The organism is Kitasatospora sp. NPDC056273, from assembly GCF_042268845.1.
In the GTDB taxonomy this organism is placed as follows: domain Bacteria; phylum Actinomycetota; class Actinomycetes; order Streptomycetales; family Streptomycetaceae; genus Kitasatospora.
In genome coordinates, this window is record NZ_JBHJSJ010000006.1 from 95,652 (window position 1) to 150,845 (window position 55,194).

At 73.4% G+C, this 55,194-nt stretch carries 55 protein-coding genes (1 of these 55 cut by a window edge); 28 read left to right on the forward strand and 27 right to left on the reverse strand.

Annotated features, from left to right (window positions below; translation table 11 throughout):
* Positions 1-175: 175 nt before the first annotated feature.
* Positions 176-2,374: an MMPL family transporter gene (locus ACFCY1_RS07825; RefSeq protein ID WP_375873924.1), complete on the reverse strand. Its 2,199-nt coding sequence runs from the start codon at positions 2,372-2,374 to the stop codon at positions 176-178.
* Positions 2,375-2,940: 566 nt separating this feature from the next.
* On the opposite strand from ACFCY1_RS07825, the gene ACFCY1_RS07830 reads away from it, so the two are divergent.
* The 4 genes from ACFCY1_RS07830 (at position 2,941) to ACFCY1_RS07845 (ending at position 8,295) form a co-directional block, all read left to right on the forward strand.
* Positions 2,941-5,175 carry an MMPL family transporter gene (locus ACFCY1_RS07830; protein WP_375874007.1) on the forward strand — a complete coding sequence of 745 codons (2,235 nt, stop codon included), beginning with the start codon at positions 2,941-2,943 and terminating at the stop codon, positions 5,173-5,175.
* A gap of 157 nt (positions 5,176-5,332) precedes the next feature.
* Positions 5,333-6,241: a phosphotransferase enzyme family protein gene (locus ACFCY1_RS07835; RefSeq protein WP_375873925.1), complete on the forward strand. Its 909-nt coding sequence runs from the start codon at positions 5,333-5,335 to the stop codon at positions 6,239-6,241.
* A 173-nt stretch (positions 6,242-6,414) separates the two neighbouring features.
* Complete coding sequence (locus tag ACFCY1_RS07840) at positions 6,415-7,437, forward strand: polysaccharide deacetylase family protein (protein WP_375873926.1); 1,023 nt, start codon at positions 6,415-6,417, stop codon at positions 7,435-7,437.
* 99 nt (positions 7,438-7,536) lie between these two features.
* A complete protein-coding gene (locus ACFCY1_RS07845) occupies positions 7,537-8,295 on the forward strand; it encodes a DUF3592 domain-containing protein (protein ID WP_375873927.1) in 759 nt (252 codons plus the stop codon).
* 40 nt (positions 8,296-8,335) lie between these two features.
* On the opposite strand, the gene ACFCY1_RS07850 is transcribed toward ACFCY1_RS07845, so the two are convergent.
* Positions 8,336-9,037 (reverse strand): exonuclease domain-containing protein, encoded by a 702-nt coding sequence (locus ACFCY1_RS07850; protein ID WP_049659490.1) that lies wholly within the window; start codon positions 9,035-9,037, stop codon positions 8,336-8,338.
* A 137-nt stretch (positions 9,038-9,174) separates the two neighbouring features.
* Between ACFCY1_RS07850 and ACFCY1_RS07855 the strand changes: the two genes are divergently transcribed.
* Both ACFCY1_RS07855 and ACFCY1_RS07860 read left to right on the forward strand, forming a co-directional pair.
* Positions 9,175-9,450 (forward strand): hypothetical protein, encoded by a 276-nt coding sequence (locus ACFCY1_RS07855; protein WP_375873928.1) that lies wholly within the window; start codon positions 9,175-9,177, stop codon positions 9,448-9,450.
* The gene (locus ACFCY1_RS07860) at positions 9,447-9,869 is read left to right on the forward strand and encodes a type II toxin-antitoxin system VapC family toxin (RefSeq protein WP_375873929.1); all 423 of its coding nucleotides are present in this window, start codon (positions 9,447-9,449) and stop codon (positions 9,867-9,869) included. Before ACFCY1_RS07855 ends, ACFCY1_RS07860 begins: the two co-directional genes overlap by 4 nt.
* 45 nt (positions 9,870-9,914) lie before the next feature.
* Here the strand turns inward: ACFCY1_RS07860 and ACFCY1_RS07865 are convergent, their stop codons facing one another.
* From ACFCY1_RS07865 to ACFCY1_RS07880, 4 genes are all read right to left on the reverse strand, one after another.
* Positions 9,915-11,861: an FtsX-like permease family protein gene (locus ACFCY1_RS07865; protein WP_375873930.1), complete on the reverse strand. Its 1,947-nt coding sequence runs from the start codon at positions 11,859-11,861 to the stop codon at positions 9,915-9,917.
* Positions 11,858-12,601, reverse strand: coding sequence for an ABC transporter ATP-binding protein (locus ACFCY1_RS07870; RefSeq protein WP_375874008.1), 744 nt, complete (start codon positions 12,599-12,601; stop codon positions 11,858-11,860). Before ACFCY1_RS07870 ends, ACFCY1_RS07865 begins: the two co-directional genes overlap by 4 nt.
* A 62-nt stretch (positions 12,602-12,663) precedes the next feature.
* On the reverse strand, positions 12,664-13,170 hold the full coding sequence (locus ACFCY1_RS07875; RefSeq protein WP_375873931.1) for a GNAT family N-acetyltransferase: 507 nt from the start codon (positions 13,168-13,170) through the stop codon (positions 12,664-12,666).
* Between the two features lie 43 nt (positions 13,171-13,213).
* Positions 13,214-14,488, reverse strand: coding sequence for an SAV2148 family HEPN domain-containing protein (locus ACFCY1_RS07880; protein WP_063780326.1), 1,275 nt, complete (start codon positions 14,486-14,488; stop codon positions 13,214-13,216).
* A 408-nt stretch (positions 14,489-14,896) separates the two neighbouring features.
* Here ACFCY1_RS07880 and glgX point away from each other — a divergent pair, with 408 nt between their 5' ends.
* The 3 genes from glgX to treZ all read left to right on the forward strand — a co-directional run bounded on the left by glgX (position 14,897) and on the right by treZ (position 21,408).
* On the forward strand, positions 14,897-17,104 hold the full coding sequence (gene glgX, locus ACFCY1_RS07885; protein ID WP_375873932.1) for a glycogen debranching protein GlgX: 2,208 nt from the start codon (positions 14,897-14,899) through the stop codon (positions 17,102-17,104).
* A 126-nt stretch (positions 17,105-17,230) separates the two neighbouring features.
* Complete coding sequence (treY, locus tag ACFCY1_RS07890; RefSeq protein WP_375873933.1) at positions 17,231-19,675, forward strand: malto-oligosyltrehalose synthase; 2,445 nt, start codon at positions 17,231-17,233, stop codon at positions 19,673-19,675.
* Complete coding sequence (gene treZ, locus ACFCY1_RS07895; RefSeq protein WP_375873934.1) at positions 19,675-21,408, forward strand: malto-oligosyltrehalose trehalohydrolase; 1,734 nt, start codon at positions 19,675-19,677, stop codon at positions 21,406-21,408. The genes treY and treZ overlap by 1 nt, the downstream gene beginning before the upstream one ends.
* 34 nt (positions 21,409-21,442) lie before the next feature.
* Here treZ and ACFCY1_RS07900 read toward each other — a convergent pair whose 3' ends face one another.
* Together ACFCY1_RS07900 and ACFCY1_RS07905 are read right to left on the reverse strand one after the other, a co-directional pair.
* Positions 21,443-22,336 carry a transketolase family protein gene (locus ACFCY1_RS07900; RefSeq protein ID WP_049654926.1) on the reverse strand — a complete coding sequence of 298 codons (894 nt, stop codon included), beginning with the start codon at positions 22,334-22,336 and terminating at the stop codon, positions 21,443-21,445.
* Positions 22,337-22,407: 71 nt separating this feature from the next.
* A complete protein-coding gene (locus ACFCY1_RS07905; protein ID WP_049654931.1) occupies positions 22,408-23,121 on the reverse strand; it encodes a thiamine pyrophosphate-dependent enzyme in 714 nt (237 codons plus the stop codon).
* Between the two features lie 57 nt (positions 23,122-23,178).
* On the opposite strand from ACFCY1_RS07905, the gene soxR reads away from it, so the two are divergent.
* Together soxR and ACFCY1_RS07915 are read left to right on the forward strand one after the other, a co-directional pair.
* Complete coding sequence (gene soxR / locus ACFCY1_RS07910; RefSeq protein WP_375873935.1) at positions 23,179-23,727, forward strand: redox-sensitive transcriptional activator SoxR; 549 nt, start codon at positions 23,179-23,181, stop codon at positions 23,725-23,727.
* 43 nt (positions 23,728-23,770) lie between these two features.
* Positions 23,771-24,694: a phosphotransferase family protein gene (locus ACFCY1_RS07915; protein ID WP_375873936.1), complete on the forward strand. Its 924-nt coding sequence runs from the start codon at positions 23,771-23,773 to the stop codon at positions 24,692-24,694.
* A gap of 33 nt (positions 24,695-24,727) precedes the next feature.
* Here the strand turns inward: ACFCY1_RS07915 and ACFCY1_RS07920 are convergent, their stop codons facing one another.
* The 3 genes from ACFCY1_RS07920 to ACFCY1_RS07930 all read right to left on the reverse strand — a co-directional run bounded on the left by ACFCY1_RS07920 (position 24,728) and on the right by ACFCY1_RS07930 (position 26,594).
* Complete coding sequence (locus tag ACFCY1_RS07920) at positions 24,728-25,249, reverse strand: GNAT family N-acetyltransferase (RefSeq protein WP_074000991.1); 522 nt, start codon at positions 25,247-25,249, stop codon at positions 24,728-24,730.
* A gap of 124 nt (positions 25,250-25,373) precedes the next feature.
* The gene (locus tag ACFCY1_RS07925; protein WP_375873937.1) at positions 25,374-25,994 is read right to left on the reverse strand and encodes a formylglycine-generating enzyme family protein; all 621 of its coding nucleotides are present in this window, start codon (positions 25,992-25,994) and stop codon (positions 25,374-25,376) included.
* Positions 25,995-26,003: 9 nt separating this feature from the next.
* Entirely contained in the window at positions 26,004-26,594 is a 591-nt protein-coding gene (locus ACFCY1_RS07930) for a TetR/AcrR family transcriptional regulator (RefSeq protein ID WP_375873938.1), read from the reverse strand.
* Between the two features lie 65 nt (positions 26,595-26,659).
* On the opposite strand from ACFCY1_RS07930, the gene ACFCY1_RS07935 reads away from it, so the two are divergent.
* Positions 26,660-27,142: an SRPBCC family protein gene (locus ACFCY1_RS07935; protein ID WP_375873939.1), complete on the forward strand. Its 483-nt coding sequence runs from the start codon at positions 26,660-26,662 to the stop codon at positions 27,140-27,142.
* A gap of 70 nt (positions 27,143-27,212) precedes the next feature.
* On the opposite strand, the gene ACFCY1_RS07940 is transcribed toward ACFCY1_RS07935, so the two are convergent.
* The 3 genes from ACFCY1_RS07940 to ACFCY1_RS07950 are packed head-to-tail and all read right to left on the reverse strand — an operon-like array spanning position 27,213 to position 27,831.
* Complete coding sequence (locus ACFCY1_RS07940) at positions 27,213-27,392, reverse strand: hypothetical protein (RefSeq protein WP_375873940.1); 180 nt, start codon at positions 27,390-27,392, stop codon at positions 27,213-27,215.
* Positions 27,389-27,592 carry a hypothetical protein gene (locus tag ACFCY1_RS07945; RefSeq protein ID WP_117487372.1) on the reverse strand — a complete coding sequence of 68 codons (204 nt, stop codon included), beginning with the start codon at positions 27,590-27,592 and terminating at the stop codon, positions 27,389-27,391. Before ACFCY1_RS07945 ends, ACFCY1_RS07940 begins: the two co-directional genes overlap by 4 nt.
* Positions 27,589-27,831 carry an ATP-binding protein gene (locus ACFCY1_RS07950; RefSeq protein ID WP_375873941.1) on the reverse strand — a complete coding sequence of 81 codons (243 nt, stop codon included), beginning with the start codon at positions 27,829-27,831 and terminating at the stop codon, positions 27,589-27,591. Before ACFCY1_RS07950 ends, ACFCY1_RS07945 begins: the two co-directional genes overlap by 4 nt.
* A gap of 73 nt (positions 27,832-27,904) precedes the next feature.
* Between ACFCY1_RS07950 and ACFCY1_RS07955 the strand changes: the two genes are divergently transcribed.
* The 4 genes from ACFCY1_RS07955 (at position 27,905) to ACFCY1_RS07970 (ending at position 29,406) form a co-directional block, all read left to right on the forward strand.
* Complete coding sequence (locus tag ACFCY1_RS07955; RefSeq protein ID WP_375873942.1) at positions 27,905-28,750, forward strand: helix-turn-helix domain-containing protein; 846 nt, start codon at positions 27,905-27,907, stop codon at positions 28,748-28,750.
* A complete protein-coding gene (locus ACFCY1_RS07960) occupies positions 28,747-28,968 on the forward strand; it encodes a DUF397 domain-containing protein (protein WP_375873943.1) in 222 nt (73 codons plus the stop codon). Before ACFCY1_RS07955 ends, ACFCY1_RS07960 begins: the two co-directional genes overlap by 4 nt.
* Positions 28,969-29,050: 82 nt before the next feature.
* Entirely contained in the window at positions 29,051-29,188 is a 138-nt protein-coding gene (locus tag ACFCY1_RS07965; protein WP_375873944.1) for a Scr1 family TA system antitoxin-like transcriptional regulator, read from the forward strand.
* Positions 29,185-29,406, forward strand: coding sequence for a DUF397 domain-containing protein (locus ACFCY1_RS07970; protein ID WP_375873945.1), 222 nt, complete (start codon positions 29,185-29,187; stop codon positions 29,404-29,406). The genes ACFCY1_RS07965 and ACFCY1_RS07970 overlap by 4 nt, the downstream gene beginning before the upstream one ends.
* A 252-nt stretch (positions 29,407-29,658) precedes the next feature.
* Here the strand turns inward: ACFCY1_RS07970 and ACFCY1_RS07975 are convergent, their stop codons facing one another.
* The gene (locus ACFCY1_RS07975) at positions 29,659-30,432 is read right to left on the reverse strand and encodes a hypothetical protein (protein WP_375873946.1); all 774 of its coding nucleotides are present in this window, start codon (positions 30,430-30,432) and stop codon (positions 29,659-29,661) included.
* Between the two features lie 320 nt (positions 30,433-30,752).
* Between ACFCY1_RS07975 and ACFCY1_RS07980 the strand changes: the two genes are divergently transcribed.
* The 3 genes from ACFCY1_RS07980 to ACFCY1_RS07990 all read left to right on the forward strand — a co-directional run bounded on the left by ACFCY1_RS07980 (position 30,753) and on the right by ACFCY1_RS07990 (position 34,105).
* Positions 30,753-31,472, forward strand: a complete 720-nt coding sequence (locus ACFCY1_RS07980; RefSeq protein WP_375873947.1) for a class I SAM-dependent methyltransferase — start codon at positions 30,753-30,755, stop codon at positions 31,470-31,472.
* A gap of 36 nt (positions 31,473-31,508) precedes the next feature.
* Positions 31,509-32,768 (forward strand): alpha/beta hydrolase, encoded by a 1,260-nt coding sequence (locus ACFCY1_RS07985; protein ID WP_375873948.1) that lies wholly within the window; start codon positions 31,509-31,511, stop codon positions 32,766-32,768.
* 572 nt (positions 32,769-33,340) lie between these two features.
* A complete protein-coding gene (locus tag ACFCY1_RS07990) occupies positions 33,341-34,105 on the forward strand; it encodes a hypothetical protein (protein ID WP_375873949.1) in 765 nt (254 codons plus the stop codon).
* A gap of 90 nt (positions 34,106-34,195) precedes the next feature.
* Here the strand turns inward: ACFCY1_RS07990 and ACFCY1_RS07995 are convergent, their stop codons facing one another.
* From ACFCY1_RS07995 to ACFCY1_RS08005, 3 genes are all read right to left on the reverse strand, one after another.
* Complete coding sequence (locus tag ACFCY1_RS07995; RefSeq protein WP_049658561.1) at positions 34,196-34,753, reverse strand: hypothetical protein; 558 nt, start codon at positions 34,751-34,753, stop codon at positions 34,196-34,198.
* Positions 34,754-34,955: 202 nt separating this feature from the next.
* On the reverse strand, positions 34,956-35,516 hold the full coding sequence (locus ACFCY1_RS08000) for a GNAT family N-acetyltransferase (RefSeq protein ID WP_375873950.1): 561 nt from the start codon (positions 35,514-35,516) through the stop codon (positions 34,956-34,958).
* Positions 35,517-35,576: 60 nt separating this feature from the next.
* Positions 35,577-36,467, reverse strand: coding sequence for a LysR family transcriptional regulator (locus tag ACFCY1_RS08005; protein WP_375874009.1), 891 nt, complete (start codon positions 36,465-36,467; stop codon positions 35,577-35,579).
* A gap of 79 nt (positions 36,468-36,546) precedes the next feature.
* On the opposite strand from ACFCY1_RS08005, the gene ACFCY1_RS08010 reads away from it, so the two are divergent.
* A complete protein-coding gene (locus ACFCY1_RS08010) occupies positions 36,547-37,302 on the forward strand; it encodes a hypothetical protein (RefSeq protein WP_375873951.1) in 756 nt (251 codons plus the stop codon).
* 41 nt (positions 37,303-37,343) lie between these two features.
* On the opposite strand, the gene ACFCY1_RS08015 is transcribed toward ACFCY1_RS08010, so the two are convergent.
* The 3 genes from ACFCY1_RS08015 to ACFCY1_RS08025 form a co-directional block, all read right to left on the reverse strand.
* Complete coding sequence (locus tag ACFCY1_RS08015; protein WP_375873952.1) at positions 37,344-37,943, reverse strand: GNAT family N-acetyltransferase; 600 nt, start codon at positions 37,941-37,943, stop codon at positions 37,344-37,346.
* 136 nt (positions 37,944-38,079) lie between these two features.
* Positions 38,080-38,679, reverse strand: a complete 600-nt coding sequence (coaE, locus tag ACFCY1_RS08020; protein ID WP_049659638.1) for a dephospho-CoA kinase — start codon at positions 38,677-38,679, stop codon at positions 38,080-38,082.
* A 93-nt stretch (positions 38,680-38,772) separates the two neighbouring features.
* Positions 38,773-39,414 carry an MBL fold metallo-hydrolase gene (locus tag ACFCY1_RS08025; RefSeq protein ID WP_117487381.1) on the reverse strand — a complete coding sequence of 214 codons (642 nt, stop codon included), beginning with the start codon at positions 39,412-39,414 and terminating at the stop codon, positions 38,773-38,775.
* Positions 39,415-39,476: 62 nt separating this feature from the next.
* Here ACFCY1_RS08025 and ACFCY1_RS08030 point away from each other — a divergent pair, with 62 nt between their 5' ends.
* Entirely contained in the window at positions 39,477-39,908 is a 432-nt protein-coding gene (locus ACFCY1_RS08030) for a MarR family winged helix-turn-helix transcriptional regulator (protein ID WP_117487382.1), read from the forward strand.
* Here the strand turns inward: ACFCY1_RS08030 and ACFCY1_RS08035 are convergent.
* On the reverse strand, positions 39,891-42,257 hold the full coding sequence (locus ACFCY1_RS08035; RefSeq protein WP_375873953.1) for an MMPL family transporter: 2,367 nt from the start codon (positions 42,255-42,257) through the stop codon (positions 39,891-39,893). The two genes, ACFCY1_RS08030 and ACFCY1_RS08035, sit on opposite strands and share 18 nt — an antisense overlap.
* Positions 42,258-42,492: 235 nt before the next feature.
* On the reverse strand, positions 42,493-43,983 hold the full coding sequence (gene rpsA / locus ACFCY1_RS08040; RefSeq protein WP_049653883.1) for a 30S ribosomal protein S1: 1,491 nt from the start codon (positions 43,981-43,983) through the stop codon (positions 42,493-42,495).
* Positions 43,984-44,397: 414 nt separating this feature from the next.
* Between rpsA and ACFCY1_RS08045 the strand changes: the two genes are divergently transcribed.
* Entirely contained in the window at positions 44,398-45,273 is an 876-nt protein-coding gene (locus ACFCY1_RS08045) for a class I SAM-dependent methyltransferase (RefSeq protein ID WP_375873954.1), read from the forward strand.
* A 4-nt stretch (positions 45,274-45,277) separates the two neighbouring features.
* Complete coding sequence (gene hrpB, locus ACFCY1_RS08050) at positions 45,278-47,794, forward strand: ATP-dependent helicase HrpB (RefSeq protein ID WP_375873955.1); 2,517 nt, start codon at positions 45,278-45,280, stop codon at positions 47,792-47,794.
* A gap of 18 nt (positions 47,795-47,812) precedes the next feature.
* On the opposite strand, the gene ACFCY1_RS08055 is transcribed toward hrpB, so the two are convergent.
* The 4 genes from ACFCY1_RS08055 to ACFCY1_RS08070 all read right to left on the reverse strand — a co-directional run bounded on the left by ACFCY1_RS08055 (position 47,813) and on the right by ACFCY1_RS08070 (position 51,785).
* Complete coding sequence (locus ACFCY1_RS08055; RefSeq protein ID WP_375873956.1) at positions 47,813-49,012, reverse strand: XRE family transcriptional regulator; 1,200 nt, start codon at positions 49,010-49,012, stop codon at positions 47,813-47,815.
* Positions 49,013-49,203: 191 nt separating this feature from the next.
* Positions 49,204-50,559: a hypothetical protein gene (locus ACFCY1_RS08060; protein ID WP_049653887.1), complete on the reverse strand. Its 1,356-nt coding sequence runs from the start codon at positions 50,557-50,559 to the stop codon at positions 49,204-49,206.
* Positions 50,556-50,897 (reverse strand): hypothetical protein, encoded by a 342-nt coding sequence (locus ACFCY1_RS08065; protein WP_049653888.1) that lies wholly within the window; start codon positions 50,895-50,897, stop codon positions 50,556-50,558. Before ACFCY1_RS08065 ends, ACFCY1_RS08060 begins: the two co-directional genes overlap by 4 nt.
* A gap of 9 nt (positions 50,898-50,906) precedes the next feature.
* Positions 50,907-51,785 carry a glycosyltransferase family 2 protein gene (locus ACFCY1_RS08070; RefSeq protein WP_375873957.1) on the reverse strand — a complete coding sequence of 293 codons (879 nt, stop codon included), beginning with the start codon at positions 51,783-51,785 and terminating at the stop codon, positions 50,907-50,909.
* A gap of 308 nt (positions 51,786-52,093) precedes the next feature.
* Here ACFCY1_RS08070 and ACFCY1_RS08075 point away from each other — a divergent pair, with 308 nt between their 5' ends.
* The 5 genes from ACFCY1_RS08075 to tgmC form a co-directional block, all read left to right on the forward strand.
* Positions 52,094-52,528: an ATP-binding protein gene (locus tag ACFCY1_RS08075; protein WP_074000968.1), complete on the forward strand. Its 435-nt coding sequence runs from the start codon at positions 52,094-52,096 to the stop codon at positions 52,526-52,528.
* A gap of 14 nt (positions 52,529-52,542) precedes the next feature.
* Complete coding sequence (locus tag ACFCY1_RS08080; protein WP_375873958.1) at positions 52,543-53,163, forward strand: hypothetical protein; 621 nt, start codon at positions 52,543-52,545, stop codon at positions 53,161-53,163.
* Between the two features lie 117 nt (positions 53,164-53,280).
* Positions 53,281-53,553, forward strand: a complete 273-nt coding sequence (gene tgmA / locus ACFCY1_RS08085; RefSeq protein WP_074000966.1) for a putative ATP-grasp-modified RiPP — start codon at positions 53,281-53,283, stop codon at positions 53,551-53,553.
* A complete protein-coding gene (gene tgmB / locus ACFCY1_RS08090) occupies positions 53,553-54,518 on the forward strand; it encodes an ATP-grasp ribosomal peptide maturase (protein ID WP_375873959.1) in 966 nt (321 codons plus the stop codon). Before tgmA ends, tgmB begins: the two co-directional genes overlap by 1 nt.
* Positions 54,515-55,194, forward strand: partial view of an ATP-grasp peptide maturase system methyltransferase gene (gene tgmC / locus ACFCY1_RS08095; protein WP_375873960.1) — the 5' portion only. It continues 463 nt past the right edge of the window; only the first 680 of its 1,143 coding nucleotides appear in the window; its start codon is at positions 54,515-54,517; the stop codon falls past the right edge of the window. Before tgmB ends, tgmC begins: the two co-directional genes overlap by 4 nt.

Below are 55,194 nucleotides of genomic sequence, written 5' to 3' on the forward strand. Positions count from 1 at the left end.
GTCTCTTTTTTGTTTATAAGCCCCGGGGGTTGCCCGGGGTTTTCCCCCGCCCTGTAGAACCGGTTGGGGGCCCCCGCACCGGGGGCCGGGGCCCCCCGCCGTCGGGGGGCCCCGCCTGTTCGTACCGACCCGGTCAGGGCCGGGTCAGGGCACGGTTCACACCGACCCGGTCGGCTCAGCGCCGGCCGGCCGGCTCCGGCATCCCGTGGGCGCCGGCCACCGGGGCCTGGCCCTCGCCGTGACCGTGGCCGTGGCCGTGGCCCGGGGCGTCCGCGTGGCCGGGCCACCAGGCGCGGTGGCCGAGCAGCGCGGTGAGCGCCGGGGTGAAGAACATCGCCATCACGAAGGCCGCGATGAGGATGCCGATGGCGATCGAGAAGCCCATCTCGCTCATCATCGTGTTGCCGGCCAGCAGCATGGTGGCGAAGGTCGCGGCCAGGATGAACCCGGCGGCGGCCACCGTCGGGCCGGCGTGCCGGATCGCCTGGCTCGCCGCCTCGCGGGGGCTGCGGCCCTCCTGGGCCTCCTCGCGCAGTCGGGCGATCATCAGGATGTTGTAGTCGGTGCCGAGCGCGACCACGAACAGGTAGATCAGGATCGGCAGCATGAACATCAGGCCCTGCTCGCCCTTGATGTTCTGGAACAGCAGGGTGGTGGCGCCGAGGGTGGCGCCGAAGCCGAGGCCGACCGAGGCCATCAGGTACCAGGGGGCGACCACGCTGCGCAGCAGCAGTCCGAGGATCACCATGATCAGGACGGCGGCTATCGGGAAGACCAGGCTGTAGTCGTGGGCCATCGCCGTGTTGATGTCCTTGTACACGGAGGTGGTGCCGGCGACGTAGGCCTTGGTGCCGGCGGGCGCGTGGTCGTGGGCGACCTTGCGGACCTCGCCGATGGTGTCGATGGCCTTGTTGCTGGCCGCCTCGTCCTTGAGGACGACGGTGATGTCGGCGGTGAGCCCGTCCTTGCTGACCCCGTGCTCCGGGTCCGGCAGGGCCGCGCTGGAGACGCCGTCCACCTTGCCCAGGTCCGCCACGTAGCCCTTGAGGCCGGCGACGTCGATCTTGTTGCCGTTCTGGCTGGTCAGGTAGATGTGTGCGGGGTCGGCGGCACCGGCCGAGTAGGCCTTGATCATGGTGTCCTGGACGACCATCGACTCCTTGGTCTTCGGCATCGAGCTGCCGGCCATGTCGAAGGTGCCCTGGTAGCCGAGCGCGGCGACCGCGAGGCCGGCCATCACCAGGCCGGAGAGCAGGGCGGCGGCGCCCGGGCGGCGGCCGACGCTGCGGCCCATCGCGGCGAAGCGGGCGTTGGACGGCTCGCGCTGCCAGGCCTTGGAGGGCCAGAACAGGACCTTCTCGGGGATCAGGCAGAGGATCGCGGGCACCAGGGTGACCGAGGCGATCGCCGTGACGGCCACCGCGATGGCCAGCGACGGGCCGAGCGCCTTGAACATGCCGAGGCTGGACAGGACGAGCACGGCGAAGGCGACCACGACGGCACCGGCGGCGGAGGCGATCGCCTCGCCGACCCGGCCGACGGCGTTGGCGACGGCCTGCTTGCGGTCGTCACCGGCCCGCAGCCGCTCGCGGTAGCGGAACATCAGGAACAGGAAGTAGTCGGTACCGACGCCGTAGAGCACGACGGTGAGGATCTGTTCCATCGAGTTGTCGGCCTTGAGCCCGAACAGCTTGCTGGCGTCCGCGATCAGGCCGTTGGCGACCATCGAGTAGATGATCACCGAGAGGATCGGCAGCAGCGCGATGATCGGGCTGCGGAAGATGATCCCGAGCGTGAGCAGGATGATCACGACCGTGCCGAGGCCGATGAGCATGCCGGCCGTCTTGCCGGCGTCCTTCTGGTCCAGGTTCATCGCGGCCGGGCCGCCGACCTGGAACTTCAGGGTGCTGCCGGAGGCGAGCGCGGTGCCCTCGTCGCGGAGCTTCTTCGCGGCGTCGGTGAACTCGTCCGACTGCATCTTGGTCTTGTCGATGGAGACCATCGACATCGCGTACTTGTGGTCCTGGGAGTAGGACGCCGGAGAGACCGGGACGACCAGCTCGACCAGCGGGATCTTCTTGTCGGCCAGCCCCTGGGTGACCTTGGCCATGGTCGCCGCGTCGCCCTCGTCCAGCTTGCCGCCGTCGGTGCGCTCGAAGAGCAGCAGCGCGGAGGGCGAGATGTTGGACGGGAAGGCCTTCTGCTGGAGCTCGGCGGCCTGGATGGACTCGTAGTGCTTGGGCAGGAAGGCGGCCTCGTCGGTGTTCGCCTTCAGCGGCGGGGCGGTCGCGACGATCGCGACCGCGGCGATCAGCCATGCGCCGATCACCCACCAGGGGCGGCGTACGACGAATTGTCCTAGTCGGTGGAACATGCTCGTGTGCCTCCTGGGCATGGTTCACCGCAGCCCTTGGGGGACGGGACGCTGGGCGACGGCAGGACCGGCGCGGGGAGTGCCGAGGGCACTCCCTTGCCGGTCGGCAGGTAAGTAGGTTTGGGGCATCATCCTACGAGTACTTGCTTGCCGCCCGGCAAGGAGCCCCCGTGTGCTTCAACCCCCGTCGGGCCGCCCGAAGCGGCCCCGGCCCAGTCTCTCCCGGACGCACCCCTCCTGACCTCGTGCTCCGGGTGGAGTCATCTCCCCCTCAGGGTGGAGGAGCATCCCCTACCCCCCAGGAGGAGATCTCGGGGTCGGAGGGTAGGGAAAACCCCACCCGGGCCCCGAAGGAAGCACCAGGAAACGGCCACCCGCCAGCCGGATTACCCGTCAGGACCGGCTTCCCTACTGTCGATCGGGACGCCGGAGCGCAGCCGGCGCACCCCAGAGCGGCGGTCCCCCGACCCAGGGCCCCGCCGCTCCCGTCCGGCGACGACCGCCGCTCTCCCAGGGGGGAAACCACCGTGAAGCCCGTGAAGTCCAGACTCGGCCTGGCGGCCGCGATGGGCGCCTGGAGTGCCCGGCACCGCAAGACCGCCGTGTTCGGCTGGCTGCTCTTCGTCGTCCTGGCCGCCGCGCTCGGCTCCGCCCACGGCAGCGTCAGGATCACCGACGCCGAGTCGGTCCCCGGACAGGTCTCCCGGGCCGCGCGGATCCTCGACGAGGCCGGGCTGAAGAGCCCGGCCGGCGAGACCGTCCTGGTCCAGAGCGCCACCCGCACCGCCGACGACCCGGAGTTCCGCACCGCCGTCGGCCAGGTGGTCGCCGCCGTGAACGGCACCGGCCGGGCCGCCGAGGTCCGCTCGCCGTACGACACCAAGGCGGTCTCCGCCGACGGCCACTCCGCGCTCGTGACGCTGACCCTCAAGGGCGACCGCACCGAGGCCGCGGACCAGGTCCAGCCGGTGCTGGACGCGGTGGCCGGCGTGCAGAAGCAGCACCCGGACCTCACCGTCGTCCAGCTCGGCGACGCCAGCTCCGGCAAGTGGATGCGGGACCAGGTCGGGAACGACTTCGCCCGCGCCGAGTGGACGGCCGTGCCGCTCGCCCTCGGCATCCTGCTGGTCGCCTTCGGCGCGCTGGTCGCCGCCGTGCTGCCGGTGGTGCTCGCGCTCACCGCCTTCGTCGCGGCCGCCGGACTGGTCGCGCTCGGCAGCGGCTTCCTGCACACCAGCGGCGACGCCTCCTCGGTGATGCTGCTGGTCGGCCTCGCCGTCGGCGTCGACTACTGCCTCTTCTACCTGCGCCGCGAACGCGAGGAGCGGGCCGCCGGGCGCGACGCCGCCACCGCGCTGGCCGTGGCCGCCGCCACCAGCGGCCGGGCGGTACTGGTCTCCGGCGTCACCGTGGTGGTCGCCATGGCCGGGATGTTCCTCACCGGGATCGCCACCTTCAAGGCGATGGCCTTCGCCACCATCCTGGTCGTGATCACCGCCGTGCTCGGCTCGCTCACCGTGCTGCCCGCGCTGCTGTCGATGCTCGGCGACCGGGTCGAGAAGGGCCGGGTGCCGTTCCTCGCCAAGCTGCGCCGCCCGGACGCCGCGCGGACCGGCGGACGCTTCTGGAACGCGGTGCTGACCCCGGTGCTGCGCCGCCCGCTGGCCGCCACCCTGCTCGCCGGCGCCTTCCTGCTGGCCCTGGCCGCGCCGCTGCTCACCATGCACACCGCCAAGCTGACCTTCCAGCAGCAGCTGCCCGCGGGCAACGCCCTGGTCGCCGCCTCGCAGAAGATCGAGGCCGCCTTCCCCGGCAGCCCCGCCCCCGCCACCGTCGTGATCAAGGCCGCCGACATCGACTCCCCCGCGATGACCGCCGCGATCGCCGACCTCAAGGCGAAGGCCCTGGCGAGCGGGCGGATGCACGGACCGGTGGAGGTCACGGTGCACGCCGACAGGAACGTCGCCACCGTCGACATCCCGCTCAACGGCACCGGCAACGACGCCACCAGCAACGACGCCCTGAGGGCCCTGCGCGAGGAGCTGGTGCCCGCCACCGTCCTCACGGTGCCCGGCACCGAGGCCCCGGTCACCGGCGACACCGCCGGGTCGTACGACTTCAACCGGAAGATGGGCGACTCGATGCCGCTGGTCTTCGGCTTCGTGGTCGCCCTCGCCTTCCTGCTGATGCTCACCACCTTCCGCTCCCCGGTCGTCGCGGCCACCGCCGTGGTGCTCAACCTGCTCTCGGTCGGCGCCGCGTACGGGGTGCTGACGCTGGTCTTCCAGCACGGCGTGGGCGCCTCGCTGCTGGGCACCGCCGGGGTCGGCGCGGTGGAGTCCTGGGTGCCGCTGTTCCTCTTCGTGATCCTCTTCGGGCTCTCGATGGACTACCACGTGTTCGTGGTCTCCCGGATCAAGGAGGGCCACGACCGCGGCCTGCCGACCCGGGCCGCGATCGCCGACGGCATCCGCTCCACGGCCGGGGTGGTCACCAGCGCCGCGGTGATCATGGTGGCGGTGTTCTCGGTCTTCGGCTCGCTGTCCATGCAGGTGATGAAGCAGATGGGCGTCGGCCTCGCGGTCGCGGTGCTGATCGACGCCACGGTGATCCGCGGGGTGCTGCTGCCCTCGGTGATGACCCTGCTGGGGGACCGCAACTGGTACCTGCCGCGCTGGCTGAACTGGCTGCCGGACCTCTCCCACGGCGAGCCCGTCCCGCCGGCCGACGCCGACCGGGGCCTGCCCGCCCAACCCGTCGGGCCGACGGAGGGGGCCCGCCACCGCCGGGCCGGGGTCTGAGCCTCCCCGGCCTCCCCGACCCGTTCGACCTGTCCGACCCGTCCAGCTTGTCCCACCCGCCCGACGCGTCCGGTGCCGGGCCCCGCAGCGCGCGGGGCCCGGCGTCCGTGCGTCATGATGATCACCGTCCGGGGTCCCCCGGATGAACGTCGGCGGAATGGGAACCCCAGTCATGATCCCCTTCGACGAGGGCCGCGCCCGGCTGCTCCTCGCCCAGGCCTGCGAGTCGGCCGGGCTGGCCGCCCCCGACGGGGCCACACTGCTCGCGCTCGGCGAGAACGCCGTCTTCGACCTCGGCGACCCGGCCGTGGTCGCCAAGGTCGGCCGCGGTCCCGAGCTGTACGACCGGGCGCACCGGGAGCTGGCGCTCGCCCACTGGCTGGCCGGCCAGGACGTGCCGGTGGTCCACCCGTACGACGCGGTGGCGCCCGAGCCGCAGCTGGCCGACGGCCACCCCGTCACCTTCTGGCACCGGCTCGCGCCCGCCGTCCGGCCCGCCCGCCCGGTCGACCTCGCCCCGCTGCTGCGCGCCCTGCACCAGCTGCCGCCGCCGCCCTTCACGCTCGGCCGGCGCGACCTGCTGGCCCCGGTCGAGCGCTGGCTGGCCTCCGCCGAGGGCCACGTCGACCCGGCGGACGTCGCCTTCCTGCGCCACCGCCGCGACGCCTTCGAGGCCGCCCTGCCCGACCTCGTCCCGCGGCTGCACCCCGGGGTGATCCACGGCGACGCGCTGCCGCGCAACATCCACGTCGGCCCGGACGGGCCGGTGCTGCTCGACCTGGAGTTCATGGCGAACGACCTGCGCGAGCACGACCTGGTGGTCCTCGCGCTCAGCCAGGACCGGTACGGCGTGCCCGCCGAGGAGTACCGCGCGTTCACCGAGGCGTACGGCTGGGACGTGCGCGAGTGGCCGGGCTTCACGGTGCTGCGCGGCGCCCGGGAGACGGCCAGCGCCTCCTGGGTGGCGCAGCAGGCGGCCAGCAACCCGGCCGCGCTGAAGGAGTTCCGGCGCCGGGTCGACTCGCTGCGGGACGGGGCCACCGAGGTGCGCTGGTACCCGTTCTGACGGGCGCCTCCGGTACCCGCGGCGGCGCGGGGCCGCCACCGGGGCGAGTGTGAGAAGACTCTTACGGCGGTTCGGTCCGGTCGGCAACCGGTGCACGTACGATCGGCGTCCTATCGGACAGTCATCCTGACCCGAGAGATCGGCACCGTACTCGCACCTCAGGAGCCGCCGCCATGCACCGGACCGCCCGCCGCCCCTCCGCCCCGAACCGACTGTCCCGATCCCGGCGCCGGCTGCTCGCGGGCTGTGCCGCGGTGGCCGCCGCCCTGGGGCTGGCCGCGTGCGGGACCGCCAGCGGGGCGCTCCAGCCGCCGAGCGCGGCGGCGACCTCCGGGACGGCGTCCCCGGCCGACGCCCGGCCGAGCGGGACGGCGGCGACCGCCCTCACGCCGACCCCCGGCTCCGACGCCGTACCGCCGGGCGCGGGCTCCCCGGCGGCCTCCCCCGCCTCCCCTTCCTCCCCGTCGGCGCCGGCCAAGCCGCACCCGACCGCGGCCACCGGCACGCCCCTCTCCGCCACGCCCACCGCGCCGGCCACCCCGACCGCACCGGCCGCCGACCCGTCCTCGCCCGCCGCGCCGCCCCCGCACACCGGGGCGGGCACCGTGATCGGCTCCACCGCCTCCGGCGGCCGCACCGTCGCGCTCACCTTCGACGACGGCCCCGGCCCCGCCACCGGCCAGGTCCTCGACCTGCTGGCCCAGTACCACGCCAAGGCCACCTTCTGCCAGATCGGCCAGAACGCCGCCGCCAACCCCGCCATGGTCAAGCGGATCCTGGCCGCCGGGCACCGGCTCTGCGACCACAGCGTCCACCACCCGCAGCCCTTCGCCAAGCTCCCCCACGACAAGGCCGCGTACGAGATCACCGCCGCCCGGAACATGATCCTCCAGGCGGGCGGCCCCGGCACCGAGGTCGGCTGGTTCCGCGCCCCGGGCGGCGGCTTCAACGCCGACAACGAGCACATCACCGCGAGCCTCGGGATGTCCTCGCTCGGCTGGTCCGTCGACCCGCGCGACTGGGCCCGCCCGGGGACGCCGGCGATCGTCTCGGCCGTGCAGAAGCAGCTCAAGCCCGGTGGCGTGGTCCTGATGCACGACGGGGGCGGCGACCGCGGCCAGACCGTGGCCGCGCTCAAGCAGCTGCTGCCCTGGCTGGTCGCCCAGGGCTACACCTTCGACTTCCCTGCCGCGTAGGGCCGTCGGGGCCCGCCGCCGCGGAGTTTCCCCCTCGTTCACCGACCGGACGGCGGGCGCGCGTACCGCCCGCCCCGGCCGTCGCACTAGCCTCCGGGCATGACTGCCGGTCCCCCGTCGAGCAAGCAACTCCCGTACCTGGAACCGCGCCTGGGCTTCGGCCGGGCGGTCGCGGCACTGCTCCTGCTGGCGCTGTGCGCGGTGGCCGGCCGGCTGTTCGCGGCCGGGGTGGTCGCCTACCGGGAGCCGGAGACCTGCACCCAGCAGCTCTGCCTCGGCTCGGCCGCCACCCAGGCGTACTGGGCCGGCGCCCTGTTCTGCTGGCTGACCGGCATGCTGGCGGCGGGCCGGGTCGGCCGCTCCCCCGGAGCCGGGGCCCCGAACCGGCTTCCCCCTGGCGGCATGCTCTTCCTCGCCCTGCTGCTCGGGCCGCTCGGCGCGGCCTTCGGCCCCGGCGGACCGTACCGGCCCGCCCTGCCCGCCCTCGTGATCCTGGCGGCGCTCACCCTGCCGCTGGTCGTCCACTCCGAGTCCCGGCTCCGCGCGCAGCACCGCGCCTACCGCGCCGCCCGGACGGTCGCCGACCGGCTCGCCGCCCACGGGGTGAGCACCGCCGGCACCGTCACCGCCGTCCAGCCCGGCGAGCCCAGCGGCTACGCCCAGCCCCAGTTCCGGCTCACCGTCGGCTACACGACCCCCGACGGCGTCCAGCGCAGCCTGGTCTGCGCGATCCGCATCCAGGCCTACCTCGCGCCGAGGGTCGGACAGCTGATGACCGTCCGCTACGACCCGCTCGCGCCGGACACCGCCGAGGCCGCCATCGTGCCCCCGCCGGGGGGTGTCCGACCGCAGGCCTAGGTGTTCCGTCCCGTGAGGTCGGGGACGCGGCCGGCGGGCCTCACCGGGCGGGCCAGCGCGGGTCGACCACCGCCTGCGGGTCCTTGCCGCGGCGCAGCCAGGCCTGGAGGCCCTCGGCCCACTGCCGGTACCAGTCGATCTGCCGGCGGTGCAGCTCCGCGAGCGGCACCGCCCCCACCTCGGCCGGGTAGCGCCCGGCCAGCGCGACGGCGACCCGGACGGCGGCCAGCGCGTCGCTGCCCGCCTCGTGGGCGTCCGTCAGCTCCACCCCGTACAGCTCGCAGACCCGTTGCAGGGTGCGCGAGCCCTTGCGGTACTTGTCCACGGCCCGGTCGATCACCAGCGCGTCCAGCACCGGCCCGACCGGCCGCCCGAGGCGCTCGGCGAGCGTCGCCAGCCCGTGCCGGCGCAGCTCGGCGTCGAGCAGCGACAGGTCGAACGGCGCGTTGAACGCCACGACCGGCCGCCCGGCGGCGATCCGCTCGCACAGCGCGGCGGCTATCTCCTCCACCGCCTCCTTCGCCGGCCTGCCCTTGCTCCGCGCCACCTCGTCCCCGATCCCGTGGATCGCCTCCGCCTCGGCGGGTATCGGCACCCCCGGGTCGATCAGCCAGTGCGCGGCGTCCACCCGGGCGGCCCCGACGGTGTCCACGAGCGCGGCCGTGACGATGCGGTCCACGGCCGGGTCGGTGCCCGTGGTCTCCAGGTCGAAGCCGACCAGTGGCTGCTGCCACCAGCTCATCAGGTGTGTCCTTCCGTCCTGCCTCTCGAAACAGCCCCTATCATCACCCGCCCCACCGACAACCCGTCCCGCGGGGAGCCCGATCATGGACCCGATCGCCCTACGCTGTCCCTCGGACCCGCACGAAGGAGCCGACCATGAGTACCGCCCCGAACCTGCCCGTGCCCCCTCACCGGCACGACGAGCCCCATCCGCTGCGGACCATCAGAGAGATCCGCGGGTCACTGCCCGAGGACCAGGTCGAACACTTCGACGCCGAGCTCGCCGACACCGACATCGACGCGCTTCCCGCGATGCTGCACCGCTGGGCGACGCTGGGCACCGACGGCTTCCTGGACTTCCTCCTGACGACGCCCTTCGACGGGCTGGAGTTCGGGGCGCGCTCCTACGACGACGAGGGCGACCCCGAGTGACCTATCTGCTGGACACGAACGTGGTCGCCGAAATCACCACGCGGCCGAAGCCGGCCCCCGCCGTCATCGCATGGGCCCGGTCCGTCCCGGCCACCGAGCACTCCCTCAGCGTCATCACCGTCGCGGAGATCGAGGCAGGCGTCAGAGCCGTCTCCGACCCGGCGCGTCAGGCCGCTCTCGGACGGGTCCTCGACGGCCTCCGGGCGGAGTACGAGGGGCGGATCGCCGTCATCGGAGAGCGGGAGGCCGCCGCATACCTCTCCGTTCACCGTCGACTCAAGAGCCTCGGGGCCACCATCGATCCGCCCGACGCGCTGATCGCGGCCACGGCCATCGCGAACGGCTGGACGCTCGTCAGCCGCAACGTCAAGCACCTGGCGCGGACCGGTGCGACCGTGCTGAACCCGTGGACGTACTGACAGCCCGTCACGCCCGACCCGGCCGGGCGTGACGGGAGGCACGCGCTACCGGGCCGGGGGCCGGGTGGGGAGGGCGAGGCGGGTGGGGAGGACGCTGGAGGCGACGGCGAGCAGCAGGCACAGGAGGGTGCTCACGGCGAGCGGGGTCCAGGGCAGGCGGAGGGGGACGGCGGCCTGGCCGGCCAGGACGCGGTGGTCGAGCAGCGCGGTGGTGCCGTACTGGGTGAGCGCGGTGACGGCGAGGGCGAGCAGGGCGGCGGTGGCGACGACCAGGGCGGCCTCCAGTGCGACCATCCACGTCACCTGGCGGCGCACCGTCCCGGCCAGCCGCAGGACGGCGAAGTCGCGGCGGCGGTCGGCGGTGCTCATCACCATGGTGTTGACGATGGCGATCAGCGCGTAGAGCAGGGCGGGCCCGAGGATGGTGGTGGTGGCGATCCAGGCGTAGTGGGCGCCGGGGTCGGGTCCTGGGTCGCGGGCGTCGGTGAGGGTGCCGCCGAGCCGGTCGGCCGGTTCGGCGTCGAGGTGGACGGCGGCGGGGCGGGCGTCGGCGAGGTGGCCGGCGGTGGCCTCGCCGCTGAGCAGGACCTCGTCCAGGCCGAGCTGGGTGCGGTAGACCAGGGCGAGCCGCAGGCTGGTGACGGTGCCGTCGGCGAGGCGCAGGTTGACCTGGTCGCCGAGCTTCCAGCCGTGGCCGCGGGCCTGGTCGGTGGAGGCGGCGAGGGTGGCGCCGTGCAGGTCGGCGGCGCTGCCGTCGACGGCGGGCAGGGTCCAGGCGGTGGCGAGGTCGCCGTCGACGACGGTGGCGGCGGAGGGCACGCTCGCGGGCGAGTCCTCGCCGTGGTCGTCGAAGTCGGCGGTGGCGGCGCCGAGGCCGGTGACCACGGTGGCGGTGGTGGCGGTGGCGTGCAGGTCGGGCCGGGCGGCGGTGAGCCGCTGGGCGGCGTCGGCGGGCAGCGGGGCGGCGCCGGGGCGCAGCACGTACCGGGCGGCGGTGGTGGCCCGGTTCTGGGCGGTCATGGCGTCGGCGAAGGCGGCGGTGGAGCCGATCACGGTGCCGGTGAGCGCGATGGTGAGGAAGGCCGGGGTGGCGGTGGAGACGGTGCGGCGCACGGCGGTGAGGGCGTTCTGCCGGGCGAGCAGCGGGGCGGCGGCGACGGCCCGGGTGAGCGGGGCGCTGAGCAGCCGCAGCAGCGGCGGTACGACGGCCGGTGCGAACAGGGCGAGCGCGGTGATGGCGAGCAGGTCGGCGCCGAGGACCCACTGGGAGGCGAGTTGCGGGTCGGCGGGCTGGTCGCCGGGGGCGGCGGGCAGGGTGGGCGCGGCCAGGTAGTAGCCGACGGTGGCGGCCAGGGCGGTCAGGCCGAGCAGCGCGCCGGTCCAGCGCAGCGGGGTCATGACCCGGCGGTCGGCGGCGGCGTCGCCGAGCGCCTCGACCGCGCGCACCCGGCCGGCCCGCAGGGCGGCGGTGACGGCGCCGAGCAGGGCGACGAGCAGGCCGACGGCGGCGGCGAGCAGCATCGGCCCGGCGGCGGGGCGCGCGGTGAACCCGTCGGGGGCGGCGCCGCGGGCGGCCAGCCAGGCGGCGAGGGCGGGGGCGCCGGGCAGCGAGAGCAGGCAGCCGCTGACGGCGGCGGCGAGGGCGACGACGGCGGCCTCGCCGGTGATCAGCTGGACGATCTGCCGCGGTGTGGCGCCGACGGCGCGCAGCATCGCGATCTCCTGGCGGCGCTGGGCGACGGCGAAGGCGAAGGTTCCGGCGACGACGAAGACCGCGACGAAGGCGGCCATCGCGGCGGTGAACTGGAGCACCTTGTGCAGGGAGGGCGCGCCGAGCGGGGAGTCGTCGCCGGCGGTCTCGTTCAGCAGGCTGCCGGTGGTGGCGACGAGCAGGACGCCGAGGGTGAGGGCGACGTAGGAGCCGGCGAAGGCGGCCTTGCGGCGGCGCAGGCTCGCGGCGGCGACGGGCAGCAGGGTGAGCGGTGAGGTCATGCCGCCGTCTCCAGGGCGGTCATCCGCTCGGCGACCTGCTGGGCGGTGGGGCGGGGCAGGTCGTCGACGATCCGGCCGTCGGCGAGGAAGAGGACGCGGTCGGCGTAGCCGGCGGCGACGGGGTCGTGGGTGACCATGACGGTGCTCTGGCCCTCGCGGTCGACGAGGTCGCGCAGCAGGGCGAGGACGTCCCGGCTGCTGGCGGAGTCGAGGGCGCCGGTCGGCTCGTCGGCGAACAGCATCCGGGGCCGGGTGATCAGGGCGCGGGCGATGGCGACGCGCTGCTGCTGGCCGCCGGAGAGCTGGGAGGGCAGGTGTCCGGTGCGCTCGCCGAGGCCGACCTGGGCGAGGGCCTGGCGCACCTGCGCGGGGACGGGTCGGCGGCCGGCCAGCCGCAGCGGCAGGCCGACGTTCTGTTCGGCGGTGAGCGAGCCGACCAGGTTGAAGGCCTGGAAGACGAAGCCGATCCGTTCGCGGCGCAGCACCGTCAGTTCGGTCTCGCCCATCCCGGAGAGGTCGGTCCCGTCCAGGGTCACCCGGCCGCTGTCGGGCCGGTCGAGGCCGGCGCAGCACTGGAGCAGGGTGCTCTTGCCGGAGCCGGAGGGGCCCATGACGGCGGTGAAGCCGCCGCGGGCGAACTCGACGTCCACCCCTCTGAGTGCCCGTACGGCCTCCGGCCCGGTTCCGTAGGTGCGGTGTACGTCGTCGAGGCGCAGTACGGCCCCGCTCTCCCCCGTGATCTTCACGGGGGCTACACCTACCACGGGGGTCACGGCCCTGACCAGGGCGTTTGGGGGAATCGTTATGCCGTCAGCCGCCCTGCCCCGGCGCGGACTTCGGCTTCGCGGACTCCGGTCCCGCCGACGGGGCGGTGCAGGTGGACGTCGACCGGGTCCTCGTGGACGACGGTGAAGCCGTGGCGTTCGTACAGCCGCTGGGCGGCGCTGCCGCGGAGGACGATGAGGCGAAACGGTTCTCCGGCGGCGTCGGCCTCGGCGAGGAGGTGGCGCAGGACGGCGGTGCCCAGGCCCCGCCCCTGGAGGTGCGGGGCCAGGTAGAACAGCTCCAGGTGGCGTCCGCCCCGCTCGTCGGGGCGGACGGTGACGCAGCCGGCGAAGGCCCGGTCGACCAGGAGCACGGAGGTGTACCTGGTCGAGAAGGACGCCCGCACCCGCTCGCGGGAGCGGGCCGGGTCCCAGCGGCCGAGGCGTTCCAGGTCGGCGCGCATGACCCGGGCCTTGAGGTCCGTGACGGGTTCGAGGTCGTCGGGGGTGGCGGGGCGCAGGCTCCAGGCGGGGTCGCTGTTCACGGCCCGCAGTCTGGCAGCCGCGCCGCCGCCCCGACCAACCGGCCTAGGAGACGGACCGGGAGTCGGCCCAGATGCCCTCGAACTCCTCGCGGTAGACCTCCAGCAGTCCGGGCTCGGTGCCGCCGGGCTGCTGGCCGGCGCCGCCGCGCAGGACCAGGGCCGGGGACTCCATGCCGCGGGCACGGCGCAGGTAGGGCTGGATGACGCCGAGGTCGCGGCCCTGGCGGCGGCCGCCCGCCTGGCCGGGCGTGCGGGGGCCCTCGACCAGGTAGGCGGTGAAGCGCGGGGTCTCGTCGAAGACCCGGATCTCGAAGCCGCCCTGGTCCCGCAGCCGGGCCCGGACCCGCCGTACGTGCATGATGTTCATCTCGATGGAGCGGGACAACTCGCTGCGCCCGAGGCCGAGTTCGCGTTCGCGGCGGCGGACGGCACTGCTCGCCGGGTTGAGGAAGAGCAGCCGGACCCGGCAGCCTTCGCCGGCGAGGCGCACCAGGCGCTTGCCGGTGTAGTTCTGGCAGAGCATGCCGAGGCCGATGCCGAGCGCGTCCAGCCGCCGGGCGCCGTCCAGTAGATCCTCGACGGGCAGGTCGCGCTGGAGCCGGACCCGGTCGGCGTGGACGGCGACGACGTCCGCGTACCGGCCGGCCACCAGGGACTCGACGACGTCGGCGGGCACCCCGCCGGCGCCGCCGTCCAGGACGGCCAGCAGCCGGGCGGCGGCGCGTTCGGTCTGGGCCAGCACGGTCTGGGTGAGCACCCGGTTGCGGGAGACGACGTGCCGGGCCACCTCCAGTTCGTCCAGCGCCAGTTCGATCTCGCGCCGGTCGGCGAGGTACGGCTCGAAGCAGGGCCAGTGCTGCACCATCAGCTCGCGCAGCTGGGGCAGGGTGAGGAAGACCAGCGGGTCGTCGTCGGCGGGGTCGAGCAGGTAGCCCTTGCGGCGGCTGACCTCGCGCACGGCGCCGGCCCGGTGCGCCCACTCCTCGCCGGCCGGGCCGGCCGCGGCGGTGACCCAGTCCTCGCCGTGGGCGGGGGCGTAGATCGGGTGCAGCACCTCGTCGACGAGGGCGCGCAGCCGCTGCTCGACCAGGTTGAGCCAGACATAGGCGCGGCCGGAGAGCCGCACCCGCTGGTAGGCGTCCTCCCACTCGGCGGCCGACCAGGCCAGGGCGGGTATCTCGACGGGGCCGCTCTGGGCGGGCACCAGGGCCCGGCCGGTCAGGGTGGGGCGCATGACCACCGTGGGCGCCTCGCTGCGGGCCGCGCCCCGGCCGGGCCCGTCGGGCCCGGTGCCGCGGCCGCCGGCGGGGAACACCATGCGCCACCTCATCTGGTCGCCGCACCGACCCCCGCGGGCGCGGGGACCGTTGACGGGCTGTCGGGAGTCGGCCCAGGCGGCCGGACGATCAAGGGTACTGCCCGTCGCGAGCCGCCCGCAGCCGGATGCCCGGGGGCTCTCCCGCACCACCGGGAGCACTCTTCACACGAATGCCCGACGGGCGCTCGTTCGGCCCAACCCGGGCCGGATCTCCCGGACGCCGGGGGAGGGCTCGGGGAGTATGCGCTGTGCCGCGCGTCACGGCGACTGTGCCGTGCGTCACGGCGCACGCTTGCGCACATGCCCGGCCGTCCGGCCGGGAAGAGAGCGTCCGGGTCCGGGCGGACGGCTGGGCCATTCATCGGACTACACGTCAGTTTCCGTCGGCAGCAAGGAAGTTGAGGAGTCATGCAGGTCTGGCCCGGTACTCCCTACCCGCTCGGCGCCACCTACGACGGGGCCGGCGTCAACTTCGCGGTGTTCTCCGAGAGCGCCGACCGGATCGAGCTGTGCCTGATCGCCGAGGACGGCTCCGAGACGGCCGTCGAGCTGCGCGAGACGGACGCCTTCGTCCGGCACGCCTACCTCCCGGGCATCCAGCCCGGCCAGCGCTACGGCTTCCGCGTGCACGGCCCGTACAACCCGGGCCTGGGCCAGCGGCACAACAGCGCCAAGCTGCTCCTGGACCCGTACGCCAAGGCGATGAGCGGCCACATCGACTGGGACGAGTCGGTCTACGGCTACCACTTCGGCGCCCCCGAGCGCCGCAACGACCTCGACTCCGCCCCGCACACCATGCACTCGGTGGTCGTCAACCCGTACTTCGACTGGGGCACCGACCGCCCGCCGCGCACCGACTACCACCGCACCGTCATCTACGAGGCCCACGTCAAGGGCCTCACCCGGCTGCACCCGGGCATCCCCGAGGAGATCCGCGGGACGTACGCGGGCCTGGCCCACCCGGCGGTGATCGAGCACCTGGCCAAGCTCGGCGTCACCGCGATCGAGCTGATGCCGGTGCACCAGTTCGTCCGCGACCACCGGCTGCGGGACCTGGGCCTGGCCAACTACTGGGGCTACAACACCGTCGGCTTCTTCGCCCCGCACTCCTCCTACTCCTCCACCGGCGACCGCGGCCAGCAGGTGCAGGAGTTCAAGTCCATGGTCAAGGCGCTGCACGCGGCCGGGATCGAGGTGATCCTGGACGTCGTCTACAACCACACCGCCGAGGGCAACCACCTGGGGCCGACACTGTCGCTGCGCGGCCTGGACAACGTCTCCTACTACCGCCTCGCCCGGGACCAGCGCTTCTACGAGGACACCACCGGCACCGGCAACAGCCTGCTGATGCGCAGCCCGCACGTGCTCCAGCTGATCATGGACTCGCTGCGCTACTGGGTCACCGAGATGCACGTCGACGGCTTCCGCTTCGACCTCGCCGCCACCCTCGCCCGGCAGTTCCACGAGGTGGACCGGCTCTCCTCCTTCTTCGACCTGGTCCAGCAGGACCCGGTGGTCTCCCAGGCCAAGCTGATCGCCGAGCCCTGGGACCTCGGCGAGGGCGGCTACCAGGTGGGCAACTTCCCTCCGCTGTGGACGGAGTGGAACGGCATGTACCGGGACACCGTGCGGGACCTGTGGCGCGGCGAGACCGCCGCCCTCGCCGAGTTCGGCTCCCGGCTCACCGGCTCCTCCGACCTCTACCAGGACGACGGCCGCCGGCCGATCGCCTCGATCAACTTCGTGACCTGCCACGACGGTTTCACCCTGCGCGACCTGGTCTCGTACAACGAGAAGCACAACCAGGCCAACGGCGAGGAGAACCGGGACGGCGAGTCCTTCAACCGCTCCTGGAACTGCGGCGTCGAGGGTCCCTCCGCCGACCCGGCCGTCGAGGAGCTGCGGGCGCGCCAGCAGCGCAACCTCATCGCCACCCTGATGCTCTCCCAGGGCGTGCCGATGCTCTCGCACGGCGACGAGCTCGGCCGCACCCAGCTGGGCAACAACAACGCCTACTGCCAGGACAACGAGCTCACCTGGGTGCACTGGCCGCAGGACGACGGGCCGCAGGCACGGCTGCTGGAGTTCACCCAGGGGATGATCTGGCTGCGCCGCGACCACCCGGTGTTCCGGCGGCGGCGGTTCTTCCACGGCCGGCCGGTGTCCGGGCGGCCGGGGGCGGCCGGGCCCGCCTCCGCCGTACCGGGCCGGGGCGGGCACGGCGGAGGCGCGCAAAGCCCGGGCGGGCCGGCCGTCGGCGGGTTCGACGACCTCACCGACATCGCCTGGTTCACCCCGGCCGGGGAGGAGATGACCAAGCGCAACTGGGGCGCCAGCTACGCCAAGTCGCTGACCGTCTTCCTCAACGGCTACGCGATCTCCGAGCCGGACCGGCGCGGCGGGCGGATCGTCGACGACTCCTTCCTGCTGCTGTTCAACGCCCACTTCGAGCCGCTGGAGTTCACCGTGCCCGCCGACCACGGGCAGGAGTGGCAGGTCGTGGTCGACACCGCCCGGTCCCGGCTGCCCGCCCCGGGGACGGGCGCCCGGGTCAAGGCCGGGGACTCCCTCTGGCTCACCGACCGCTCGCTGATGGTGCTGCAACGGCCCGCGTAGCACGGTGACGGCGGCCCCGGACCGGCTCGTACGGGGGCGCGCGGCGCCGTCGGACGGCCGGGGCGGTCACCTGTTCGGGTCAGCAGCGGGTCTTGGCGGCGGCCTCCCCCGGGTACCTATGGAGCTATGACCCCCGCCGCCGAGCCCGCGCAGCCCCGCCCGGCCGCCGCCGTCCCCTCGTCGTCGTACCGCCTCCAGCTCCAGCCCGGCTTCACCCTCCGCGACGCCACCGCCGCCGTCCCCTACCTGGCCGCCCTCGGCGTCTCCCACCTGCACCTCTCCCCGCTGCTGGAGGCCGTCCCCGGCTCCACCCACGGCTACGACACCGTCGACCACACCCGGATCAGCGAGCAGCTCGGCGGCGAACCGGCGCTGCGCGCGCTGGCCGCCGAGGCGCACCGCCACGGCCTGCGGCTGATCGCCGACGTGGTGCCCAACCACATGGCCGTGCCCGCCCCCGAACGGCTCAACCGGCCGCTGTGGCAGGTGCTGCGCGACGGGCCCGACTCGCCGTACGCGCACTGGTTCGACATCGACTGGACCGCCCAGCCGGGCCCCGCCGACGCCCCCGGGCGCGGACGGGTGCTGCTGCCGCTGCTCGGCGACCGGCTCGGCGCCGTGCTGGACCGGCTCACCGTGGACGGCGACACCCTGCGCTACCACGAGCACGAGCTGCCGCTGCGCCCCGGCACCTCCGGGCTCCCATTGGAGGAGCTGCTCGCCCGCCAGTGGTACCGGCTCGCCTGGTGGCGCCTGGCCCGCACCGAGCTCAACTACCGGCGCTTCTTCACCGTCAACGAGCTGATCGCGCTGCGCGCCGAGGACCCGGAGGTGTTCGCCGCCACCCACGCCGTCCTGCTCGCCCTGCACGCCGACGGCGTCCTGGACGGCTTCCGGATCGACCACCCCGACGGGCTCGCCGACCCGCGCGGCTACCTGCGGCGCCTGGCCGACGCCACCGGCGGCGCGTACGTGGTGGTCGAGAAGATCCTCACCGGCGAGGAGCGGCTGCCCGAGGACTGGCCGGTGGCCGGCACCACCGGCTACGACGCGCTGCGCCGGATCGACGGCGTGCTCCTCGACCACGCGGGCGCCTGCCGGCTGGCCGGGGCGTACGAGTCCTTCCTGCACGGCGGCCCGGTCCGGGACCTCTGCGCGGACCCGCACCCCGCGGTCGCCGAGGCCCGGCGCGGGCGGGCCGACATGACCGGGCCGGACGGCGAACTCGCCGCCGAGGTCGAGCGGCTGGTCCGGATCGCGCTGCGGATCGGCGCCGCCGAGCCCGCGCACGCCGACCACGCGCCGGGGCAGCTGCGCGCGGCGCTCGGCCGGCTGCTCACCGGCTACCCGGCGTACCGGCCGTACGCCCGGCCCGGCGAGGCCGTCCCGGCCGCCTCGGCGCGGCAGCTGCGGGCCGCCCTGGACGGCTCCGCCGACCCGACCGACCGGCTGGTGGCCGCGCTCGCGCTCGGGGAGCTGGGCCGCGGCGCGGACAAGGACGAGTTCTGCGCGCGCTTCGCCCAGACCGCCGCCGCGGTGGCCGCCAAGGGCGTCGAGGACACCGCCTTCTACCGCTGGAACGCCCTGCCCGGCCTCAACGAGGTCGGCGGCGAGCCGGCCCGGCCCGGACTGCACCCGGCGGAGTTCCACGACTGGTGCCGCGCCCAGGAACGCACCTGGCCGCACGGCATGACGGTGCTCTCCACCCACGACACCAAGCGCAGCGCCGACGCCCGGGCCCGGCTCGCCGTGCTCGCCGAGCGGCCGGACGCCTGGGCCGCCGAGGTCGACGCCTGGTCCACCGCCGCGGGCCCCGCCGCGCCCGGCCTCGACCGGGACGCCGACTGGCTGCTCTGGCACACCCTGGTCGCCGCCTGGCCGATCGACCCGGACCGGCTGGCCGCCGCCCTGCTCAAGGCCGTCCGCGAGGCCAAGCTGCACACCTCCTGGACCGCCCCCGACCCCCGCTACGAGCGGGCCCTGGAGCAGCGCGCCCGCTCCGTCCACGGCAACCCCGGGCTGCTCCCCCGGGTCGAGGGCGCCGTGCACGCCCTCGCCCCGTACGCCCGCGCCAACACCCTGGCCGCCGCGCTGCTGCACCTCACCGTGCCGGGCGTGCCGGACCTCTACCAGGGCGGCGAGGAGCCGCTGTACACCCTGGTGGACCCGGACAACCGGGGCGTGGTGGACCTCGGCGCGCTGGCCGTGCGGCTCACCGACGCGGCCGCGCCGCGCCCCGGCGACCTCGCCCGGGAGAAGCTGCACCTCACCGCCACCGCGCTGCACCTGCGCCGCTCCCGGCCGCTCGGCTCCTACCGCCCGCTGCCCGCCGCCGGCCCGGCCGGCGACCACCTGCTGGCCTTCGCCCGGGGCGCGGACGTGGTCACCGCCGTCACCCGGCTGCCGTACGGGCTGGAGCGGGCCGGCGGCTGGCGCGACACCGTGCTGGAGCTGCCGGCGGGCGGGCCGTGGACGGACGAGCTGACGGGGCGGGGCTTCCCGGCGGGCGCGGTGCCGGTCGCGGAGCTGCTGACGGCGCTGCCGGTGGCGCTGCTGACGAGGAGGGGCTGATGCCGGTCTACCAGGTGTGGGCGCCCCGCGCCGCCACCCGGGTACGGGTCGAAGTCGACGGCACGGCCCACGAGTTGGCCCGCTGCCCGGACCGGGACGGCTGGTGGTCCGGCGGGGCCCCGGCGGGCGACTACGCCTTCCGGCTGGACGACGGCCCGCCGCTGCCCGACCCGCGCTCGGCCCGGCAGCCGTACGGCCCGGACGGGCCCAGCCGCGCCGTGGACCACGCCGGGTTCCGCTGGTCGCGGACCGGCTGGCACGGCCGGGCACTGCCCGGCGCGGTGCTGTACGAGCTGCACGTGGGCACCTTCACCCCCCGCGGCACCTTCGAGGCCGCCGCCGAACACCTGGACCACCTGGTCGAGTTGGGCGTGGACTTCGTCGAGCTGATGCCGGTCTGCCCGTTCCCCGGCAAGCACGGCTGGGGCTACGACGGGGTCTCGCTCTGGGCCGTCCACGAGCCCTACGGCGGGCCCGAGGGGCTCAAGCGCTTCGTGGACGCCGCCCACCGCAAGGGCCTCGGGGTGGTGCTGGACGTCGTCCACAACCACCTCGGCCCGTCGGGCAACTACCTTCCCGCGTACGGGCCGTACTTCACCGACCGGCACCACACCCCGTGGGGCGCGGCGGTCAACCTGGACGCGCCCGGCTCGGACGAGGTGCGCGCCTACCTGATCGGCAGCGCGCTGGCCTGGCTGCGCGACTACCGGATCGACGGGCTGCGGCTGGACGCCGTGCACGCCCTCGCGGACGACCGGGCCGTCCACTTCCTGGAGGAACTCTCCACCGAGGTAGGGAAGTTGGCGGCCGCCACCAACCGGCCGCTGTTCCTGGTCGCCGAGTCCGACCGCAACAACCCGGCCACCACCACCCCGCGCGAGGCGGGCGGGCAGGGCCTCACCGCCCAGTGGAGCGACGACTTCCACCACGCCCTGCACTGCGCGCTCACCGGCGAATCCCACGGCTACTACCGGGACTTCGCCCGCGAGCCGCTCGCCGCCCTCGCCCGGACGCTCACCCGGGGGTTCTTCCACGACGGCACCTGGTCCTCCTTCCGCGGCCGCACCCACGGGCGCCCGTTCACCCCGCTCGACGCGGGCCACCGGCTGCTCGGCTACCTCCAGACCCACGACCAGATCGGCAACCGGGCGCTCGGCGACCGCGTCTCGGCCGGCCTCTCCCCCGGCCGGCTCGCCTGCGGCGCGGCCCTGGTGCTCACCTCGCCGTTCACCCCGATGCTCTTCATGGGCGAGGAGTGGGGCGCCGCCACCCCCTGGCAGTACTTCACCGACCACACCGACCCGGACCTCGCCGAGGCCGTCCGACAGGGCCGGCGGCGGGAGTTCGCCGAGCATGGCTGGGCCGCCGAGGCCGTCCCCGATCCGCAGGAACCCGCCACCGTGCTGCGCTCGGTCCTCGACTGGACCGAGCTCCGGCGCGCCCCGCACAGCGAACTCCTCGCCTGGTACCGGCAGTTGATCCGGCTGCGGCGCGAGCGGCCGGAACTGTCCGACCCCGACCTCGGCGCGGTGCGGGCGACCCACGACGAGGCGGCGGGCCTGCTGGTGGTGCACCGGGGGCCGTACCGGATCGCCGTCAACCTCGGGCCGCGGGAGGCCGCGCTGCCGCTGGGGGCCGCCGGGCGCGAGGTGGTCGCGGCCTTCGGGGCGGCGGAACTGGAGGGGACGGCGGTGCGGGTGGCGGCGGACGCGGTGGCGATCGTGCTGACCTGAGCCGTCGGCCGACCCGACCGGCTCACCCGGCCGGCTACCAGAGGAAGGTGCCGATCCGCTCCCGCAGCGACGGGGCGTCCAGGCCGTAGGCGGCCAGGTGCTCCTCGATCGAGCCGTAGTGCCGGTGCTCCTCGCGCGGCACGCCCAGGCCCAGCACCCGGTGCGGACGGTCGGCGAGCGCCGCGTGCGCCTCGTTGGCGGAGGTGCCCGCCAGGTACGGCTCGACCAGCACCACATCCGCCCGGTCGCCGAGCGCCGCGCGCAGCCCGGCGGCGTCGAAGGGGCGCACCGTCGCCGCGTACAGCACGGTGACGTCCAGGCCGCCGGTGGCCGCGAGCACCGCGTCCAGCATCGGCCCGACGGCGAGCACCACGCCGCGCGAGCCCGTCCGGACGGTGGCGAAGCGGCCCGGCTCGACCGGCACCGCGGCCGCGTTCTGGTGCCCCGAGAGCCGCACGTAGACGTTGCGGTCGCCGTCCGCGTAGGCGTGGCGCAGCAGCCGCTCGGCCTCGTCCGGGTGGCCGGGGACGTGGACCGTCCAGTCCGGCAGGGTGTCCAGCAGGGCGACGTCGCCCGGGGACATGTGGGTACGGCCGCCGGCCGGCCAGTCGTACGAGCCCGCCGCGCTCACCAGCACGGCGCCGACGCCCTGGTGGACGAGGTCCAGCTTGACCTGCTCGAAGGGCCGCTCGATCAGGAAGCTGGCGAAGGTGTGGGCGATCGGGCGCATCCCGGTGAGGGCCAGGCCGCCGGCCGCGCCGACCAGCAGCTGCTCGCGGATGCCGACGTTGACGACCCGGTCGGGGTGGCGCTCCTGGGCCGGGGCGAAGGCGGCCGCGGTGATGTCGGCGAGCACCACGGCCAGCCGGGGGTCCTCGTCCAGCAGGCGGGTGGTGACGTCCACGAAGCGGTCGCGCATGGTGTCCATCGGTGAAGTGCCTTTCGTTACTGGGGTGGTCGGCGGTCGGTGGTCGGGTCCGGCGGGGGCGGGCCGCCCGCTCAGGAGTCCTTGGGCTCGACCCGGGCGACCACCACGTGCGGGCGGCCCGGGTGCTCGGCGGTGTAGGCGCGGTGCAGCGCCTCGTGGTCGCGGCCGTCCACCGTCGCGGTCGACCAGCCCTCGGCCGCGAACCGCTGGGCGAGGCCGCCCTGCCAGCCGTGCGTGGCCGAGGAGTTGTCGATCACCACCACGTGCAGCCGGTCCAGTCCGTACGCCCCGGCGAAGGCCACCGCCTCGGCGTTGGAGCCCTCGTCGAACTCCGCGTCGCCGACCAGCACCCACACCGCCGGGTCGGTCAGGCCCTGCGCCCGCAGCCCGAGCGCGGTGCCGACGGCCAGCGGCAGGCCGTGCCCGAGCGAGCCGGAGGCGATCTCCACGCCGGGGACCAGCGTGCGGTCCGGGTGGTGGCCGAGCGGCGAGTCGTAGCCGCCGAAGCTCGGCAGCACCTCCGGGGAGATGAAGCCCTTGGCCGCCAGCACCGCGTAGTAGGCCATCGGGCCGTGGCCCTTGGAGAGCAGGAAGCGGTCCCGGTCCTGGGCCTCGGCGGTGGCGGGGGTGACCCGCAGCACCCGGTCGTACAGCACCCAGAGCGCGTCCAGGGTGGAGGTGGCGGCGGGGCCGTGCTTCTCGTCGCCGGTCATCAGGCCCATCAGGGCCGAAAGGTCCTCGAACCGGGCCCCGGTGGCGGTGCCCGCAGTCGCGTTCGTCGTCATGACCACGATGGTGCAACTTAAAGCCAGCTTGAGGTCAAGCGGTTACAGTGGGCTCCCATGACCGCCCATTCCGACGGCCGTCGGACCCCCGGCCCGCACCACACCGACCTGCTCACCATCGGCCAACTCGCCGACCGCAGCGGACTCGCCCCCTCCGCGCTGCGCTACTACGAGAGCCTCGACCTGATCCAGGCCACCCGCACCACCGGCGGCCAGCGCCGCTACACCCGCGGCACGCTGCGCCGGATCGCCTTCATCCGCGCCGCCCAGCGGGTCGGCCTCTCCCTGGACGAGGCCCGGGTCGCCCTCGACCGCCTCCCCGAACGCCCGGCCCCCAGCGGCACCGAGTGGGACCGGGTCGCCGGGTCCTGGCAGAGCCGGATCGACGAGCAGATCGCCGAACTGGAGCGGCTGAAGGCCAAGCTCACCGGCTGCATCGGCTGCGGCTGCCTCTCGCTGACCCGCTGCGCCCTCTACAACGCCGCCGACCGCGCCGGCGAGGCCGGCCCCGGCGCCCGCTACCTGCTCACCCGCGACCCGGACACCGGGCCCGAGCCGGTCCCGCCGGCCGTCGAGACCTGCGGCACCCGCCGGAGCCGGCGCTGAAAAGCCTTTGCGCTGCGGGTGCCCGCCTGCTTACGGTGCCGCCGTGCTGCCCTTGGTGCTGACGGACGAGGAGTGGGACGCGGTCGTCCCTGACGAGACGGTGATGCGCCCCGGCGCGGAGGCGCTCTGCGCCCGGCTGGGCCTCGCCGGCCTGCCCCTGGAGCGCTTCCCGGAAGGCTCCGTCCCGGTGTACGCGGTCGGCGACGCGCTCGTGCTCAAGCTGTTCCCGGCGGCCGGCGCCCGGGACGGCATCGTCGAGGAGCGCGTGCTCACCCGGTTGGACGGCGCCCTGCCGATCCCCACCCCGGCCCTCCACCAGGCCGGCGAGGACGCCAACGGCTGGCGCTACCTCCTGATGTCCCGGCTGCCCGGGCAGGGCCTCGCCCCGGCCTGGCCGCGCATCCCGCGGCCCGACCGCGAACGGATCGCCCGCCGCTGCGGCGAGGCGCTCGCCGCCCTGCACGCCCTCGACCCCGAACCGCTCGCCGACACCCTCGGGCCCGGCGACTGGCCGGCCTTCCTCGCGCGCCAACGGGCGGGCGCGGTGGACCGCCAGCGCGAGCGCGGGCTGGCCGAGGAGTGGCTGGAGCAGGTCCCGGACTTCCTCGCCGCCGCCCCGCTCCCCACCGCCCCCGGGCGCGCGCTGCTGCACACCGAGTTCATGCGCGAGCACCTGCTCACCGACCCCGCCGACGACTGGCGCCTCACCGGCCTGCTCGACTTCGAGCCCGCGATGATCGGCGACCCGGCCTACGACCTGGTCGCCGTCGGCCTCTTCACCACCCGGGCCGACCCGCACCTGCTCGGCCACCTGCTGGACACCTACGGCCGCGCCGTGGACCCGCGCCTGCTGATGGCGTACACGCTGCTCCACGTCTACAGCAACCTGCCGTGGTACCTCCGGGAGTTGAAGCCCTCGGCGCGGACGTTGGACGCCCTCGCCGAGGAGTGGTTCGGGGTTTCCTAGGGACGTTTTGCGGACACTTTTTTGCGACGCGGGTCAGGGACGCGGGTCGGTGCGCAGCAGGCTGTACCGGACGACGTCGCGCCACTCGCCGCCGCGGAAGGTCACCGCGCGCTGCACGCCCTCCCGGGTGAAGCCGAGCTTCTCCAGGACGCGCTGCTCCGCCAGGTTGCCCGCCTCGGTGTCCGCCTCCAGCCGCATCACCGGCGAATGCGCGAACAGGTAGTCCACCAGCAGCCGTTGGGCCCGGGTGCCGATCCCCCGCCCGCGCGCCCCCGGCACCAGCTGCACACCCAGGCTCCAGTACGGGGCGGACGGCCGCACCCCGCTGCGGTTGGCGGCGACGAAGCCGCCGAACCCGCCGTCGACGACGACCGCGAGCATCACCTGCTCGTCCTCCAGCAGCCCGCTCGCCGCCCAGCGACGACGGTGCCGCTGCGGGTCCCGCCAGCCGTACCACTGGAATTCACCCAGCGCCTGCGGATCGTTCACCAGCTCCTCGAGGGCGCCGAGGTCGGCCTCGACCATCGGGCGCAGGGTGACGCTTTCTTCGCTCATGTCGGCGTCAACGCAGGATCCGGTGGCACCGGTTCCTCATTCCGTCGGAAATTCCGCGCGCCTGCCCCGCGCCTGTCCCATCGCCTCGCGATTCACCGCGCCGGGCACGACGTCGGCGCCGCCTTCACAGGACGATCGAGCGGGCGAGCCGGACTCCGACGTCGTCGATCCGCAGGGTCGGGTGGCTGCGGCGGCGGACGGAGGCGCGGCAGCTCCAGTGCTCGTCGAACCAGCCGCCGCCGCGCAGGACGCGGTAGTCGCCGTACACCTCGGGGTCGTAGCGCTCCCAGCACCACTCCCAGACGTTGCCGAGCAGGTCGTACAACCCGTAGGCATTGGGGAGCAGTTCGCCCACTGGGTGCGGCCGCTCGTCCGAATTGCCGCGGTGCCAGGCGATCTCGTCCAGCGGGCCGTAGCGCGGGCCGTCCGTGCCGGCGCGGCAGGCGTGCTCCCACTCGGCCTCGGTGGGCAGCCGGTAGCCGCCGGCGGCACGGTCCCAGGAGACCTCCTCGCCGTCCACCCGGTAGGCGGGGGCGAGGCCTTCGCGCCGGGAGAGCTCGTTGCAGTAGTGGACGGCGTCGAACCAGGAGACGCTGTGCGCGGGACGCCGGTCGCCGCTCGCGCCCTCGTACTGCTCACGGGTCACCGGACAGGCCGCCAGCTCGTACGCGGCCACGTCGACGGCCCAACTGCGCTGGGTACGACGGTCGGAGAGGGTGACGCGGCCGGCCGGAACGGTGATCATCCACCGATCCTAGGCGGCGCCCCGCAGCAGGGCGATCGCGGACTGCTCGGCCAGCTCCTCCGCGTGCGGCGGCAGCGGCGCACCCGCGTGCAGGGGGCCGCGGACGACGGCGAGCGGCAGGCCGGTGACGGCCAGGGTGACCCGGTCGAGGTCCAGCGGCGTGGCGGCGCCGAGCCGCCCGGCCAGCCCGGCCAGGGCCTCCCGCACCCGGAGGCCGCCCTGCCGGTCGCGCAGCCGCTGCTCCTCGGACCACTCCGCCCGACCGAAGGCCTCCGGGCCGTGCAGCAGGACGACGGCCCGCTCCCGGTGGGCCCGGCACCAGGCGACGACCTGCCGGGCGAGCGCGCCCGCCGCGAGGTGCGGCTCCTCGTGCACGTCGATGGCGGGCAGGCAGGCGTCCTGGAACTCCTCGACCGTCCGCAGCCACAACTCGGCCAGCAGCGCGGCGCGTTGGGGGAAGCGGTGGTAGACCGACCCGTTGGGCGCGCCGCTCTCCCGGGCGACGGCGGACATGGTGACGGCGGCCGGCCCACCGGCGGCCGCGAGCCGTACGGCGGCGTCGAGGAGGGCGGATTCGTCATGGCGGGGTGGCCTGGGCATGTAGTAGAGAGTACTCTCCAATTCAATTGGAGGGGATCATCCAAAACCAGGAGGGGAGCCCCGGCATGGCCGTGCTCAACATCCACGAACGCACCGTCCCGGCACCGGCGGAGACCGTCGGCGCCCTCATCGACAGCCTCGCGAGCCCGGACGACCGGCTCTGGCCGGGCCCGCGCTGGCCCCGGATGCGGTTCGACCGCCCGCTCACCCCCGGCGCCACCGGCGGCCACGGCCCGGTCCGCTACACCGTCTCCCACTACGCGCCGGGCCAGTGGGTGCGCTTCCGCTTCGACGGCCCGCGCGGCTTCGACGGCCACCACGAGTTCACCGTCCACCCGGCGGGCGAGGCCACCGTGCTCCGCCACACCATCGCCATGCGCCTGCACGGCCCGGCCCTGCTCGCCTGGCCCCTCGCCTTCCGCTGGCTGCACGACGCCCTCCTGGAGGACTGCCTCGACCGGGCGGTACGGTCGGTCGGCGGCACCGTCCCCAACCCCGCCCACTGGAGCCCGTACGTCCGCCTCCTGCACCGCCTGATCCCCCACTGACCGGCGAAGGCCGGGGGGATCAGCCGGGCCGTTCACAGCCCGAACGGCCACGAGCACGCAGGGACACGGGCTACCGAGGCGACCGCTCAGCCTCGATCGCCGCCAGGATCCGCCGCCGGACGGCAGCCGAGGCCTCGGGCAGCCAGTACGCCAACTCCGCTTCGAGACGCCGCCGTTCGGAGCGGAGGAGCCGGGCGAGGCGCGTGCGGGAGCAGCGCAGAAACCACCAGCCCAGGATGCGGTCGATCACAAGGGCTCCCCGGTGGGCGAGTTCGCCCAGCGGATCCGCACCTCGCGGTCGCCGACCGGGATGACGACCACCGGACTTTCGGCGAGGTCTCGGATGGCGTCCCGCTCGGCACAGGGGCCGGTGAGGCGGCGCTCCAGCCGCCAGTACTCGAAGCGGGGCATCGGGACACGGCGGATCGCGATGTCGTAATCGGCCCTCATGCGGCCACCTCGCACCAGATGATCTTGCCGATCGGCTCACGCGGGCTGCAACCCCACGACTTGGCGATGGACTTGACGAGGTGCAGACCGCGCCCGGCCTCGACATGGAGGCCGGGCGCGACGAGGACGGGCGGCCGGTCGCGCATGGCGTCGTGCACCTCAACCCGAAGGCGGGTGGAGTCGACGTCGAGCGCGAGGTAGATGCGGTGCCCGGGCGGCGTCCCGTACAGAAGGGGCATTGGTCACGATGATGGCTCACCGTCACCACTCGCATGCACACTGGTAGCTGAACGTCCTGGAGGGGTTACGTAGATGGCAGTCGCAGTGCCAGCCGTGCGGTATCGACGCATCGCCGCCGAGCTGAGGAGGCTCCGCGAGCTGAAGAACCTGTCGGCCGAAGAGGTGGCCAGCAAGGTCGACGGCGTCAACCTGGTGAAGCTCAGCAGGTACGAGAACGCCCGGGTCCAGCTGAAGCCCGACGTCGTCCGGGCGCTGCTCGACTTCTACGAGTGCGACCCGGAGCTCAAAGAGGTCCTGGTCGAGATTCTTCGGGACAAGCGCCGGCCCGGCTGGATGGCCGGCTACGAGCAGCTGAACCCGCTCTACACGGATCTGATCCGCCTCGAAGAGACGGCCGTCGGCAACAAGTCCTACCAGTCCGCTTACATCCCCGGACTCCTGCAGACCCGCCACTACGCCCACGCCATCATCGCCAGCGGCGTGATAAACAAGCCCAGCATCGAAGAGCGCGTCGAAGTCCGGATCAACAGGCAGTCCGTCCTCACCCGGTCCGAGAACCCGCTGAAGCTGTGGGCCGTGATCCATGAATCGGCCCTGACGATGAGCGCCGCCCCGGGCGTGATGGCCGACCAGTTGGACAAGCTGCTCCAGTTCAGCCAACTCCCCAACATCAAGGTCCAGATCATGCCGGCCATGGCTCCGCCGCACCCCGGAATGACCGGGCCGTTCGCGCTCCTGGAGTTTCGACAGCGCGATCTCGACCTGGTCCTGCTCAGCGGAATGCTCAGCAGCGACTGGGTGGAGGATCCAGGCCAAGTCGACATCTATCGAGCGGCGTTCGACGAAATCATGGCAACCGCCTTGGATCTGGACCAGTCGCGCAACCTCATCGCACAGAAGAGAGAAACGCTCAAGTGACCCACTTCCCTGTCGCCTCCGCGCTCCCCACCCGCTGGAGGAAGGCAACCGCCAGCAACCCCAACGACGACTGCGTCGAGGTCGCCGACAGCATCACCGGCACCGTCCCGGTCCGCGACAGCAAGGACCCCCACGGCCCCGCCCTCGGCTTCACCCCCGAGGCCTGGCAGTCCTTCCTCACCGGCATCCGCACCAACGACTTCCCCACCACCCCCTGACCCGGCTCCCCCGGGCGGCCCCGCGCACCCCGCGGGGCCGCCCGCCACGTTCCAACCGTTAGCCGGGCCGTGGGCAAGTGGAATGCTCAGCAGCGACTGGGTGGAGGATCCTGGCCAAGTCGACATCTATCGAGCGGCGTTCGACGAAATCATGGCAACCGCCCTGTCCCTCGACGAGTCGCGCAACCTCATCACACAGAAGAGAGAAACGCTCAAGTGACCCACTTCCCTGTCGCCTCCGCACTCCCCGTGCAGTGGAAGAAGGCAACCGCCAGCAACCCCAACGACAACTGCGTCGAGGTCGCCGACAGCATCACTGGCACCGTCCCGGTCCGCGACAGCAAGGACCCCCACGGCCCCGCCCTCGGCTTCACCCCCGAAGCCTGGCAGTCCTTCCTCGCCGGCATCCGCACCAACGACTTCCCCACCACCCCCTGACCCGGTTTCCCCCGGGCGGCCCCGCGCACCCTGCGGGGCCGCCCGCCACGTTCCAACCGTTAGCCGGGCCGAGGGCAACATGCCCGACCACGAGGCGGGTTGTGTCTTGGGCGGCGAATTTCCAACAGGTGCCCAACCGTCGTTTTTCGGGCGGCCTCGTGCCGAGCACGAGGCCGCCCTCCAACTTGATGTCTGTGGCGACGTCACTCCCCGGACGCGCTCCGCAGGCCACCCCCCGGCTAAGTCGGGTGGCTACTCCCAGCGCCAGCCGTTGTTGTCCCGGCAGGTGAGAACACGGCCGTTGGCGTCGCTGCCGGTGTCGCCGTGGGCGCTGTTGGGGCAGATGCGACCCCGGACTATGCAGTTGCCCTTGGAATCCGTGGTGCAGGCTGACGCCTGGTGCTCCGAGGGTGCGGCGGGCTGCGGCGCGGGCGGGGCGTGCGTCGGAACCGGGGCGGGCGGGGCGGCGGGAGCGGGAGCGGCGGGAGCCGGGGCGGCCGGGGCTGGGGGTGCTGCGGGAACGCTCGGCACCACGGGATCGGCCGGTGCGGTCGCGGTCGGGGAGGCCGGGGCCGGGGCCGGGGCGGGGTCCGCCGGGGCGGGCGCGGCGCCTCCCGGGCAGTCCTCCTCGTTCTTCACCACGGACAGCGTCACCGTCGTGTCCTTCGCCGAGGGTTCCCCGGCGGCCGGCTGCTGGGAGCAGACCTTCCAGTGGCTCGGCATGAGGACCGACCGCGTGTGGGACTCGCCCGCGTGGACGTCCTGGAACGTCACGTTCTTGGCGGCCCGGGCGTCCGGCTGCTGGAGGGCGTCCTTGGCCTTGTCCCCGTGCATTCCGACCACACTCGGGATCGGAATCGGCGTCGCCGCCGACGACGTCTCGTCGGCCGAGGCCTTGCACCCGGCCGCGAGGAGGGTGGCGGCCAGCGCGGCGGCGGCGAGGGCGGTCGCCCGCCTCCGGCGGGAGGGGCGCAGCGGTCGGGCTTCGTGGGTCTGGGCGGTCGTCGGCTGTATCACAGCAGGCACTTGGTCTTCCGGGTGAGCGGCGGGCATGGCGGGCGGAACTTCGAACGGGCAAAACTTTTCGAACGTACACCACCTCACTGGCGGAAGCCTGGGAATCCCTGCCGGGAATCCTTGATCGAAGCGTGATGTCGACCCCCTCCCCGGGGCCTCTCCCCGCCCGCCGGAAACGGCCCGTCCCGGCCTCCGGCGACAGCGTGGCCGCCCCCCTCCACGCCCCCGAGGACCCGTCCACACCAGAGCCAGAGTGCCCCCAACAGCCCACCACCCAGCGGCTTTTGCCGCGATCGCGCCCACCCCCCGAGCGTCCTACGCTCAGCCGTATGAACCGTACGATCCGTACCACCGAAGACGTCCTCACCCTCCTCGACGGCTTCTTCCGGCCGGCCGAACCGTTCTGGGACCGGTTCTACGAGGACCGGTCCGCCGAGCGCCCGTTCTTCGCGCCGAAGCCGGACGAGAACCTGGTCTCCTGGCTCGACTCCGGCCTGCTGCCGCCGGCCCCCGGCCGGGTGCTCGACCTGGGCTGCGGCACCGGCCGCAACGCGATCCATCTGGCCTCGCTCGGCTTCGAGGTGGACGCCGTCGACCTCTCCGCCACCGCCCTCGCCTGGGCCCAGGAGCGTGCCCGCGAGGCCGGCCCCGGAGCCCGCCCGCGCTTCCACCGGGCAAGCATCTTCGAGGTCCAACTCCCTTGCGAATCCTACGACCTGGTCTACGACTCCGGCTGCCTGCACCACCTGCCGCCGCACCGCCGGGTCGGCTACCTGGCCCTCCTGGACCGCGCCCTCGCCCCGGGCGGGCACTTCGCCGTCACCGCCTTCGCGGCCGGGGCGATGGGCTCCGAGCGGCCCGACGAGGAGCTCTACCGGCTCGGCTCGCTGGAGGGCGGGCTGGCCTACTCGCCGGCCGAACTGCGCTCGCTGTTCCGCGAGTTCGAGCCGCTGGAGATCCGCCCGATGGCGGCACACGGCCCGGATTCCGAGGCCTTCGGCGTCCCCTTCCTCCTCACAGCGCTCTTCCAGCGAACTGCCGGCCTCTAATCAGCCTCTCATCCTCCGCCCCTAGCCTCCGGCCCTATGAACGTCTCCCTGCTCGACGGCTGGTTCCCGTGGACGGTCCAGGCCGCGGCCCTCGCGCTGCTCCTGGCCACCGCCGCCCGACGGGAGCGGGCGTGGCTGCGGAGGCGGGGGCCGATCGCGCTCGGGACGGCGCTGGCGCTCACCGCGGCCGGCGCCGTCGCCGTGCTGACGCTGGGCGGGATCACCGACCCGGTCCCGTTCGGGGTCTGGCTGTGGAGCGGGGTGGCGGTCGCGGCGCTGTGCGTGCTCGGCTTCGGCTGGCGCGGCGCGCGGTGGTGGCGCCGGGCGCTGGTGGCGCCGACCGTGCTGCTGGCGCTGTTCTGCGCGGCGAACAGCGTGAACATCGCCACCGGCTACTACCCGACGCTGGACGACGCGATCGGCGAGCTCGGCGGGCAGCCGCTGCCGGAGCAGATCACCCTGGACGAGCTGAAGTCGATCCACGGCCGGACGGGCACGGGCCGCATCGTCCAGGTCGACATACCGGACACCGCCAGCGGCTTCGCCCACCGCCAGGAGCTGGTCTACCTGCCGCCCGCCTGGTTCCGCAGCCAGACCCGGCCCAAGTTGCCCGTCCTGGAGATGATCGGCGGCGAGTTCGCGGCGCCCGACAACTGGATCCGCTCGGGCAACGCCGTGAAGACCGCCGACGCCTTCGCCGCCCGGCACAACGGCTTCGCCCCGATCCTGGTGTTCGTGGACGCCACCGGCGGCTTCCGGGTGGACACCGAGTGCGTGGACGGCCCGCACGGCCAGGCCGAGAGCCATCTGCTCAAGGACGTCCCGCCGTTCGTCCAGAAGACCTTCAACGCCGCCACCGACCCGCACAGGTGGGGCGTGGCCGGCTGGTCGATGGGCGGCACCTGCGCCGTCGACCTCACCGTCGAGCACCCGAACGTCTTCACCCACTTCGGCGACTTCTCCGGTGACAAGGGCCCGTCCACCGGCGACAAGGACCACACCGTCCAGGAGCTGTACGGGGGCGACGCCGCGGCCTGGGCCGCCCACGACCCGCTGACCGTGCTCGCCCACCACCCCAAGTACCAGGGCGTCTCCGGCTACTTCGCCCAGGGCGACGAGGAGCACGGCCAGATCGACTCCGCCAAGGCCCTGGAGGCGGCGGCCCGGAAGGACGGCATCCGCACCGTGAACGTGGTCGGCTCCGGCAGGCACACCTGGCAGACCGGCGCCGCGTCCTTCGCCCAGGCCCTCCCCTGGCTCGCCCAGCAGCTCGGCGTCCCGGGCACCCACGCGTAACGGCACACCCGCACAACGGCACGTGCTCTCCTCCCCGTTCGACGGCCGCCGCCCGTCGCGCGGTTCAGCTCCGGGTGTTGACATCGCGCACCCCTCCGCCGCCGGTCGCCGGGCCCGGCACACCCGTCCCCACCAGCCCGGATGCGCCGCACCCGGCCCGCGCGCGGTGCCGGTCGCGCTCCCCGGGGATCCCCCGTACGCCGTCCGCCGTCCGACACCACCTGCCCCACAGGACTCACCAACCCCAAAGGGAATCCGGGCCTCCGGCCGGAACCCGGCTTTGCGAGCGGCCGTTCGGTGGCATAGGTTTCGACCGCCGCCGATGCGCCGCCACGACCCTGACCGCCCCTCATCTCCGAGGCGGGCGGCGGGCCGAGGAGCCGACGGCCCTAACGCACAGGGGGAGGCCCGCCATGCCGAGTGCCCGCGACCGCGCGTCGCGCGGGCGGCGAGGACGGACGGCCGGCGCCGCGCACCAGCGGCCCGCGGCCGACCCCGTCCTTCGCCCCCAACGGCAGGGCGGTGCGCGGCCGACCCCGTTCCACGCCACCGGACACCCGAGGAACAGTCAGTTGCGCACCACCAGAGTCGTCACCGCCACCGCCGCCGCCCTCGTCTGCCTGGGCGCGCTCAGCGCCTGCGGGCCCGACAACGGGGACGGCGGCCAGACCGCCCTCCCCGCCGCGGCCCCCACGCCCAGCACCAACCCCACCAAGCCCGCCGGCTCCGACAAGGGCATCCCGGACAAGGCCTGGATGGACACCAAGAACATCCCGATGGACGAGAGTTACCACTACACGCCGCTGGCGGCCAACGCCAAGCAGGTCTCCGGGCCGGTCCAGTTCAAGGGCCTGGAGCTGTGCCGCGCCGCGGTCGCCAAGGACGACGAGCCGCTGTTCACGGGCACCGCCGCCGCGAAGTCCGAGGTCGGCTTCGGCGGGGACCGCTGGGCGGCCCAGCAGACCCTGCTGTTCCACGGCGACCCGGTCCACAGCAGCGCCGCCAAGCAGTCCACCAACATGGCCGAGGCGCGCCTGGCGGAGGCGCTCAAGTCCTGTGCCAAGACCGCGCCCGGCGCCACCGTGAAGGTCGAAAGCGCCCCGGACGCGCCGTACTTCGCCGCCGTCCTGACCGTTCCGCAGGCCGACGGCGGCACCGTCACCCTGCACGAGTACGTGGTCGGCGACGGCGGTACGGTCAGCGAGCTGGCCGTCTGGGCCACCACCAAGGCCGGCGCCCAGCCCAAGGACGCCTGGAAGGCCCCCGAGGACAAGGCCGTCGGCACCGGTATGACGGCGGCGATGTGCGAGGCGCTCCCCGGCTGCGACGGGCGCTGACGTCCGGCGCGCGCCCGGTCCGCCCGACCCCTCCCGAGGACCGGGACGGGGGCGGACGGACCGGGCGGCCCGATCAGATCAGGCCCGGGCTCACAGCCCCAGGACGCTGAGCGCGGTGGTCCAGTCCTTCGCGATCGCGGCGCGCGCGTCGTCGAGGCCAGCCCGGCCGCCGCAGACCGCGTTCTTGAGCTTGGTCTCGACGGAGTCCTTGCTCTGCGCCGGCTGGCTGCCGTAGCGCGGCTCGGGCCACAGGTTGGCCGGGTCGCGCGGGGCGCCGCCGAGCTCCAGCGGGACGAGGTGGTCCTCCTCGTAGTCCGCCGTGCTGGTGTCCGCGTAGCCGTAGGCCGCGATCTGCTGCACCTTCAGCGCGTTGGTGTAGCTGGTCGGCGGGCGGACGGTGGCGGTCCAGCCGGAGACGCAGATGGTCTGGCCGATGGTCGCCTGGGTGACGTCCGGGTTGTACGCACCGGGGGTGCAGGACGGGTCGGGCAGCGGCAGGTACGCCTGCGAACAACTCGCCGCGAGCGTACGGGCCTTCTGGGCGGTGCCGTGGGCCGGGGCGGCGGCCTGCGCGGTGCCGGCGGCGAGCCCGGCGGCGGCGAGGGCGGCCGCCGAGGCGGTGACGGTGAGTCGGTGACGGAGCATCATGGGGGAAGCACTCCTGGTCCGGCCCGGCCTCTCGCCGGGCGACTGTGCTCATGACAGCACCACACGGCCGACCACCGTCAGATCCGTGACGTGAACGCCTGGTGACCGCGTCTCCACAACCGCGCCCCGACGAGCGCCCCGCGCGAGGACCCCGCGCGAGCGCCCCGCCCCCGTCTCCCCGCCCCGCCTCTCGGCCGTGCGGTCAGCCCCGCAGGACCGCCAACTCGACCTCCCGGCCGGCCAGGCCGTCGGGCGCCGGCAGCGTCACCCCGGAGGGCTCGAAGCCGGCCTTCCGGTACATCGCCTCGGCCCGGGGGTTGTCCTCGTGGACGAACAGCCGCACCCGCTCGATCCTGGGCCCGGTGAGCGACCACGCCCACTCCTGGAGGGTCCGGATCAGGTCGAGCGCCAGCCCGGTGCCCCGCGCCTCCGCGCGGACGAACACCCCGACCACGTGCACCTGGTCGACCTCGACGACGTCGCCCTCCAGGGCGCCGTTCCCGCCGGCCGGCTCGACCACCCCGGTCATGCTGCCGAGCCAGCGCCCGTCCTCGGCCTCCGCGATGTACTGCGCCGCGTGCGGGTCCGTCGCCGCCCGGCTCGTGCGGTCCTGCCAGAACTCGTCGGGCTTGGTGACGGCCTGCTCGTAGACCTCCAGGAAGGCCACGGCCGCGACCGGGTCCCGCAGCGCGTCGAGGCGGAGGTCCCGGGCCCGCTGCCAGTCCTCGACCCGTACCCGTCTGATGATGATTCCGGTGCTCATCGCCTGATCATTCCATCGGCACCATTGGCCCGCGCAACCGATTTCCAAGGCCGCAGACCTCTAGCCCCGGGACGACTCCAGCAGCCGCGCCAGCAGCGCCGCCGGCCCCTCCGGCAGGCTGCCGTGGACGAGTTCGGTGCGGTGCACCAGCCGGGGCGCGGCGATCGGCGCGTACCCGACCCCGGGCGCCGCCGCGAGCACCGGCTCGGGCAGCAGGGTGAGCCCGTGCCCGGCCGCCACCAGCGCGAGCAGTCCGTGCAGGTCGGTGCCCTGGTAGCGGGTGGCGGGCCGGAAGCCGTCGACGCCCGCGGCCGCGCGCAGCCGGGCCGCGGGCGGGGTGAGGTCGGGGGCGTCCAGCCAGCGGGCGGCGGAGAGGTCGGCGAGCGCGAGGCCGGCGCGCCCGCCCAGCGGGTGGCCGACGGGCAGCGCGACGGCGACCGGTCGCTCGGCCACCGCGACGGTGCGCAGCGGGCCGACGTCGGGCAGCGGCAGCGGGTCGCTGGGCGCGGCCAGTCCGTCGACCAGGGCGAGGTCGACCTCGCCGGTGGCGACCTGGGCGGGCAGCACGTCCTGGGCGAGGACCCGGACCACCGGTTCCACCCTCGGGTACGCCCGGCGCACCTCGCCGAGCGCGCGCCCCAGTGCCGCACCGACCGCCAGCGCGGTGGCCCCGAGCATCAGCCGGGTGTTCGGGGCGCCCGCCAGGCGTGCGACGTCGGCGCGCGCCGCCTCCAGCCGGACCAGCAGCGGTGCGGCGTGCTCCAGCAGCCGCTGCCCGGCCCCGGTCGGGCCGACCGGGCGGCGGAGCAGCAGCGCGGTCCCGAGGTCCGCCTCCAGCGCGGCGATCTGCTGGGAGACCGCGGACTGTGTGTAGCCGAGCTCCCGGGCCGCCTCCGAGAAGGAGGCGAGGCGGGCGACGGTGACGAAGGTGCGCAGCTGCTGCGGGTCCACGGTGGACATCAACCGTTCTGATCGAAGCTTAAGGAATCATCGTTGGCGCTGATCTCGGGTGCGGGGTCAGGATAGCCGCATGACGCATCAGACCCCCCGGGTCGCCCTCGTCGGCGACCGCTCCCCCGCCGTCCGCTCGCACGCCCGGATCCCCGGCCTGCTGGACGCCCTCGCCGAGCACGACCACCTCGTCCTGGACGCCTACTGGATCCCGACCGGGGACGCCGCCGCGCCCGGCGCCCTGGACGGCTTCGACGCGGTCTGGCTGCTGCCCGGCAGCCCGTACCGCAGCGAGGCCGGCGCGCTGGCCGCCGTACGGACCGCCCGCGAGCGCGGCATCCCCTTCCTCGGCACCTGCGCCGGGTTCCAGCACGCGGTGCTGGAGTACGCCCGGAACGTCTGCGGCCTGGCCGGGGCCGTGAACGGCGAGGACCACCCGGACGCGGAGCAGCAGGTGATCGTCCCGCTGGCCTGTTCGCTGGTCGGCCACGAGGGGGCCGTCACCGTCACCCCGCGGAGCCTCGCCGAGCGGGTCCTCGGCGCCACCCGCACCCTGGAGCGCTACCACTGCGCGTACGGACTCAACGGCGCCTACCTGGAGCGGCTGGCCGCGCACGGCCTGCGGTTCAGCGGCGCGGACGAGTCGGGCGAGGTGCGCGTCCTGGAACTGCCCGGCCACCCGTTCTTCCTGGCCTCGCTCTTCCAGCCCGAGCTGTCCGGCGACGGCACCCGGGCGCACCCCATGATCCGTGCCCTGGCCGGCGCCGCCGTGGCGCACGCGGACGCGGACGCGGGCACCCCGGCCGCGACGGTCACAACGGTCACAACGGCCTGATCAAGCCCCGCACCTGAGCGCGCCTCATGCGCGAGCGCGTCTCACATCGGCAGCGACCGCAGCCGCACCGGCCCCTCCGGCCACCCGGCCCCGACGGCCAGCGGCGCCCACATGGTGCGCAGCGGCATCTCCGCCAGCCGCCCCTCCGGCTGCTCCACCGTCACCCGCTCGGCCACCTCCCGGAAGCCGAGCCCCCGGTAGAACGCGGCCAGCGGCGGGCGGCAGAACAGCAGCGCGTACCGGTGGCCGAGCGTGCGCGCGTGGTCGAGGGCGGCCCCGACCACGGCCTGCGCGAGGCCGCCGTGGCGCCGGTCGGGCGCGACGCAGACCCCGCCGACGCCCATCACGGCGAGGTCGGTGCCGCCCACGGTGAGCGGCAGCGGCACCAGTCCGGTGTGGGCGACGAGCCGGCCGTCGGCGGCCCGGACGCCGAAGTGGATCTCCTTGGGGCGGAAGGTCAGCCCCGTGTACGCGACGCCGTACGGGTCGTCCCCGGGGCCGAGGATCTCAGCCTGCTCGGCGCGGCCGTACTGCGCGAGCCGTTCGACCACGGGCGCTCCGACGAGCGGCTGTTCGGCGGGAGACTGTCCGGCGGGAGACTGTCCGGCGAGCGGCGGCGCGGGCGAGAAACGATCATCCATTCCGCCATGCTCCCCTCCCGCCGGAGCCTTCCACCAGTCCCTTCCCGGCCACTCGGTCCGACGACTGCTCGGTCCGCCGGCCGACGGCCGCCGGGCAGCCGGCCGCCCCGATCGGCCACCGGGCGCCGACCCGGCGTCAGGCCGCCGCGCGCCGCACCAGCTCCGCCCAGACCTCGGCCACCCGCGCCTCCAGCTCCGCCAGGCCGCCGCCGTTGTCGATCACCAGGTCCGCGATCGCCAGCCGCCCGTCCCGGGAAGCCTGCGCGGCCATCCGGGCCCGGGCCTCCTCCTCGGCCATCCCGCGCAGCCGCACCAGCCGGTCCAGCCGCACGTCGTCGGCCGCGTCCACCACCACGACCAGGTCGAACAGCGGCGCCAGGCCGTTCTCGGCCAGCAGCGGCACGTCGTGCACCACGACCGCGTCCGGCGCGGCCGCCGCCTCCAGCTCGGCGGAGCGGGTCCGCACCAGCGGGTGGACGATCGCGTTCAGCGCCTTCAGCCGCTCCGGGTCGGCGAACACGACCGCGCCGAGCGCCGGACGGTCCAGCGAGCCGTCCTCCCTCAGCACCCCCGGTCCGAACTCGGCGACCACGGCCGCCAGACCGTCCGTTCCGGGGGCGACCACCTCGCGGGCGATCACGTCGGAGTCCACGATCACCGCGCCGTGCGCGGCGAACAGCCGGGACACCTCGCTCTTGCCCGCACCGATGCCGCCCGTCAGTCCGATCTTCAGCATGGCGTCAGGCTACCGGTGCCCCCTCGAACCCGTCAGCAGAGGCCCGGTCAGCACGGCTCCGATCCGAACAGGCCCGGTCGAGCGCAGGCCCGGTCAGCCCAGCTCCAGGCTCTCGCCCTCCCCCAGCACCAACAGCTCCGCACCCGTCCCCGGCCCGTCCGGCCCGACCAGCCGGGTCTGCACGGCGAGCCCGATCGGGCTGAGCACCGCCTCGTGCACCGGCACCGCCCGGCGCGGCGAGGCTTCCCGGACGTAGTCGACCACCTCGGAGGCCTTGCTCCAGGGGGCCGCGATCGGCAGCAGCAGGGTCTCCACGGCGTGCGGCGGCACGGTGAACGCGTCGCCGGGGTGGAACAGCCGGCCGTCGAAGAGGAAGCCGATGTTCCGCACCGGCGGGAGGTCCCGGTGGATCTCCGCGTGCCACTCGCCGTGCACCGAGACGCCGAGCCCGCCGACCTCGAAGGCGTCGCCCTCGCCGACCACGCCGACCCGCTGCGCCACGCCGTCCAGCTGGTCGGCGACGGCCCGGTTGGTCCACACCCGCAGCGCCGGGTCGGCCTCCAGCGCGGCGCGCAGCCGGGACTCCTCGAAGTGGTCCATGTGCTCGTGGGTGATCAGGACGGCGTCCGCCCCGGCCAGGGCGGCGGGGTCGGTGAAGCTCCCGGGGTCGACGACGACCGTGCTGCCGCCGTGCTCGACGCGTACGCAGGCATGTCCGAACTTGGTGATTCGCATGCTCGAAACCCTACAGCAAGGCTGTACAGCAGTGCTGGATATTTTGCCGATAGACTTCCCCCATGACCAGCGAAGCCCCGCACCCGGACACCCTGGAACTCGCCGCCGACCTGCGCGCCGCCCTCGGCAGCCTGGTCCGCTCCCTGCGCGACAGCGATGAACTGCCGCAGAACCAGGCCGCCGTCCTCGGCCTGCTGGTCCGCGACGAACGCTCCTGCACGGTCGCCGAACTCGCCGCCCTCCAGCGGGTCCGCCACCAGTCGATGGCCCGCACCGTCGCGCTGATGACCGAGGCCGGACTGGTCGTCCAGCAGCCCCACCCCACCGACGGCCGCAAGCTGCTCGTCACCGCCACCGGGGCCGGCCGCACCGCCCTGCTCGACCAGCGCGCCCGCCGCGAACACCGGATCGCCACCGCCATCGAGTCCCGCCTCGACCCCGCCGAACGGGAGCGGCTCCGCGCCGCGGTCGACCTGCTACGCCGGCTGGGCTGAGCCCACCAGGCCGTCGCGGGCCGCCGCCTCCCCGTCGGCCGGCCGCGGCGCCGGGACCACCGCCGACCCGATCACCGCCGACCCGGTCTCCGCCGCCGGCACCACCGGCCGCGGCGCCGGGACCACCGCCGACCCGTTCTCCGGCACCGACCCGCTCTCCGCCGCCGGCACCACCGGCCGCGGCGCCGGGACGTCCGCCGCCCCGATCTCCGGCAGGTCGACGTGCTCGCTCAGCCCGAACCGCCGGTGCAGCCTCCGCAGCGGGGCGGGCGCCCACCAGTTGAACTCGCCGAACAGGCTCATCGCGGCGGGCACCAGCAGGCACCGCACCAGGGTGGCGTCCACCGCGACGGCGACGGCCAGCGCGATGCCCATCTGCTTGACCATCAGCATGTCCCCGAGCGCGAACCCGGCGAAGACGATCACCATCAGCAGCGCCGCCGAGGTGATGATCCGACCGCTGCGCTGCACGCCCAGCTCCACCGCCCGGACGCAGCCGTGCCCGCGCAGGGTCAGCTCCCTGATCCGGGCGAGCAGGAACACCTCGTAGTCCATCGACAGCCCGAAGGCGAAGGCGAAGACCAGCACCGGTATGAAGGTCTCCAGCCCGCCGGTCGGGCTGAACCCGAGCAGCCCGCTGAACCAGCCGTCCTGGAACACCAGGGTGAGCGCGCCGAGCGAGGCGCCCAGCGAGAGCAGGTTCATCAGCAGCGCCTTGACCGGCATCACCACCGAGCCGGTCATCAGGAAGAGCAGCACCAGCGTCCCGGCCGCGACCAGGCCCAGCGCCCACGGTCCGCGCGAGAGCAGCTCGTCCTGGAAGTCCACCACCGAGGCCGCGCCGCCGGTGACGTAGGTGGTCAGCCCGCCGCGGTCGGCCCGCAGCTCCTCGACCACCCGCTTGGCCTGCCCGCCCTGCGGGTCCCCGGGCACCAGGACGTCGATCGTGGAGACCGCGTCACCCACCGGCGACACGGCCCGCACCCCGCTCACCCCGGGCAGCTTGGCGACCACCTCGTCCGCGTACGCCTGCGCCACCGGCGCCCCGCCCTCGACCACCACGGTGATCGGCGCGGCCGAGGCCTGCGGGAAGCGCTGGTCGATCGTCTCGGCGACCTGCCGTCCGGCCGAGGAGGCGGGCAGGACGGCGGCGCCGGAGCTGCGCATCTCGGCGTGGAGGAACGGCGCCCCGGCCGCCAGCAGCAGCGCCACCGAGGCGAGCGTGACCAGGACCGCCCGCTTGCGCACCCGGCGCACGGTCCGGCTGAAGAACCCCTCGTCGGCCACGGGCGCGGCGGGCGCCTTGATCCGCGCGCCGGCGAAGCCGAGCAGGGCGGGGATCAGGGTCAGCGCGGCGGCGACGGCGATCACCACCACGCTCACCCCGGCCGCGGCCACCGCGCCGAGCACCGGGCTGGTGAAGACGAACAGGCCGGAGAGGGCGACGGCGACGGTCAGTCCGGAGAAGGCCACGGTGCGTCCGGCGGTCGCCGCGGTCCGTTCGACGGCGGCGGCGATGTCCGCGCCGTGGCCGCGTTCCTCGCGGAAACGATTCACCATGAGCAGCGCGTAGTCGATCGAGAGGCCGAGCCCCAGCACCGTGGCGATCGGCAGCACGCTGGTGTCGATGTCCATGATCCGGCTGAACCCGAACATCGCCAGCAGCGCGCCGCCCACCGAGGCGACCGCCCCGATCGCCGGCAGCGCGGCCGCCGCCAGCCCGCCGAAGACCAGCACCATGACGATCAGCGTGAGCGGCAGCGTCACCAGCTCGCCGAACCGGGTGTCCTTCTCGGTCTGCTTCTTGACCTCCTGCTGGAGCACCAGGTCCCCGCCGACCGTGACGTGGGCGCCGCCCGCCCCGTTCAGCGCGGCGAGCCGCTGGGTGACGGCGTCGGTCTGGGCGGTGCTCGCGGTGTCGGCCATCCGTACGGTGACCAGGCTCGCCGTCCCGTCGGCGGAGCGCAGCGCGGCCGGCGCCGGTCCGGTGCCGTACGCGTCGAGGGCGGAGGAGACCCCGGGCAGGGCGGCGATCTCGGCGGTGGCCCGCTCGACGGCGGCCCTCACCTGCGGATCGTCCACCGGCCGGCCGTCCACCACGGCGGTGACGGTGCCCTTGGCCGGGTCGGCCGCGGCGACCACCGCACCGCCCCGGTCGGCCTCGGCGCTGGCGGAGGAGGCCCCGGCCACCGAGCCCTCGAAGACCCGGCCCCCGATCAGGACGCCGACCACCAGGACGACGGCCCACAGGCCGAGCACCCAGCGGCGGTGGCGGAAGCAGAACCGGCCGACGGCCGCGAGCCTGCCGCCGACCACGGCGGTGGGGGCGGCGGGAGAGGGAGTGCGCATGAGGAGCCTTTCGGGCGGCTCCCCTCAATCTAGGGGCAACCCGAACTACGGCCTATAGATGGGCAATGAGCCCCATCTCACACTTTCCTTCACATAAACCACACATAAGTCAGGGCGTGATAAGTCATGGCGAAAAGCAAATGACGGAAAGCGCATGGGGAAAAACAAATGGGCCCCACCCGGAAATCCGGGTGGGGCCCACCGTCTAGCTATCGGCTAGCGGGAAGCGAGAGCCTCAGCTCTGGCCGCCGGCCAGCTTCTCGCGCAGAGCGGCCAGGGCCTCGTCGGAGGCCAGGGCGCCCGAGCCCTCGTCGCTGCTGGACGAGTAGGAACCACCGGCGGCAGCGGCGACGGCGTCGCCACCCTCCTCGGCGGCCTGGGCGTCGGCCTCGCGGCTCTTGATGACCTGCGCCTGGTGCTGCTCGAAGCGCGACTGCGCCTCGGCGTACTGGCGCTCCCACTCCTCGCGCTGCTTCTCGAAGCCGGGCAGCCAGTCGTTCGCCTCGGGGTCGAAGCCCTCCGGGTAGATGTAGTTGCCCTGGTCGTCGTACGAGGCGGCCATGCCGTACAGGGTCGGGTCGAACTCGACCTCGGCCGGGTTGGCACCCAGGGCCTCGTTGGCCTGCTTGAGCGACAGGCTGATGCGGCGACGCTCGAGGTCGATGTCGATGACCTTGACGAAGATCTCGTCGCCGACCTGGACGACCTGCTCCGGGATCTCGACGTGGCGCTCGGCCAGCTCGGAGATGTGGACCAGACCCTCGATGCCCTCGTCCACGCGGACGAACGCACCGAACGGAACCAGCTTGGTGACCTTACCCGGAACGACCTGGCCGATCTGGTGGGTACGGGCGAACTGCTGCCACGGGTCCTCCTGGGTCGCCTTCAGCGACAGGGAGACGCGCTCGCGGTCCATGTCAACGTCGAGAACCTCGACGGTGACCTCCTGGCCGACCTCGACAACCTCGGACGGGTGGTCGATGTGCTTCCAGGACAGCTCGGAGACGTGCACCAGGCCGTCGACGCCACCCAGGTCCACGAAGGCACCGAAGTTGACGATCGAGGAGACGACGCCGGAGCGCACCTGGCCCTTCTGCAGGGTGGTGAGGAAGGTCTGGCGGACCTCGCTCTGGGTCTGCTCCAGCCAGGCACGGCGGGACAGGACCACGTTGTTGCGGTTCTTGTCCAGCTCGATGATCTTGGCCTCGAGCTCCTTGCCCACGTAGGGCTGGAGGTCGCGGACGCGGCGCATCTCGACGAGCGAGGCCGGAAGGAAGCCACGGAGGCCGATGTCGAGGATGAGACCACCCTTGACGACCTCGATGACGGTACCGGTGACGATGCCGTCCTCTTCCTTGATCTTCTCGATCGTGCCCCAGGCACGCTCGTACTGAGCGCGCTTCTTGGACAGGATGAGACGACCCTCCTTGTCCTCCTTCTGGAGAACCAGGGCCTCGATGTTGTCACCGACGGCGACGACCTCGTGCGGGTCAACGTCGTGCTTGATCGAGAGCTCGCGGGACGGGATGACGCCCTCGGTCTTGTAACCGATGTCGAGGAGGACCTCGTCACGGTCGACCTTCACGATGACGCCCTCGACGATGTCGCCATCGTTGAAGTACTTGATGGTCTCGTCGATGGCGGCGAGGAAGGCCTCCGCGTCGCCGATGTCGTTGACCGCGACCTGCGGGGTGGTGCTGAGGGAGGAGTCGGTGGGGCTCGTCATTAGGAAAAGGGCTCCGGTACGGACATGAAAGTCGTAGGTAATGCCACGCGGAGGGCCCGTATCGCTCCCACCGAAAGCCGGACAGCCAAGAACACGGCACACCGATAGTCCCGTAACAACGAGAACCGGCGTCCGTCTTGCGACCGTGGGGTCTTCGACAGATGCGAGCGCGACCTGCTCCGTCCGAGGCGCGCAGGCCCGCAGCGCAACTTGTAGCATACGGGGACGGCCAGGCACGGTCAATGCCGAAGGACGGCAAGACGGTGGAGCCCGGTACGGATCAGGCCATATCCTCCGAATGCGCGCCTCGCGGCGGCGCCCGAAGGGGCCACGTCCCCGGATGCCACCGCCAGGATCCGGACCCTGACGGGCCGGTTCGCGGCAGCGGCGCTTCCGCACTCCATACCCTACGCGATGGGCATTGTCACCGTGGCCACCACCCCCCAAGCAGACCTGCACGATCTTGACACCTCCGCCGCGCAGGTCGAGGAAGAGGGCGACGACGCGGTGCGCCGCGCGGCCGGCACCGGGGAGAGCAGCCGGGCCAGCCGGCACTGGTGGGACCGCAACGCAGACGAGTACCAGGACGAGCACGGCGAGTTCCTCGGCGACGACCGCTTCACCTGGTGCCCCGAGGGCCTGGACGAGGCCGACGCCCGCCTGCTCGGCGACGTCGCCGGCCGCGACGTGCTGGAGATCGGCGCCGGCGCCGCCCAGTGCTCCCGCTGGCTGGCCGCCCGGGACGCCCGGCCGGTCGCCCTCGACATCTCCTACCGCCAGCTCCAGCACTCCCGCCGGATCGACCTCGGCCGCGGCACCACGCCCGTCGCCGTCGTCCAGGCCGACGCCGCCGTCCTCCCCTTCGCCGACGCCTCCTTCGACCTCGCCTGCTCCGCCTACGGCGCCGTCCCGTTCAGCGCCGACACCGCCGCCCTGATGCGCGAGGTCCACCGGGTCCTGCGGCCCGGCGGGCGCTGGGTGTTCTCGGTGACCCACCCGATCCGCTGGGCTTTCCCGGACGAGCCCGGCGTCGAGGGCCTCACCGCGACCTCCTCCTACTTCGACCGCACCCCCTACGTCGAGCAGGACGAGCAGGGCCGGGCCACCTACGTCGAGCACCACCGCACCGTCGGCGACCGGGTCCGCGAACTCGTCGCCGCCGGCTTCCGGCTGGTCGACCTGGTCGAGCCCGAGTGGCCGGCCGGCCTGGAGCAGGAGTGGGGCGGCTGGTCCCCGCTGCGCGGGCGGCTGATCCCCGGGACCGCGATCTTCGTCGCCGAACGGGGCTGATGTCTTGCTGAACCCGGCCTGGCGCGAACTGCCCGTCCGCACCGCCCTGCCCGCCCTGCACGACGCGCTGGACGGCCCCGGCACCGCCGTCCTCGCCGCGCCGCCCGGCACCGGCAAGACCACCCTGGTGCCGCTCGCCCTGGCCGGACTGCTCGCCGACGGCCGGCCCGTACGCCGGGTGCTGGTCGCCGAACCGCGGCGGCTCGCCGTACGGGCCGCCGCCCGGCGGATGGCCTGGCTGCTCGGCTCGTCCGTGGGCCGCGAGGTCGGGTACACGGTGCGCGGCGAGCGCCGCACCGGGCCGGACACGGTCGTCGAGGTCGTCACCACCGGCGTCCTGCTGCAACGCCTCCAGCGGGACCAGGAGTTGCCCGGTGTGGACGTGGTGGTGCTGGACGAGTGCCACGAACGGCACCTCGACGCCGACACCGCGCTCGCCTTCCTGCTGGACGTCCGGGCGGCGCTGCGGCCCGAACTGCGCCTGGTCTGCGCCTCCGCCACCTCCGACACCGAGGCCTGGGCCGAACTCCTCGGCGGCGCCCCGGTGGTGGAGGCGCACGGGACCTCCCACCCGGTCGAGGTGGTCTGGGCACCGCCGCCGCGCGCCGTCCGGCCCGCCCACGGCACCCGGGTCGACCCGGCACTGCTCGACCACGTCGCGGCGGTGGTGCGGCGAGCGCTGAGCGAGCGGGACGGGGACGTGCTCTGCTTCCTGCCCGGCGTCGGCGAGATCTCCCGGGTCGCCGGGCAGCTGGGCGGCCTGCCTTCCGTTGATGTCCTCCAACTGCACGGCCGCGCCCCGCAGGCCGTCCAGGACGCCGCCCTCACCCCGTCCCCTTCACGGCGGGTCGTGCTCACCACCGCCGTCGCCGAATCCTCGCTCACCGTGCCCGGCGTCCGGGTCGTCGTCGACGCCGGACTGGCCCGCGAACCCCGCACCGACCACGCCCGCGGCCTGGCCGGACTGGTCACCGTCCGCGCCTCGCTCGCCGCCGCCCGCCAACGCGCCGGCCGCGCCGGGCGCGAAGCCCCCGGCACCGTCTACCGCTGCTGGAACGAAGCCGAGGACGCCCTCGCCGCCCGCTTCCCCACCCCCGAGATCGCGCTCGCCGACCTCACCCCCTTCGCCCTCCAGGCCGCCTGCTGGGGCGACCCGGACGCCACCGGCCTCGCCCTGCCCGACGCCCCGCCCGCCGGGGCGATGGCCGCCGCCCGGCAGACCCTCACCGCCCTCGGCGCGGTCTCCCCGGACGGACGGGCCACACCGCGCGGCGTCCGGCTCGCCCGCACCGGGCTGCACCCCCGACTGGGGCGCGCCCTCGTCGACGGGGCGGCGGCGGTCGGAGCGCGGCGGGCGGCCGAGGTCGTCGCACTGCTCTCCGAGGAGCCGCCGCGGGCACTGGGCGACGACCTCGGGGCGGTCTGGCGGACCGTCCGGTCCACGAAGGACCCGTACGCCGGCCGCTGGCGCGACGAAGTCCGCCGCCTGCTCCGCGCCACCTCCGACGAACCCGCCACCGACCTGCCCGACGCGGCCGCCGCCGGACTCGTCGTCGCCCTCGCCTTCCCGGAGCGGATCGCCCGCGCCCGCGTCGAACGGCCCGCCCCCGGCGAACGCAGCCCGTACCTGATGGCCTCCGGCACGGCCGCCGAACTCGCCCCCGGCACCGTGCTCGGCGCCCTGCCCTGGCTCGCCGTCGCCGTCGCCGACCGCCCGGCGGGGTCGCACTCGGCGCGCATCCTGCACGCGGCGGCGCTCGACGAGGCCACCGCCCTGGCCGCCGGGGCGCCGCTGCTCAGCAACCGTGCCGAGGTCCACTGGGACACCCGGCGGGGCGAGGTCGTCTCCCGCCGGGTGGAATCGCTGGGCGCCATCGAGCTGGCCGAGAAGCCGCTCAACCGCCCCGACCCTTTGCTCGTCCGGTCTGCCCTCCTCGAAGGCCTCGCCCGCGAGGGAGTGAGCACCCTGCTGACGTTCCGGTCGAACCTGCGCGAGCGCCTCGCCTTCCTCCACAGTGCCATCGGCGCCCCCTGGCCGGACGTCAGCGACGAGGCCCTCCTCGACCGTGCCGACGAGTGGCTGGAGCCCGAACTCTCCCGCGCCCGCCGCCGCACCGACCTCGCGAGGATCGACACGACCGCTGCCCTCCAGCGCCTCCTCCCCTGGGCGAGCGGAGAAGCCGGCCGCCTGGACGAGCTGGCCCCCGAGCGCATCACGGTGCCCAGCGGATCGAAGATACGAGTCGACTACACGACCGAACGCCCAGTGCTGGCCGCCAAGTTGCAGGAACTCTTCGGCTGGACCAAGACCCCCACCCTGGCCGGTGGTCGCATACCGTTGACCATCCACCTCCTCTCCCCCGCCGGCCGCCCCGCCGCCGTCACCGGCGACCTGGAGTCCTTCTGGCGCGAGGGCTACCGCGCCGTCCGCGCCGACCTCAGAGGCCGCTACCCCCGCCACCCCTGGCCCGAAGACCCCACCACCGCCGAACCCACCCGCCGCCTCAACGCCCGGAAGTGACAGACACCCAGCGGGTTCCTACCGGAAGGCCTCTCCCAGGAGAGCCTCCCGGTGCTGCCAGGCAAGCCGCAGAAGGGCCGCACCGGCGGGCTGCATCGGTTCGCTGCCCGTGAGGCGATCCACCTGCTCAGCGGTGAAAGGAATCCCGACCGAGCACCCGGTCGCGTCCTCCGGTCCGACCCGATGGCCTTCGTCGTTGGTCGAGACGATCCGCTGGAACGTCTCATCGAACAGGTCTGCGTCGAACACGGCGACGGTCAGCATGTCGGTGACGAACGTCAGCGGATCCATGCCGAGGCCCAGCCAGAAGACCCGCAGTCTCCCGTGTTCGCGAGCAGTGGTGAGCGTCTTGTTGAGCGGCCAGGCCGCGTAGTCGATGGGCGCCCGGTCGCTTCCGTAGTCCTCGGTGCCACCGAGGAGTTCCTCGCTCAGCTCCCTGAGGATCGCCCGCCAGAGATCGAAGTCGTTCCCCTCGTTCCATGGTGCGTCATGGGACGCCTGGAACATCCCGACCGGCATGACCTGGTAGAGGCCTCCACCGCTGGCGACCTTCTCGGGGTCGCGCCAATGCAGCACGAACTCGGCCTCGCCGGTTGCCCGATCGCTCCGGATGGTGAGCGTGCTCGTTGCCGCCATGACGGGTCGATGCAGGAGGTCGGTCGGATCGGCGATGGATGTGCGGAAGGGCGTTGCCGCAGGATCCACCGGCTGGTCCGGGCTCGCCAGGGCTGCCGCAGCGTATTCGTGCGCGGCAGCCTCGCAGATGTTGATCACGTCGAAGTACCGGCCCCGGCCGAAGGTCAGTCTCGGGCCGGCGACTGATCCCTCAACGTCGAGCAGGCGATAGCAGTTTCGATTCTCGAACAGCCTCGGCTTGGCGAGATCCCGGACCGCCTCCGCGTACGTACGGTAGAGGGTCCCGTCCTCCCGGTGCGGTCTGATGTGATCGAGCTCGGGCTCACCGCCGTCCAACGGTGCCGCGGGCGCGTCCGGCTTCCAGCTCAGCCGGACGTGCTCCAGCGGCACCGGCCATTCCGGAATCCAGTGCTGTCGGGCCAGAAGGGGTGTCCCCGGGATGAGACTCCCGGGCGTGCTCTCTACCAGCAGCCGCCCGGTCAACGCGTAACGCTGGTCGTTCAGGAAGCCGCGCACCCGTCGCCACTGCTCGACACTGGAGGATGGGGTGGGCTGGTCATCTGCCACGGGCGCGCTGGGCACGATGCTCCTTCTTTGCAGCAGGCGCGACGCCTTGCGGTCGACTACGAGCCGATGCCGCACCCGGGACATGGAATCCATCTGGCGCGAGGGCTACCGCGCCGTCCGCGCCAATCTGAGAGGCCCCACCCCCGCCACCTTTGGCCCGGAAACCCCACAACAGCCGAACCCACGACAGGTCGCCCAATCTGAGATCACACAGATGCGAGTTCGGTAACGCGCTGGGCAAGTTCGGGGGCACCGGGGATTCCTCGTGCACTGTAGACGGCCATGGTCGAGCGCACTGTCTTGAGTTCCTTCTTGTTCCGGTCCGATGCCACGCCGTCCATGAGGTCCAGGCACTCGTTCCACAGGATCACGGCCTCCTCGTGACGGTGCTGGGCAGCCACGGACTTGGCGAGGTTCGCGAGGGTCAAGCCGCGAACCCGCTGATATGTCGACGGGACGCGGTCCTGCAACGCCGCGCGATAGTGCCGTTCGGCGGCTCGGTGGTCCTCCATCCCGGTCAGGGTCTTGCCAGTATGCGAGGCCACGGTGGCCGCGACCGGGCCTGAGGCGCCAGCGTACGAGGGAACGCCGTCATCACTGGCAAGCATGGCATCCTCCGCAGCGAGGAGTGCTCCGGCAGCGTTCTTGCTCCGGCCACTTGCTCCGTACGCCCGGGCGGCTGTCACCAGCAACAGCGCCTCCGTCTTGCGGTCGACTTTCCCCCGGGCCCGCGTCAGCGCGGCCTCGGCCAGTTCCACGCAGTGTGTGGTCTGGTTCAGGTCAAGGGCCTGGTGGGTGAGGGCACGCATCATCCAAGCCCCGTGACCTGCGGGATCGGACTCACAGGCAAGTTGGTAAGCGAGAAGGTAGAACCTCTGGGCGGCACCCTCGCGACCGAGGTCGTGGCACTTCCATCCGACCAGGGTCGCCAGCTCGGCCGCCGCCCCGTACGCGCTCCGCCGAATCTCCTCGGACGGGAACGTGGCCTGGAGCATCGGCACGACGGCATCCACCAGGTAGGACGACACCGTGGAGAGTCCGTAACCACCGCCCAGCCTCTCATCGGCAGTTCTGAACATCTCGGTGAGCTGCCGGACGGTGGACACCTCCTCGGCACCGGCTCTGCGGCCGGCCTTCGCACCTCGCAGTGTGGCGGCGACTGCCTGGTGGTCGTAGCTGAGCGGGAGCCCGACAATGCCGACAGCGAAAGCGAGGGCGAGGAAGTCGCGACGGTGGAGCATGACAAGTCTCCCCAGATCGGCAGCGGTTGCCAGAGGATCAGGGGCCATGACCTCCCTGAACGCCGGGAAGCCTAGACCGATCTCGGCGGTCGTCACCTTCCGCCTCGCCATTCTCGTCAACGCCTCGGCAAGGTAGGCCGCGGTTCGGCCCGTTGGAGTACCGCCCCTCATCCAGGAGAGCACAGCCGACCGCGAGGTGTGCAGCGTCTCACCGGACTCCGCCGCGACGCCGCGAATCACCTTGGCTAGGGCTTCGTACGTACACCCAACTTCCTCGATGACGGCCGTCAGCTGCCGATTCGGCTCCTTACGTCCAGTCAACTCATGCCCCCAGAAGTGATCTTGAACAGATTGAACGCGATGAGCGGCCCATCACCGTACCGCCAGAGCGTGTCCAGATGTTCACTGATTGCACATGCCTGCACTTCAGAGGAGGTCGATGCCTCATGGCCAACGCGTTCTTCGATCCGCGCCTGCACGAGCCGATCGGGCCCAGCATGCTCGTCATCGGTTGCCGCATCCTTGCTCAGCTCACCAAGCGCGGCACCACGCCGACCGTCCTGGGCGGAGTCCAGCACAACTTGTTCCTCTGCCCGGCCGCGATCGGCATGGACATACAGCGCGTCAATGACGTCCTCCTCAACCTGGCGACTGCGCATGGCGTTCTGTCAGAAAACCGGCGGCCGACCCAGCTTCGCCATCCGCCACACCGTGCTCCACCGCATCGGCCGTCGCGGCGGACAGGGCGTGCGCACGCCCTCGAAGAAGCCGGACCACCACGCCTTGAGACCGGACAGCGGCGGCCGACGGACCACCGTGTAGGCCGCCCAGGAGGTGAGGTAGACCGGCACCAGGATGGCCGGCAGGTGGCGCTTGGCCAGCCAGACCCGGTTGCGGGCCGTCAGCCGGTAGTAGGTGGCGTGCCGGGCCGGGTCGGTGCGAGGGTGCTGGAGCACCATGTCGGCGCGGTAGTCGATGTGCCAGCCCGCGTCCAGGGCGCGCCAGGCGAAGTCGGTCTCCTCGTGGGCGTAGAAGAACGCGCCGGGGAACAGCCCGACCTGGTCGATCACGCTCATCCGGATGGCGTGGCCGCCGCCCAGGAACGTGGTCACCGGTCCGGACCGCATCGGGTCACTGGCACCGAGGCGGGGAACGTGCCGGCGCTGGGTGAACCCGGTCTCGTCCGCGATGCGGAAGGACACGATCCCGAGCTGCGGGTCCTGCTCGAAGGCTTCCCGGACCAGCCGGAAGGTGTCGGTGCGGGGCAACAGGCCGTCGTCGTCCAGGACCACCAGCACGTCCGTGCTGCCCAGCTCGCGCAGCCGCTCGACACCGGCGTTGCGGCCGCCGGGGATGCCGAGGTTCTCCGGCAGTTCCACGGGGTCCACCCAGTCCGGCAGTTCGGGCAGCTCCACGCCCTGCCCGAGCACCACGGTCCGCACGCCGTCACTGCCGCCGTCCTGGGCCCGCACCGAGTCCAGCAAAGCCATCAGCTCCGCCGGCCGATTTCCCATCGTCAGCACCACCACGCCCAGCGTGACGCCCATCGCACTCAACCCAACCGTGTGAGGAAACCTTCATGATCTCGCCGACACCGCGACCCGGATACGCGCCACTGCGCGTACCGGCCGGGCCGGGCCGACTGCCGGGCCACCCTCCCACACTGTCCGCTCCTGCCGGCGCCCGAATGCTCCTGATTCGCCCGTAGGGAGGCTGTCGGCTCCATCCGCAGCCGCCCGGGTGACGCCCCCGGTCCCCCTCTCCCCTTTGCGGGCAGGCGCCGTCCGGTCGCCCGGACAAGCCCAGCACGCAGTGCACTCCCTTCACACGCACCCCTCCCCCGAGGTACTTCGCCATGCTCGAAACCCACCGCCCCCGCCCCTTCGTCGCTCACCTCGACTCCCGCATCGAGTCCACGCCCCTGGCGCGCTACCTGCTCCGCGCGTACCTCTCCGGGCTGCCCTCCGGTCACCGCTACGCCGACACCGCCGAACTCCTCCTCGGCGAACTCTTCGCCAACGCCGTCCAGCACTCCGACGCCCCCGACGACCGCCACATCGAGATCCGCTTCACCCTCGTCAACTCCCGCCTCCGGCTGGAAGTCCACGACGCCTGCGCCGCCCACCCCACCCTCCGAGTCGCCACCCCTGACGACGAGCACGGGCGCGGCCTGTTCCTCGTCAACGAGCTCGCCGAACGCTGGGGCTGCACCAACCGACCGGGCGGCATCGGCAAGTTCGTCTGGGTGCTCATCTCCCCCGTGCCCGCCCCCGCCCTCGTCACCGCCTGAAAGCCCGAACCCCCATGCACCTCACGACCCTGGCCCGCCACGCCCTCTCCCGCGGCCGCACCCCCGCCGACACCTACGCCCTCCTCGCCCGCCGCACCCGCAAGCCCCTCCCCTCCGCCCGCGCCGTCTGCCTCGCCCTCACCATCCCCCACGCCGAAACCACCCGCCGCCTCAACGACTGCTACGACGCCCTCCTCGCCGACCCCCGCCCCGACTCCGAGACCGACACCGGCGAACTCCTCGAAGCCCTCGGCGTCTTCGACATCCCCAAGTCCCTCACCGACACCGAACTCACCATCGTCGACCACCTCCTCACCGCCGTCGACGCCCACGGCAGCCTCCGCCCCGGCCACCACCACGGCCTCACCCGCTGGTTCACCACCGGCAACCTCACCACCGCCTACCTCTCCCTCACCACCACCCACCCCCTCCCCCGCACCGGAAACCCCACCCGCTACTGGACCACCCTCACCACCGCCGGCGAACTGCTCACCACCACCCGACACTCCACCACCCGACACTCCGACACCCGTATCAAGTACGCCCTCACCCACTGCCGCACCCAGACCACCAAGCACCAGAAGTCGACGGGTCCGACTTCCTACTCCTCGCCGCCCGAGGCGAGCGTCCGATGAACCTTCCACCCCCTCGGCATCTCCAACCGCCTGAGTCCCGCCGAGCCATGGCCAGAGCCCCTCCCCTCCAGGACGGGGCTGCAACGACACAATCCGGACCACGACCAGGAGAAACGCATGACCCAGACGCCCGCACCGTGGGGCATCAGCAGGATGGGGCCCTACCCGGCCACCGCCACGCTCCCGTCGTTCACGCCCGTGATCGACCCCGAGACGCAGATCGCCGTCATCGTGGACGAGAACGGCCGAACGGTCGAGCTGGGGAACCACGGCACCAGCACCAGCGGTCTCACGCCCACCCACACGAGCCCCGGTGACGGGGCCAAGCCGGGCGGGGCCACGGACAGCGACGTGACCGAGTCCTACGACCAGGACCAGAGTTCCGGCTGATGGACAACCGAAGCAGGTCGGTGCTGGTGCTGACCAACTCCTCCGACGTGACAGCGGATGTGGTCCTGCGGGTGCTCGCCGAGCGCCGGGTACCGGTGGTCCGTCTCGATCCCGGCACCGACCTGCACGCGGGTGCCTCGCTGACGGCCGTGTACGGCACCGGTGCTCGGCGGGGCATCCTGCGCACGTCGAGCCGCGAGCTCGACCTCACGGCTGTTCGATCGGTCTGGGTCCGCCGACCGTCCCCCTTCGAGGGGCCGCCCGACCTCGCCGGGCAGGACCGCCGGTTCGCCGCCTCACAGGCCTTCTGGGGGGCGGGCGGCATCCTGGCCTCACTTCCCGGGGCGCACTACGTGAACCACCCGTGGCTCAACCGGGCAGCGGAGTACAAGCCGGCTCAGCTCGCCACCGCGCAGCGCTGCGGATTCCGGGTGCCCGACACCCTGATCACCGACGACGACCACGAGGCACGGAGTTTCGCCGCCGACCACGTCGCCGGCATGGTCTACAAGCCCCTGTGGAACACCCCGTACTCGGTGGACGGGCAGGCCCGGGCCGTCTGGGTGCACGAAGTCCGCGGCCAGGACATCACCGAGGCCGTGACAGCGTGTCCGCACCTGTTCCAGGCCAGGGTTCCCAAGGCGTTCGACACCCGGGTGACCGCTGTCGGAAACCGGCTCTTCGGCACCCGCATCGACAGCCCGGACCTCGACTGGCGATACCGCCAGGACCGAATGCGTTGCAGTCCGATCGACGTCCCCGCCCCGGTCGCCGAGGCCATCACCCGCTACCTCGCCGCCTTCCAACTGGTTTTCGGGGCATTCGACTTCGCCGTCACCGCTGACGGCACGTGGTCCTTCCTGGAGTGCAACCCGAACGGGCAGTGGGCGTGGCAGCCGGCCGGGACCACCCATCGGATCGCGCACACGATCGCCGACCAACTGGAAAGAGGTCACCACGAATGACCACGTCCGACATCCTTCGCGCAGCCCTCGTCGACCAGCTCACCGGGAACGGCACGCTCACCGACCCCGCGTGGATCGACGCCGCCACCGCTGTACCGCGTGAGCTGTTCGTCTGCGGCTACTTCGTCCCGATCGACGGGAGCGCCCCCACCGGCTACCGGGCCGTGCGCCATGGCGACCCCGGATACCTGGAGGGGGTCTACACCGACCAGACCCTCGTCACCCAACTCGACGGTCGCACATGCCCGGAAGAGACCGGGGAGCAGTCGGTCTCCGGGGCACCCTCGTCGTCATCGACGCTGCCCTCGCTCGTGCTGGCCATGTGGCAGCGGCTCGGCGCGGACGTCGGCCACCGGGTGCTCGAAGTCGGCACCGGGACCGGCTATTCGACCGCCCTCGGGGCTCACCGCCTCGGCGACGGAGCCATCACCAGCATCGAGTGCGACCCCCGGGTCGCCGAACGCGCGGCCGCGGCCGTCGAGGCCGCCGGCTACGCCCCGCGCCTCGTCACCGGCGACGGCCTCGGCGGGGACCCGGACGGCGGCTCGTTCGACCGGCTGATCGCGACGTGCTCGGTCCGGTACCTGCCGACGGCCTGGCTCCACCAGGTGAAGCCGGGCGGCCGGATCCTGGTCACCTTCTCCGGGTGGGGCTACGCCAACGCCCTGGCGCTGCT

Coding starts and splice junctions, on each gene's coding strand:
- ACFCY1_RS07825 (WP_375873924.1), bottom strand. CDS start 2,374: ATGTTCCACCGACTAGGACAATTCGTCGTACGCCGCCCCTGGTGGGTG.
- ACFCY1_RS07830 (WP_375874007.1), top strand. CDS start 2,941: ATGGGCGCCTGGAGTGCCCGGCACCGCAAGACCGCCGTGTTCGGCTGG.
- ACFCY1_RS07835 (WP_375873925.1), top strand. CDS start 5,333: ATGGGAACCCCAGTCATGATCCCCTTCGACGAGGGCCGCGCCCGGCTG.
- ACFCY1_RS07840 (WP_375873926.1), top strand. CDS start 6,415: ATGCACCGGACCGCCCGCCGCCCCTCCGCCCCGAACCGACTGTCCCGA.
- ACFCY1_RS07845 (WP_375873927.1), top strand. CDS start 7,537: ATGACTGCCGGTCCCCCGTCGAGCAAGCAACTCCCGTACCTGGAACCG.
- ACFCY1_RS07850 (WP_049659490.1), bottom strand. CDS start 9,037: ATGAGCTGGTGGCAGCAGCCACTGGTCGGCTTCGACCTGGAGACCACG.
- ACFCY1_RS07855 (WP_375873928.1), top strand. CDS start 9,175: ATGAGTACCGCCCCGAACCTGCCCGTGCCCCCTCACCGGCACGACGAG.
- ACFCY1_RS07865 (WP_375873930.1), bottom strand. CDS start 11,861: ATGACCTCACCGCTCACCCTGCTGCCCGTCGCCGCCGCGAGCCTGCGC.
- ACFCY1_RS07880 (WP_063780326.1), bottom strand. CDS start 14,488: ATGGTGTTCCCCGCCGGCGGCCGCGGCACCGGGCCCGACGGGCCCGGC.
- glgX (WP_375873932.1), top strand. CDS start 14,897: ATGCAGGTCTGGCCCGGTACTCCCTACCCGCTCGGCGCCACCTACGAC.
- treY (WP_375873933.1), top strand. CDS start 17,231: ATGACCCCCGCCGCCGAGCCCGCGCAGCCCCGCCCGGCCGCCGCCGTC.
- treZ (WP_375873934.1), top strand. CDS start 19,675: ATGCCGGTCTACCAGGTGTGGGCGCCCCGCGCCGCCACCCGGGTACGG.
- ACFCY1_RS07900 (WP_049654926.1), bottom strand. CDS start 22,336: ATGGACACCATGCGCGACCGCTTCGTGGACGTCACCACCCGCCTGCTG.
- ACFCY1_RS07905 (WP_049654931.1), bottom strand. CDS start 23,121: ATGACGACGAACGCGACTGCGGGCACCGCCACCGGGGCCCGGTTCGAG.
- soxR (WP_375873935.1), top strand. CDS start 23,179: ATGACCGCCCATTCCGACGGCCGTCGGACCCCCGGCCCGCACCACACC.
- ACFCY1_RS07920 (WP_074000991.1), bottom strand. CDS start 25,249: ATGAGCGAAGAAAGCGTCACCCTGCGCCCGATGGTCGAGGCCGACCTC.
- ACFCY1_RS07925 (WP_375873937.1), bottom strand. CDS start 25,994: ATGATCACCGTTCCGGCCGGCCGCGTCACCCTCTCCGACCGTCGTACC.
- ACFCY1_RS07930 (WP_375873938.1), bottom strand. CDS start 26,594: ATGCCCAGGCCACCCCGCCATGACGAATCCGCCCTCCTCGACGCCGCC.
- ACFCY1_RS07935 (WP_375873939.1), top strand. CDS start 26,660: ATGGCCGTGCTCAACATCCACGAACGCACCGTCCCGGCACCGGCGGAG.
- ACFCY1_RS07945 (WP_117487372.1), bottom strand. CDS start 27,592: ATGAGGGCCGATTACGACATCGCGATCCGCCGTGTCCCGATGCCCCGC.
- ACFCY1_RS07950 (WP_375873941.1), bottom strand. CDS start 27,831: ATGCCCCTTCTGTACGGGACGCCGCCCGGGCACCGCATCTACCTCGCG.
- ACFCY1_RS07955 (WP_375873942.1), top strand. CDS start 27,905: ATGGCAGTCGCAGTGCCAGCCGTGCGGTATCGACGCATCGCCGCCGAG.
- ACFCY1_RS07965 (WP_375873944.1), top strand. CDS start 29,051: ATGCTCAGCAGCGACTGGGTGGAGGATCCTGGCCAAGTCGACATCTAT.
- ACFCY1_RS07980 (WP_375873947.1), top strand. CDS start 30,753: ATGAACCGTACGATCCGTACCACCGAAGACGTCCTCACCCTCCTCGAC.
- ACFCY1_RS07985 (WP_375873948.1), top strand. CDS start 31,509: ATGAACGTCTCCCTGCTCGACGGCTGGTTCCCGTGGACGGTCCAGGCC.
- ACFCY1_RS07995 (WP_049658561.1), bottom strand. CDS start 34,753: ATGATGCTCCGTCACCGACTCACCGTCACCGCCTCGGCGGCCGCCCTC.
- ACFCY1_RS08000 (WP_375873950.1), bottom strand. CDS start 35,516: ATGAGCACCGGAATCATCATCAGACGGGTACGGGTCGAGGACTGGCAG.
- ACFCY1_RS08010 (WP_375873951.1), top strand. CDS start 36,547: ATGACGCATCAGACCCCCCGGGTCGCCCTCGTCGGCGACCGCTCCCCC.
- ACFCY1_RS08015 (WP_375873952.1), bottom strand. CDS start 37,943: ATGGATGATCGTTTCTCGCCCGCGCCGCCGCTCGCCGGACAGTCTCCC.
- coaE (WP_049659638.1), bottom strand. CDS start 38,679: ATGCTGAAGATCGGACTGACGGGCGGCATCGGTGCGGGCAAGAGCGAG.
- ACFCY1_RS08025 (WP_117487381.1), bottom strand. CDS start 39,414: ATGCGAATCACCAAGTTCGGACATGCCTGCGTACGCGTCGAGCACGGC.
- ACFCY1_RS08030 (WP_117487382.1), top strand. CDS start 39,477: ATGACCAGCGAAGCCCCGCACCCGGACACCCTGGAACTCGCCGCCGAC.
- ACFCY1_RS08035 (WP_375873953.1), bottom strand. CDS start 42,257: ATGCGCACTCCCTCTCCCGCCGCCCCCACCGCCGTGGTCGGCGGCAGG.
- rpsA (WP_049653883.1), bottom strand. CDS start 43,983: ATGACGAGCCCCACCGACTCCTCCCTCAGCACCACCCCGCAGGTCGCG.
- ACFCY1_RS08045 (WP_375873954.1), top strand. CDS start 44,398: ATGGGCATTGTCACCGTGGCCACCACCCCCCAAGCAGACCTGCACGAT.
- ACFCY1_RS08065 (WP_049653888.1), bottom strand. CDS start 50,897: ATGCGCAGTCGCCAGGTTGAGGAGGACGTCATTGACGCGCTGTATGTC.
- ACFCY1_RS08070 (WP_375873957.1), bottom strand. CDS start 51,785: ATGGGCGTCACGCTGGGCGTGGTGGTGCTGACGATGGGAAATCGGCCG.
- ACFCY1_RS08075 (WP_074000968.1), top strand. CDS start 52,094: ATGCTCGAAACCCACCGCCCCCGCCCCTTCGTCGCTCACCTCGACTCC.
- ACFCY1_RS08080 (WP_375873958.1), top strand. CDS start 52,543: ATGCACCTCACGACCCTGGCCCGCCACGCCCTCTCCCGCGGCCGCACC.
- tgmA (WP_074000966.1), top strand. CDS start 53,281: ATGACCCAGACGCCCGCACCGTGGGGCATCAGCAGGATGGGGCCCTAC.
- tgmB (WP_375873959.1), top strand. CDS start 53,553: ATGGACAACCGAAGCAGGTCGGTGCTGGTGCTGACCAACTCCTCCGAC.